The organism is Rhizobium sp. CNPSo 3670 (genome assembly GCF_057784555.1).
In genome coordinates, this window is sequence record NZ_JBXSOL010000023.1 from 1 (window position 1) to 57,553 (window position 57,553).

The 57,553-nt window shown below is 57.7% G+C and carries 54 protein-coding genes and 2 pseudogenes (1 of these 56 cut by a window edge); 24 read left to right on the forward strand and 32 right to left on the reverse strand.

Annotated elements, in window-relative coordinates; genetic code table 11:
* Positions 1–20 precede the first annotated feature (20 nt).
* Positions 21–170, forward strand: coding sequence for a JmjC domain-containing protein (locus AC13QO_RS21880; protein WP_488541870.1), 150 nt, complete (start codon positions 21–23; stop codon positions 168–170).
* Positions 171–189: 19 nt separating this feature from the next.
* Here the strand turns inward: AC13QO_RS21880 and AC13QO_RS21885 are convergent, their stop codons facing one another.
* The 7 genes and pseudogenes from AC13QO_RS21885 to AC13QO_RS21915 all read right to left on the reverse strand — a co-directional run.
* Entirely contained in the window at positions 190–756 is a 567-nt protein-coding gene (locus AC13QO_RS21885; protein ID WP_488541795.1) for a 2OG-Fe(II) oxygenase, read from the reverse strand.
* 18 nt (positions 757–774) lie between these two features.
* Complete coding sequence (locus AC13QO_RS21890) at positions 775–1,344, reverse strand: 2OG-Fe(II) oxygenase (protein WP_488541796.1); 570 nt, start codon at positions 1,342–1,344, stop codon at positions 775–777.
* Between the two features lie 265 nt (positions 1,345–1,609).
* Complete coding sequence (locus tag AC13QO_RS21895; RefSeq protein WP_488541797.1) at positions 1,610–3,673, reverse strand: B12-binding domain-containing radical SAM protein; 2,064 nt, start codon at positions 3,671–3,673, stop codon at positions 1,610–1,612.
* Between the two features lie 304 nt (positions 3,674–3,977).
* Entirely contained in the window at positions 3,978–4,607 is a 630-nt protein-coding gene (locus tag AC13QO_RS21900) for a flavoprotein (protein ID WP_488541798.1), read from the reverse strand.
* An 86-nt stretch (positions 4,608–4,693) separates the two neighbouring features.
* A pseudogene (locus AC13QO_RS21905) lies at positions 4,694–4,827 on the reverse strand (3-methyl-2-oxobutanoate hydroxymethyltransferase); the annotation flags it as partial.
* 67 nt (positions 4,828–4,894) lie between these two features.
* Positions 4,895–5,314, reverse strand: coding sequence for a hypothetical protein (locus AC13QO_RS21910; RefSeq protein WP_488541799.1), 420 nt, complete (start codon positions 5,312–5,314; stop codon positions 4,895–4,897).
* A 290-nt stretch (positions 5,315–5,604) separates the two neighbouring features.
* Positions 5,605–5,850 (reverse strand): annotated as a pseudogene (locus tag AC13QO_RS21915) (DUF4142 domain-containing protein); the annotation flags it as partial.
* Between the two features lie 280 nt (positions 5,851–6,130).
* On the opposite strand from AC13QO_RS21915, the gene AC13QO_RS21920 reads away from it, so the two are divergent.
* From AC13QO_RS21920 to AC13QO_RS21975, 12 genes are all read left to right on the forward strand, one after another.
* Entirely contained in the window at positions 6,131–6,799 is a 669-nt protein-coding gene (locus AC13QO_RS21920; protein ID WP_488541800.1) for a transcriptional regulator, read from the forward strand.
* A 128-nt stretch (positions 6,800–6,927) separates the two neighbouring features.
* A complete protein-coding gene (locus AC13QO_RS21925; protein WP_488541801.1) occupies positions 6,928–7,464 on the forward strand; it encodes a hypothetical protein in 537 nt (178 codons plus the stop codon).
* 389 nt (positions 7,465–7,853) lie between these two features.
* Complete coding sequence (locus AC13QO_RS21930; RefSeq protein ID WP_488541802.1) at positions 7,854–8,444, forward strand: DUF1349 domain-containing protein; 591 nt, start codon at positions 7,854–7,856, stop codon at positions 8,442–8,444.
* A gap of 182 nt (positions 8,445–8,626) precedes the next feature.
* Positions 8,627–9,412 carry a histidinol-phosphatase gene (hisN, locus tag AC13QO_RS21935; RefSeq protein ID WP_488541803.1) on the forward strand — a complete coding sequence of 262 codons (786 nt, stop codon included), beginning with the start codon at positions 8,627–8,629 and terminating at the stop codon, positions 9,410–9,412.
* Positions 9,413–10,399: 987 nt separating this feature from the next.
* Positions 10,400–12,205, forward strand: a complete 1,806-nt coding sequence (locus AC13QO_RS21940) for a thiamine pyrophosphate-binding protein (RefSeq protein ID WP_488541804.1) — start codon at positions 10,400–10,402, stop codon at positions 12,203–12,205.
* Positions 12,206–12,305: 100 nt separating this feature from the next.
* Entirely contained in the window at positions 12,306–13,622 is a 1,317-nt protein-coding gene (hisD, locus tag AC13QO_RS21945; protein ID WP_488541805.1) for a histidinol dehydrogenase, read from the forward strand.
* Positions 13,623–13,700: 78 nt separating this feature from the next.
* Entirely contained in the window at positions 13,701–14,951 is a 1,251-nt protein-coding gene (locus AC13QO_RS21950) for an ABC transporter substrate-binding protein (RefSeq protein WP_488541806.1), read from the forward strand.
* A 94-nt stretch (positions 14,952–15,045) separates the two neighbouring features.
* Positions 15,046–15,930, forward strand: a complete 885-nt coding sequence (locus AC13QO_RS21955; RefSeq protein WP_406550234.1) for a carbohydrate ABC transporter permease — start codon at positions 15,046–15,048, stop codon at positions 15,928–15,930.
* On the forward strand, positions 15,920–16,798 hold the full coding sequence (locus AC13QO_RS21960; protein WP_488541807.1) for a carbohydrate ABC transporter permease: 879 nt from the start codon (positions 15,920–15,922) through the stop codon (positions 16,796–16,798). Before AC13QO_RS21955 ends, AC13QO_RS21960 begins: the two co-directional genes overlap by 11 nt.
* A gap of 4 nt (positions 16,799–16,802) precedes the next feature.
* Positions 16,803–17,903 carry an ABC transporter ATP-binding protein gene (locus AC13QO_RS21965; protein WP_488541808.1) on the forward strand — a complete coding sequence of 367 codons (1,101 nt, stop codon included), beginning with the start codon at positions 16,803–16,805 and terminating at the stop codon, positions 17,901–17,903.
* An 8-nt stretch (positions 17,904–17,911) separates the two neighbouring features.
* Positions 17,912–19,408 (forward strand): FAD-dependent oxidoreductase, encoded by a 1,497-nt coding sequence (locus AC13QO_RS21970; RefSeq protein WP_488541809.1) that lies wholly within the window; start codon positions 17,912–17,914, stop codon positions 19,406–19,408.
* Positions 19,408–21,057, forward strand: a complete 1,650-nt coding sequence (locus AC13QO_RS21975; RefSeq protein WP_488541810.1) for a GMC family oxidoreductase — start codon at positions 19,408–19,410, stop codon at positions 21,055–21,057. The genes AC13QO_RS21970 and AC13QO_RS21975 overlap by 1 nt, the downstream gene beginning before the upstream one ends.
* Before the next feature lie 112 nt (positions 21,058–21,169).
* Here the strand turns inward: AC13QO_RS21975 and AC13QO_RS21980 are convergent, their stop codons facing one another.
* The 3 genes from AC13QO_RS21980 to AC13QO_RS21990 form a co-directional block, all read right to left on the reverse strand.
* The gene (locus AC13QO_RS21980) at positions 21,170–22,402 is read right to left on the reverse strand and encodes an MFS transporter (RefSeq protein WP_488541811.1); all 1,233 of its coding nucleotides are present in this window, start codon (positions 22,400–22,402) and stop codon (positions 21,170–21,172) included.
* A gap of 81 nt (positions 22,403–22,483) precedes the next feature.
* Positions 22,484–23,425, reverse strand: a complete 942-nt coding sequence (locus tag AC13QO_RS21985; protein WP_488541812.1) for a sugar phosphate isomerase/epimerase family protein — start codon at positions 23,423–23,425, stop codon at positions 22,484–22,486.
* Positions 23,422–24,396 (reverse strand): Gfo/Idh/MocA family protein, encoded by a 975-nt coding sequence (locus AC13QO_RS21990; protein WP_488541871.1) that lies wholly within the window; start codon positions 24,394–24,396, stop codon positions 23,422–23,424. Before AC13QO_RS21990 ends, AC13QO_RS21985 begins: the two co-directional genes overlap by 4 nt.
* A 174-nt stretch (positions 24,397–24,570) precedes the next feature.
* Between AC13QO_RS21990 and AC13QO_RS21995 the strand changes: the two genes are divergently transcribed.
* On the forward strand, positions 24,571–25,395 hold the full coding sequence (locus AC13QO_RS21995) for a helix-turn-helix domain-containing protein (protein WP_167862467.1): 825 nt from the start codon (positions 24,571–24,573) through the stop codon (positions 25,393–25,395).
* 34 nt (positions 25,396–25,429) lie between these two features.
* Here AC13QO_RS21995 and AC13QO_RS22000 read toward each other — a convergent pair whose 3' ends face one another.
* Positions 25,430–26,125 (reverse strand): hypothetical protein, encoded by a 696-nt coding sequence (locus tag AC13QO_RS22000; RefSeq protein ID WP_488541813.1) that lies wholly within the window; start codon positions 26,123–26,125, stop codon positions 25,430–25,432.
* A 318-nt stretch (positions 26,126–26,443) separates the two neighbouring features.
* Here AC13QO_RS22000 and AC13QO_RS22005 point away from each other — a divergent pair, with 318 nt between their 5' ends.
* Positions 26,444–27,880 carry an aspartate ammonia-lyase gene (locus tag AC13QO_RS22005; protein WP_488541814.1) on the forward strand — a complete coding sequence of 479 codons (1,437 nt, stop codon included), beginning with the start codon at positions 26,444–26,446 and terminating at the stop codon, positions 27,878–27,880.
* A gap of 4 nt (positions 27,881–27,884) precedes the next feature.
* Here AC13QO_RS22005 and AC13QO_RS22010 read toward each other — a convergent pair whose 3' ends face one another.
* The 20 genes from AC13QO_RS22010 to AC13QO_RS22105 all read right to left on the reverse strand — a co-directional run bounded on the left by AC13QO_RS22010 (position 27,885) and on the right by AC13QO_RS22105 (position 47,902).
* Positions 27,885–28,652 carry a DeoR/GlpR family DNA-binding transcription regulator gene (locus AC13QO_RS22010; RefSeq protein WP_488541815.1) on the reverse strand — a complete coding sequence of 256 codons (768 nt, stop codon included), beginning with the start codon at positions 28,650–28,652 and terminating at the stop codon, positions 27,885–27,887.
* A gap of 85 nt (positions 28,653–28,737) precedes the next feature.
* A complete protein-coding gene (locus AC13QO_RS22015) occupies positions 28,738–29,739 on the reverse strand; it encodes a glycoside hydrolase family 3 N-terminal domain-containing protein (protein ID WP_488541816.1) in 1,002 nt (333 codons plus the stop codon).
* A gap of 1 nt (position 29,740) precedes the next feature.
* On the reverse strand, positions 29,741–30,556 hold the full coding sequence (locus AC13QO_RS22020) for a DeoR/GlpR family DNA-binding transcription regulator (protein WP_488541817.1): 816 nt from the start codon (positions 30,554–30,556) through the stop codon (positions 29,741–29,743).
* Positions 30,553–31,179, reverse strand: a complete 627-nt coding sequence (locus AC13QO_RS22025) for an HAD-IA family hydrolase (RefSeq protein WP_488541818.1) — start codon at positions 31,177–31,179, stop codon at positions 30,553–30,555. The genes AC13QO_RS22020 and AC13QO_RS22025 overlap by 4 nt, the downstream gene beginning before the upstream one ends.
* 693 nt (positions 31,180–31,872) lie before the next feature.
* Complete coding sequence (locus tag AC13QO_RS22030; protein WP_341356257.1) at positions 31,873–32,259, reverse strand: VOC family protein; 387 nt, start codon at positions 32,257–32,259, stop codon at positions 31,873–31,875.
* A 33-nt stretch (positions 32,260–32,292) separates the two neighbouring features.
* Entirely contained in the window at positions 32,293–33,057 is a 765-nt protein-coding gene (locus AC13QO_RS22035) for a sugar phosphate isomerase/epimerase family protein (protein WP_488541819.1), read from the reverse strand.
* A 68-nt stretch (positions 33,058–33,125) separates the two neighbouring features.
* Positions 33,126–34,457 carry an MFS transporter gene (locus AC13QO_RS22040; protein ID WP_488541820.1) on the reverse strand — a complete coding sequence of 444 codons (1,332 nt, stop codon included), beginning with the start codon at positions 34,455–34,457 and terminating at the stop codon, positions 33,126–33,128.
* Between the two features lie 26 nt (positions 34,458–34,483).
* Positions 34,484–35,461 (reverse strand): aminotransferase class IV, encoded by a 978-nt coding sequence (locus AC13QO_RS22045; protein ID WP_488541821.1) that lies wholly within the window; start codon positions 35,459–35,461, stop codon positions 34,484–34,486.
* Entirely contained in the window at positions 35,451–36,866 is a 1,416-nt protein-coding gene (locus AC13QO_RS22050; protein WP_488541822.1) for a glucoamylase family protein, read from the reverse strand. The genes AC13QO_RS22045 and AC13QO_RS22050 overlap by 11 nt, the downstream gene beginning before the upstream one ends.
* Before the next feature lie 287 nt (positions 36,867–37,153).
* Positions 37,154–38,041 (reverse strand): Gfo/Idh/MocA family protein, encoded by an 888-nt coding sequence (locus AC13QO_RS22055; protein WP_488541823.1) that lies wholly within the window; start codon positions 38,039–38,041, stop codon positions 37,154–37,156.
* Positions 38,038–38,841, reverse strand: coding sequence for an IclR family transcriptional regulator (locus tag AC13QO_RS22060; RefSeq protein WP_488541824.1), 804 nt, complete (start codon positions 38,839–38,841; stop codon positions 38,038–38,040). Before AC13QO_RS22060 ends, AC13QO_RS22055 begins: the two co-directional genes overlap by 4 nt.
* A gap of 13 nt (positions 38,842–38,854) precedes the next feature.
* Positions 38,855–40,465 carry an ABC transporter ATP-binding protein gene (locus tag AC13QO_RS22065; RefSeq protein WP_488541825.1) on the reverse strand — a complete coding sequence of 537 codons (1,611 nt, stop codon included), beginning with the start codon at positions 40,463–40,465 and terminating at the stop codon, positions 38,855–38,857.
* Entirely contained in the window at positions 40,458–41,294 is an 837-nt protein-coding gene (locus tag AC13QO_RS22070; protein WP_488541826.1) for an ABC transporter permease, read from the reverse strand. Before AC13QO_RS22070 ends, AC13QO_RS22065 begins: the two co-directional genes overlap by 8 nt.
* Before the next feature lie 17 nt (positions 41,295–41,311).
* Positions 41,312–42,283, reverse strand: coding sequence for an ABC transporter permease (locus AC13QO_RS22075; protein ID WP_010067594.1), 972 nt, complete (start codon positions 42,281–42,283; stop codon positions 41,312–41,314).
* Between the two features lie 67 nt (positions 42,284–42,350).
* A complete protein-coding gene (locus AC13QO_RS22080) occupies positions 42,351–43,931 on the reverse strand; it encodes an ABC transporter substrate-binding protein (RefSeq protein ID WP_488541827.1) in 1,581 nt (526 codons plus the stop codon).
* Positions 43,932–44,021: 90 nt separating this feature from the next.
* A complete protein-coding gene (locus AC13QO_RS22085) occupies positions 44,022–44,903 on the reverse strand; it encodes a dihydrodipicolinate synthase family protein (RefSeq protein WP_097592360.1) in 882 nt (293 codons plus the stop codon).
* A gap of 440 nt (positions 44,904–45,343) precedes the next feature.
* Positions 45,344–45,727, reverse strand: coding sequence for a VOC family protein (locus AC13QO_RS22090; protein WP_488541828.1), 384 nt, complete (start codon positions 45,725–45,727; stop codon positions 45,344–45,346).
* Between the two features lie 311 nt (positions 45,728–46,038).
* The gene (locus AC13QO_RS22095) at positions 46,039–46,347 is read right to left on the reverse strand and encodes a YciI family protein (protein ID WP_488541829.1); all 309 of its coding nucleotides are present in this window, start codon (positions 46,345–46,347) and stop codon (positions 46,039–46,041) included.
* 29 nt (positions 46,348–46,376) lie between these two features.
* Positions 46,377–46,976 carry an FMN-dependent NADH-azoreductase gene (locus AC13QO_RS22100; protein ID WP_488541830.1) on the reverse strand — a complete coding sequence of 200 codons (600 nt, stop codon included), beginning with the start codon at positions 46,974–46,976 and terminating at the stop codon, positions 46,377–46,379.
* A 134-nt stretch (positions 46,977–47,110) separates the two neighbouring features.
* Positions 47,111–47,902: an alpha/beta hydrolase gene (locus AC13QO_RS22105; RefSeq protein ID WP_488541831.1), complete on the reverse strand. Its 792-nt coding sequence runs from the start codon at positions 47,900–47,902 to the stop codon at positions 47,111–47,113.
* A 159-nt stretch (positions 47,903–48,061) separates the two neighbouring features.
* Between AC13QO_RS22105 and AC13QO_RS22110 the strand changes: the two genes are divergently transcribed.
* Positions 48,062–49,018: a LysR substrate-binding domain-containing protein gene (locus tag AC13QO_RS22110; RefSeq protein ID WP_488541832.1), complete on the forward strand. Its 957-nt coding sequence runs from the start codon at positions 48,062–48,064 to the stop codon at positions 49,016–49,018.
* Positions 49,019–49,169: 151 nt separating this feature from the next.
* Here the strand turns inward: AC13QO_RS22110 and AC13QO_RS22115 are convergent, their stop codons facing one another.
* Entirely contained in the window at positions 49,170–50,042 is an 873-nt protein-coding gene (locus AC13QO_RS22115; protein ID WP_488541833.1) for a LysR substrate-binding domain-containing protein, read from the reverse strand.
* Positions 50,043–50,182: 140 nt separating this feature from the next.
* Here AC13QO_RS22115 and AC13QO_RS22120 point away from each other — a divergent pair, with 140 nt between their 5' ends.
* The 8 genes in view from AC13QO_RS22120 to AC13QO_RS22155 are tightly spaced (at most 59 nt apart) and all read left to right on the forward strand, a layout consistent with a single transcriptional unit that may run on beyond the window.
* The gene (locus AC13QO_RS22120) at positions 50,183–50,944 is read left to right on the forward strand and encodes an SDR family NAD(P)-dependent oxidoreductase (protein WP_488541834.1); all 762 of its coding nucleotides are present in this window, start codon (positions 50,183–50,185) and stop codon (positions 50,942–50,944) included.
* A gap of 23 nt (positions 50,945–50,967) precedes the next feature.
* Complete coding sequence (locus AC13QO_RS22125; protein ID WP_488541835.1) at positions 50,968–51,807, forward strand: transketolase; 840 nt, start codon at positions 50,968–50,970, stop codon at positions 51,805–51,807.
* On the forward strand, positions 51,804–52,841 hold the full coding sequence (locus tag AC13QO_RS22130) for a transketolase family protein (protein WP_488541836.1): 1,038 nt from the start codon (positions 51,804–51,806) through the stop codon (positions 52,839–52,841). Before AC13QO_RS22125 ends, AC13QO_RS22130 begins: the two co-directional genes overlap by 4 nt.
* A gap of 59 nt (positions 52,842–52,900) precedes the next feature.
* Positions 52,901–53,908: a TRAP transporter substrate-binding protein gene (locus AC13QO_RS22135; RefSeq protein ID WP_488541837.1), complete on the forward strand. Its 1,008-nt coding sequence runs from the start codon at positions 52,901–52,903 to the stop codon at positions 53,906–53,908.
* Between the two features lie 27 nt (positions 53,909–53,935).
* Complete coding sequence (locus AC13QO_RS22140) at positions 53,936–54,466, forward strand: TRAP transporter small permease (RefSeq protein WP_488541838.1); 531 nt, start codon at positions 53,936–53,938, stop codon at positions 54,464–54,466.
* Complete coding sequence (locus tag AC13QO_RS22145) at positions 54,463–55,722, forward strand: TRAP transporter large permease subunit (protein WP_488541839.1); 1,260 nt, start codon at positions 54,463–54,465, stop codon at positions 55,720–55,722. The genes AC13QO_RS22140 and AC13QO_RS22145 overlap by 4 nt, the downstream gene beginning before the upstream one ends.
* A 10-nt stretch (positions 55,723–55,732) precedes the next feature.
* Positions 55,733–57,235: a sugar ABC transporter ATP-binding protein gene (locus tag AC13QO_RS22150; RefSeq protein WP_488541840.1), complete on the forward strand. Its 1,503-nt coding sequence runs from the start codon at positions 55,733–55,735 to the stop codon at positions 57,233–57,235.
* Positions 57,232–57,553: the beginning of an ABC transporter permease gene (locus AC13QO_RS22155; protein WP_488541841.1), read on the forward strand. 689 nt of this gene lie beyond the right edge of the window; the window shows 322 of its 1,011 coding nt (coding positions 1–322); its start codon is at positions 57,232–57,234; the stop codon falls past the right edge of the window. Before AC13QO_RS22150 ends, AC13QO_RS22155 begins: the two co-directional genes overlap by 4 nt.

A 57,553-nucleotide genomic window follows, 5' to 3' on the forward strand; every position in this document is an offset into this window, starting at 1 on the left:
CTATCGGCTACAGTGGAGAGGTGGTACTCGCTCCCGGTGACATTCTTTTTGTACCGCTAGCGTGGTGGCACTGTGTCGAGAATCTTACCCCTTGCATTTCTCTCAGCATGCAAAATCTTGTGGCGGCGGGGTATCGCTGGGACCATCCTGACTTTCGGGCGTCCTTTTAGACAGCCTCGGAAGTCCCGTTCACAGCCAGCTTTGTACTGGTTTCTTGAGACACCAGACTACGAATGCAAGCTTGGTGCCGCGCGCGATCGGACGACTTGCGTGAACATAGTCCGACGGGAACGCCACTACTCGTCCTGTCCGTGGCACAATCACCTCTCTAACCGGATGGTGAATTTCCAGCTCACCACCTAGATAGTCTGCGTTCAAGTATCCAACGATCGTTAGCATGCGATCTTGGAATCCCGGCCCTACATCCCTGTGCGGAGAGAAGAAGCCCCCTTCGGGGTACTTCAGAAACTCTATGGGAGAAACGCTGTCAGGCTTGATGTGCCAATGTTCTGATACGTCGGGAATAATCGTGTTCTCGATTAAGTCCCATAGTTGTTTCGCGGCAGACCAATTGGGGCTAAAGCCCAATCTCAAGCAATTCCTCGCCGTCTGGTCGAGTATGTTCTGAGTAGGCTGATCCGGCCGAAATACGCGGGCAGCCTCCCAAGCGCCCGCTTCCAGTTCAGCGATGATCTCTGCGCAAAGCTGGGCATTTAGCCCTCGGCATTCCAGGAAGCCGCCCCCAGGGATTGCCATTTCATTTTCCTCAGAAGTTCAGATCCAAGCAGCAGTTTTTTCCCAGAGAAATCCGACCAGGATCGTCTTATCTCCCGACGCTAGCCTTGTGGCACTGTGGAGTTCTGCAGAGGGGAATAAGATAGCTTCTCCTAACTTAGCGATACCTTTGAAATGGAGGTGGGGGACGACAAGGTCGCCTCCTATGAAACCGTCAGTGAGATAGCACACGATCGAAGCTACCCGGTGACGCTTAAAAGGGCCTGTATCCGTGTGTAAGGGCACTTCAGCATCGCGGTTATATCGCACCACTGAGAGCTCTTCTAATCGCAGGCCCTTCAAGCCCCAGTGTTGCGTCGCCGCGGGAGTACACTGTCTCTCCACTCTTTCAGCTACAGAGGAGAAGAAGGAGTCGCGAAGATTGAGCGTCAGCACTCGTGAATCGCGAGCCTCCGCTCCTGCAATCCTCCAACCGGCGCGCGTCTCTGCCTCGTCGATAATAGATTGACAGTCTTTGGAGCCAAAGACGCTTATGGTAAGCAGGCTGGAAGACCCGCGGCTCCCACTCTGCGACGAAGATTGCAGGGTAGTAGTCAAAGCCAACCTCACTCAAGTTTGGTGTTAGCAGTTTTGCCCACCCGGGAGTGGCGGATCCCCGGAAAGAGGAAGGTCCAATTCGTCAGTTGTAGCGAGAGTCAGATTTCTGAGAACATCATCGCTCACTTCTACGCCGTGCTCCCGAGCTAGTTGAGAAATGCGAGCTAGGAGTTCAAGGCGAAACCTGCCGTCTGTCTTGAGCTTCATTCGGATGCGACTTACCTCGTCAGCGGTGTCAGTGCTCATCTTTCCATCTCCCGTTATGAGCTAACTCGATTTAGATCCAATTCACACTTTTGATCGTAGCCCTGCCATTCGCGTTGATGCACAGCGGGAGCCGGTGCTCCTTGCGCCGTTCGGCATCCTTCTGTTCGGAAAACCACTCATCGAACTCCGAGATCCCATACGCAATCCCACGAGCGAAACCGTCCTGTTTTTTGAGTTCGATCTCACCCTCGTGGCCAAATCCATCAAAGCCCCAGAACGGTGTTGTCGCGTGTGCTCGCTCTAGAATCGGTTCGCCAACCCGCTGCTCAGATTTGGCCGTCGCCTGACAGGAAGCGAACCAGCCCGCGCCATAGCGGGCTGCGTACAAAATGGTGTGAGCAGTGTCGATGCCGCCAACGAAAGGACGGTCATGTTCCAGCCGCCTAATACTTTCTCCATTTCGCGACAACTGGCGTCGCCATTTATCTTTTCGGACGAACGCGCCGTCTGCGCCGCGGTAAAGGAGATCATCTGGGATATCGTCCCCGATCGGTACAACAGGGTCGTGGACGCCGAACCGAGTTGGCTCCTTCGCCACGATCGCACCCGGGGTGAGCGTGAACTCACCGCTTCCAGCGAGGGACCACAAATCCGAGTGGGCCTTGAGGAACTGAAAAGTGGTCTGCGCCTCCTCGAAACTCTCTGTTGGAAATCCCGTGAAGCACATCATCTGCGACGCTATTCCGGCGCGCCTCATCTCCTGCAAGATCGATGCGACCTCATCAATCCGTATACCTTTATCTATCAGATCGAGAACCCTTTGAGAGGCGGATTCGAGCCCATAAGAGAGTGCTACACATCCAGCCTTTCGGAGCGTGGCTGCGCGCTCCCAGTTTCGCAAACTCCGATCGAGCCTAACTTCGGCGCTCCAGACTAGGTTAAATCGATTATCCTCAATCGCCTTGCACATTTTTTTCATGAACGACGGCGAGATGGCGTCGACAGCCAAATACATTGCACTCGTTTGCTGGGCGATTTGATTAAGATCGCCAATAACGCGGTCGATTGCCCTCTCTCGTGACGGGGACGTTGGCATGCCATCGTTGAGACCGTAGTCACAAAAAGTGCAGCGATTCCAGTAACAGCCACGAGTGGGTGAGTAGAGCAGTACTTGTTCAGGGGCCCAATATGCATACTGATTCCAAATACGGTAATTCGGGGAGCCGAGCGCACTGACGTTCTCGTAACTCGATGAGATTTGATTAATGTTCGTCTCTCTGACCAAAATGCCAGGGGATCGGATTTCGTTCAAAGCACCTCCGGCCTGAACCGCTCGAAGGATCGAGACAAACGCGCTTTCACCTTCTCCAACCACGAGAGCGTCGAAATCTCGAAACAGCTGCCAAAGGAGCTTCGAGTCATGCACGTTCTTTACAATGTCTGTAACATCAGTCCCGCCAGCACACACGACCACGTTCGGAAATTGGCGGCGGATGATGGTTGCGAGGTGCAAAGCGAATGGAAGTTGCGTACGGAACGCGATGGAGAAGCCCACCACTGCAGGCTCACAGCGACGAACGCTGTTTGTGAAGGCGCCCTCGATGTAGCCTCGGAAAGGTTCGATCAGTGATCGTGTATAGCTCGTCTCGGTGAGGTCTGCGACGCGGCGCAGATTGACGGGTCCGTATGGATCTAGACGAAAGTTAATCGCCTGGCCTGGCCTGCCGTGCAGGTTCTGTAGGCGCTGCCAGCGGCCGAGGACGTCGGCGGCTTCAGAATAATCCGGAAAGCTATAAAAAAGGTCTGGTTGCTTGAATACGTCAATCGCGCGCTGTATTGACTCGCTATGAAGGCCACTCGACGCGAGCGCAATTCGGTAACGCATTTGCGCTCCCCTAGAAGGCGCTTCACAAGCTTCGGTCTCCGTGATCGTCGCCTCAGCGAACTGGAGCAAGTCCCGCACATTAGAGGGTTGAGCTGCCCACTCTAGAGCTTCGATGTTGGCATCGATTACCGAATGCCTCGGGAAGCCTTGCGACTCAGCATGCCCCACAAGATAGGAAATTGAGTGGTATGGCCCTGTCGGATCGGTGAGGGGCGGATGGATCAATAGATAGCGAATGTCACCGAGCACGACAATCCCACCCATAACGCGAGTAACCGCTAAGTTGAAGACAATACGGCATACGCGTGCTTGTCGTCAACCACGGAGTGTGGCAGATTATCCAGAAATTGAGGTGTACAGTTGAACGAATTCCAACGCGAGTCAAACCCGTTGCGGAAGTTCTCCGATATGGAGCGCTTGAGGGCACATTTGGCTCTTAACCAGGCGTTTTGCCGCTCTTTCGCGGATGCACTAGCCGAACTCGCGGCAAAGCATGACATCCCTCTCGAATCCTCTACTTTGGAAGTGTTGGTGCCTGCCAGCCCTGAGGAGATCAAGTCCGCTCCGGCTGATCCTGTTCCCCTGCGTTCGCAGCCATGACGTTGAAGAGGAAGTTCGCAATCTCCCGAGGCTGAGGCATCGACCCGAAAGAGACCTCCATCGTAGCCACCTCGATTCCGACGACGGGCTCTATTATGTAAAAGCCACGTTCACGAAGTTCTCGCAAGTTTCGCTGTGTTGTGGCGTTTTCGAACATCCGTATGTTCATCGCGGGCGCTATGACCTTCGGACACGTCGCCGCGAGCGCTACTGTCGAGACCAAATCCTCTGCAAGGCCCATCGCAAGCCTTGCGATCATGTTTGCAGTTGCAGGCGCGACAAGCAGGACACTAGCCTCCTTCGCGAGCCGGATGTGGCCTTGCCAAGAGTTTGGATTCGGAAGCTCTGAACTGGTGCCAACGGATTGGCCGGAGAAAACTTCGGCAGCATAGGGCGTCAAAAATAATTCGGCCGTCCGGGTCATGACTACTTGCACGCGTCGGCAGAACTCGCGGCGGAGCAGCACTATCAATTGTGGTACTTCCGTCGCTCCCACCGCACCGCTGACGCCGAGCACGACAGTTTCGCAGACCATTTCCCGGGGCGCACTAGCTTCTCCTTGGACTCTTTTTCCTGTAGGCACGAAGCGATCCTTTCAGCCGGCTGCTGCAGCATGGCGCTAATCCTAGTCTAGAGCTTCCTTGTTAACCAGAATGCAATGCATTGTCCGCAGTCGGTTTCCTGCAGGATGCAAACCGCGTTGCGAAATGTAACCTTCTCGGACTCCTGATAGCTTCCGAACGGCACCACCGACTTGCCGTGGCGGTCATCATGTCGAGCGTCACGCTGGTGGTGGTCTCCATTGTCTTTTGGCACTTAAACGTAAGAATTCGGCCGCTCCGGCAGCCTTTGCAGGCGCACCGCGGAACGTCAAAGCCGGTCGATTGCCGTCGACCTGACAACTATCTCGTTTTGCTTGAAGCGGAACTCCAGGGCCTTCCGGTAGGATGCCCACCATTGCCGATCGAGATCGCCCGCCATCACTTCGACGACGATCATACGATCTTTTTCGACGGAACCACCGTCGGTCCATATCCCCTCTGCCGGAGCATTTGAATAAAGGGTTACGCCGCCAAACTTGTCGGCCAGTTCGCTGCGCACGGCATCGAAATGGCTACGGGCGTCACCGCCCGACACGGGGAGCGGGATCTCGATCAAAAAGGCCATGTTACCCGCTTTCATGAACGGCGTGAGGACGTCACCTTTCGCTGGCTGAGCGGCAAAATCATACCTCCGATACGATCCCCCTTCAGCTCGGCTGATATAGCAGGCGCCCACGCCGGATCCCATTCCACTCCTTCGACCAATTCGATGACCACGGGTCGCGTGCTGTTGCCTTTGTGGGTCTCGGCCACCTGGAACGCAGCGTCTGGCTCCATCTCCTCGCCGGGAAATATCGTATTGTCTTCGTCCTTGTCCCCGACTTTTCGAACGTAGCCTCGGATCTCGTTTCCCGAGACGCTCTTCGCTTTCCCAGATCTGGTAGGCGCGCATTCCTTTCTCGTCGTCATTCATCCTCGCCTCCGACCGGCTCACTTGAAAAGACCTCGGCATCCAAACGACCCCGAGGTTGATCCAGCTTACTTGTTGAGTTCCTTGGCCATCTCAAGGTGATGTTCCAGAGCAGGGTGGGTGCTTGCGGCCCATGCCTTCAGCGCGGGATTGTCCCCTTCATCACCATAGCGCTTGAAGAGGTCGACCGCATCTTCGTGGGCTTCCTCCTGATCGGAGTGATATTGCTTATTAAAATCGTCTCCTTTCAGGCCGTTCAGCTTGTCCAACATGCTTTGCTGAGCCGACGACATGGCGGCGGGAAGCGTGGCCTTGTTGCTGGGATGTTCATGTTCTCGGCCAAAAAGATCGCATAATGCATCGTCGGGAACCCTGTGAAAATGTCTCGCGACTAACTACTGGTGCCGTTTTCTTCCAAGAGCTTTGAGCGTATAGGCCGCCCTCAGCCCCATTCGATTGGCCATAAATTCTGCTCCCGGAATGGTGCGGACGATCTGATATGAGCATGCCTATGGACGGGTCGTCCGGTAGGCGCTATTCGTGATGTAACCGCATATCAGCAAACCATCCTATGAATTCCCAGGGCCTCTTATATTGAGAAAAGTGCAGCGCAGTTTTGCCGTCGAGTACAAGAACGGCAGGCGAAAACTCGATCCCAAGTCGAACTCGATCTGGGGTAACATGGATCTAAAGTCAGTCGCTCGCGATCTGGTGGAAGAGACATCGCCGCATCCATCAGATAGCTCTCAGCGTAGCAGATCTGACGGCGAATTGTCTTTCCCGGAACCTGACGGTAAGTCGTTGTTGACACCGTCTCTTGGGGCGTCAACAACTGTATCTGATACACAGGAGATGAGCATGGCCGACGAGACTGATGCGACAACCAACGCCGATGTGCCGGCCGTTGTCGAAACGCCCACTGCGCCGAAGAAGCAGCGCAAGCCCCGTGCCAAGAAAGCGGCGGCACCCCAGACGGCGTCAGCTGACGCTGCGACAAAGCCAGCAGCTGCTCTGACCAGCGCTGGCGACGGCAGGAGAAGAGGGCGCAAGGCAAAGGCGATCGAAGCTGCCGCGAGCAAACGCGCGCCTGCAGGCCGCGCTAGAAAAGCTGTGCAGACCGCCTCGGCCGCGCCGATGAAGGCGATCGATGAGATGGAAGATCTCCTGCAGTTGGAAGAAGAAAATCAACGACTACGCAAGCTTCTTGCCGAAAAACTTCGCGCTGAAAACGCCGATCTGCGCAAGCGGCTCAAGCTCGATTGATATAAGCAGCCGGTCAATCGCCGGCCGCATTTCTATGGTTATCAAAAAAACAGTTTGGCAACGGTGGATGCCGTTGCCGGCACCAAAATTTGCAGCCTGCTTGCGGAATAAAGCTCGAGGGTGGATAGATGGCGTCTCCCTGGAAATTTCTGGCCCGACTGATCTCACCGGGACGCGAACAAAAGAAAGAAAACGGCTCGACCAGCGAGGCGACGCTGGACGCGTCGGCTACTGCGGGTTTAGCTGACGCGGCTGCCAGCGAGAGCGTAAATGGCGCTGATCGGCCGGCAAGCGACGAGACGGCTGGTCAAGCCGTCGCTGTTTCCTCTCAGCCTGTGCTTTCCGAAAAAACCGAAAACGATGGGGCCGACGAGGTCGACCGCGAGGGCACTAAGAACGAAGGGGCCGCTGCTCCTGCTTTTTCCGGTGAGCTCGGTATCGACGTCACTGCTGCACGAGGTGGTACGGACCTCAAGCGAGCTGTGGAGGTCGCCCCACCAAAGCAAAGAAGTCGCGGCAAGAAAGCGGGAGCGATTTCACACGTCTCCCATGCAGACGAGATGAGCCTCGACGAAGAGATCAGATTGCTCAGGGGTCAGCTGGCTGTAAAGCTCAGGCTGCAAAATGAGCAGTTAAGAAAAATGCTGGAGCGGTTTGAACGGTGAAATTCTCGTGTTGCAGCGCGTAGAGCTAGCATCGATTGCAAGCGGTCGCACCCCCCAAACACAGATTTGAATACGGTGCCGCCGGTTCGATTCCGTTCAAGGCGACCAGATAAGAATCGCGTAGGGTCGGCTGACCGCCAAAAGGTCTAAACTGTCGCAATTCGCAGCCCACTCCCTCGAAGCGGCGCTTACTCGCGGATCCACCCGACAACGTCACATCGCGTCAGGTTTGAGGCCATTGCGAAATTGTAGCCCTGAAATTCCGTGTGATTTTAATGCCGTTTTGTTGCGTTGCTAGCTCTTCTCACCAGGGCGCGTGTTCTCGTCGGGCAAATTTTCCGGAGCTTCAGAACACAACAGTCGAAGTTAGATCGAAGTGGAGTTTGTAGATGAATTTGCAGAGGTTGCAGGTTAGGGGCGAAAATTATGGAGCGGCGGTGGTCGGCGATACCAGCTTGACGCTAACTGCCAATGGAAGCACTGACTGGTTCCATCATCCGGCGGAGAGCTTTCGCCGGAACGACGTGCTTGCCTTAGGCATGGAAGTCGCTGAAGAGACATTCGCAGTTATCGCCAGGGTCTCAGTTGAGTTCTCGTCGCCTTACGACGCGGGTGCAATTTTCGTGCAGACCGACGACGATAACTGGGCAAAACTGGCGTTTGAATACTCGGCTTCTAGAAAGCCAACAATCGTAAGCGTCGTTACACGGACGACATCGGACGATTGCGACGGCCCGAATTTCCATGGAGAAGCTGTCTGGCTGCGCGTCTATTGCGACGGGGATACCCTTGCATTCCATTTTTCCGAGGACGGCAAATTCTGGCAGTTTCTGCGCTGGTTCGCTATCCCTGGCATTCGCAAGCGTCCGATTAGAATTGGCTTTGGCGTTCAATCGCCGACGGGAGAGGGCTCAAAGGCGCACTTCGACCATATCGAACTTACCTATGAGAAAATCGCCGACCTGCGAAGCGGTGCGTAAACGGCATCGGCACAGGCTCACGCGGGTTCGGTGTAATTGACGCCGAATGTTACGTTCGTCAGGAGACGAGGACGAACCCTAGGGCCGCGTAGGACAGCGCATCCTCATCGCAATAACAAAACCGATGTATGCAGCAACGGTGTCGCGGCGCTTCGAGACACCAAACGAGACAGGAATAAACGATGAAAGTTCCTACGGCGGATTTTCTGCACAGATTAGCCGACGCTGCCGACCGCGAGACAGTGTCGCGATTTCGGCAAAAGCTTGAGACGACAACAAAGCCAAAAGAGGGATACCGCTTTGATCCAGTGACGGAAGCGGATCGGGAGGCCGAATTGGCAATGCGAGCGCTGATCTCCGAGGAGTTTCCCGACCACAGCATTGTCGGTGAAGAATACGGCGTCACGGGAGCTGGAGCCTGCCAGTGGGTCCTCGATCCGATTGATGGCACCCGTCCTTTCCTGCTTGGAATTCCGGTATGGGGAACCCTGATCGGCTTCTGCGAGCAAGGGCGAGCGACCTCTGGATTGATGAGCCAACCGATCACAAGAGAGAGATTTTGGGCCCACAACGGCGAAAGCTGGCTCACGACGGACAACGCTACAACCCGCTTGACGACAAGTGCGTGCACGCAGCTCTCGGATGCCGTCTTGCATACCAACTCGCCTGAAGGCGTGCGCCGGAACCCCGACGTTCGATTCGATGTGCTCGACGCGACGGTCAAAATGACCCGATATGGGGGCGAGTGTTACGCTTTCGCCATGTTGGCGGCCGGCCACATCGATATCTGCGTCGAATTCAGTCTGCAGCCTTACGACATCGTGCCCTTAATTCCGCTTATCCAGGCAGCGGGAGGCACAGTAACGACGTTTGACGGGTCGCGTCCGGAAAACGGAGGCCGCATAATCGCTTCTGCCAACGAGAAACTCCACGCCGCTGCGATCAGCATTTTGATGCGTGGACGATGAAGCATGGCGCGGCAATGGTGCGATCGCCAAGGGCTGAGCCTGTCGCGACGAGCCGCCAGTAGCTGAGATGGTGGGCGGACAGTGCGTTCGCCGTCACCTGGTCCAGGATAGCCCGACCTGAATCTGACGCTAGACGCGATTTTGCGGCCGTCAGCACAAGTCTTAGATCGCCGACACCAGATAATCTGATCAAACCTTTCAAGTTACCTCAACTGCCATCGTGGTTGTGAGTAGTCCGCTGCTTTCCGGCGCTTGCTCTTAACGGGCCGCAATGGCAGGCAGTCATCTGACGGTACTGCAAAGCGATCTGATACTTGGCTGCCCGAATCCGCCTAACAGATTGCCTATGGCGGCATGCTTGCACCTGTTCTTGCCATTCGCTCTGACTGTTGCCCTACGGGACGGGCTCTTGAAAAGGAGGAGGTGCATAACGCGAATTACTCGAAGAGACCAATTCCGAGACGACCCTCCAGCGGCTCCGACCGACGCTGCCCTCCAGCCGCACATTGAAACCGCCACGCCAGACGGTAAGCGCCAAAGTGCCGCCACGCATGACCTTTTATCGTTTGCTGATTCTCATAAATCCCAAAATTCATTCATCCGTGACAACGCTCAAATCCCAAGGGTGCCTTTTTGCCCAGCTCATTCCACGCGTTAAGCAGTATGAAGCACTTTTGACTTCAAAATGCTCATTCACGCGGACGTGGTCGCCAGCTCAGAAACCGCCCGTCATTACCCTCGCACATGGCTTAATAGCCTCAACAAGGCGCCTCCTGCTCGGGCGGGTTGTTACCGTCGCAATCCAAATGGCTTCGGGCTTTGCCCCGGCTCGAGCGACGTAAAGCAAAGTGCGCTTCATCCTGCGTCACCGTTTCGGAGTCTGCGAACTTGCGAGTCCGTCCAATGCGGCCGCAATGTAAGCGCAGTTGAACGGCTGCGGTCATTGCCAGCCCACGACTAAAGAACAACGAACTTTAGAGGGTGAAGATGATGAAACTCACAGGTGGCCAGGTCGTTGCGAGGGCACTGAAAGAGTATGGCGTCGAATATGTGGCTGGTGTGCCAGGACATGGCATCTGGTCGCTTTTCGACGCATTCCTGGAAGAAGGCTCCCAACTTCCGTTCATCCAGGTCATGCACGAGCAGAGCGCCGTTCATATGGCGGACGGATACTTCCGAGCCAGCGGGAAGCCGATGGCTTGCTCGACCTCGGTCGGGCCGGGCGCTGCAAATACCATCATCGGTCTGGCAACAGCGCTAACCGATTCCACCTCGCTTTTCTACGTATCAGGTTCTCCGCAGACCTATATGCACGGTCACGGCACCATGCAAGAACTCGAACGTCATCAGGATAACGCCTTTCCGCGCGTCACTGAGCAGGTTACAAAACGTGCGTGGCAAGCAAATTCCGTTCAAGTTCTTCCCAGCATCATGCATCGCGCCTTCAGTGAGATGCTGACCGGCCGCCCCGGACCGGTGCATGTCGAAGTGCCGATGGACGTTCAGGTCGAAGCCGCCGACGTTACGATCCATCCCCTCCAGAAGCGGCTTCCGATCGGCATTGCCTACCCAGATCCGCGCGCGATCGAAGCCGCGGTGAAGGTCCTTCTTTCAGCCGAGCGGCCTGTCATCGTCGCCGGCGGCGGCGCAATCTCTGCAAATGCATCCGAGGAATTGACGCGACTGGCCGAAAAACTGGGTGCAGCAGTCTCGATTACCTGGAACGGCAAAGGAGCGATCTCTGAAGATCACCAGCTGTTCATCGGCGCTGTCGGCCAGACCGGCACGACCTGCGGCAACAAGATCACGGCCTCGGCAGACGTCGTCGTTTCCGTCGGTTGTCGCTTCACGGACTGGTCTGCATCCTCGTATGCCAAGGGCGTCTCATTCTCGATCCCTTCGGCAAAGCTGATCCACATCGATCTCGATCCACGCGAAATCGGCAAGAACTACGAAACCGAAGTCGGGATCGTCGCGGACGCCAAGGTTACGCTCGAAGCCATCCTGTCGCTGATTTCCGACGCAGACTCTACAAAGATACTGTCGCGCCGGGAAACTTTCCTCGCTGACGTCCAGAAGGCGAAGGCGGATTGGCGCGCCCTGGTCGAGCCGCGTGAAACGAGCCGGGAAACGCCGTTCACGTCGCAGCGTCCCTTGATGGCGCTTCGCAAGGTTCTCGATCGTGACGGCATCGTTGTCGTTGGATCGGGAAATACGCAAGGATCAGTGAAGCAGAGCTTCCCCGTCTACAAGCCCCGCACCCACATCACGTCCGGTTCCTACTCGCCGATGGGATGGGCCGTTCCAGCAGCGCTCGGAGCCAAACTGGCCTGCCCGGACAAGCAGGTCGTCGCGATCGTCGGAGACGGTGATTTCATGATGTCTCTTCCGGAGATGGGAACGGCAGTCATGAACGGTATCAACGTCGTGTTCCTCGTGCTGAACAATTTCGGATACATGTCCATCCGCGGTGGTCAGCGGAAGTTCATGGGCCGCCACGTCGCTTCCGAGTTCAACCACCATGTCGGCAACGGTGAACCTTATTCTGCCGACATCGCCGCCTCTGCACGCGCATTTGGTCTCGAAGCGTGGAAGGTCGAGAAGGACGAAGACCTCGAAAGCAGTATCAAGGCTGCACTGGAGTGCGGTGGGCCTGCTCTCGTCGAGGTGATCGTATCGCGTGACGCCGCTGGCCCGTTCGCCACCGGTTGGTGGGACTTCCCGTCGCCGGCCTACTACGAGAAGGAACAGGCTGCCTACGCGAAGATGCGCGAACTCGAGCAGCATCTGTAGAGCCAATTTCAGGCTTGGGGCGCCGCCGGCGCCCCGCAACCCACAGTCTCTCCAAACCCAGAATGCGGGGCACGGCTTCCGCAAACGAAGAGTTATTGTCATGATCAGACACATCAAAACTGCCCAAGCCTCGACGGCGGGCGCTTCCGATGGCGCGATAACAAAGGCTGTCGAGGAGCTCCTTTCTAAGGTGGAAGCCGGCGGCGACAAAGCGGTCCGGGAACTCTCCGTTAAATTCGACAAATTCGACCGCGAGTCCTATCGCCTGACAAAAGACGAGATCGCTGCCGCGATCAATTCGCTGACCCAGCAGGAGCGCGAGGACCTGGACTTTGCCCAGGACCAGGTCCGCCGCTTCGCACAGGCACAAAGAGATGCGCTGCAGGATCTCGAAGTCGAGACTATCCCAGGCGTGGTCTTGGGCCATCGCAACGTGCCGATCGAAAATGTCGGCTGCTACGTGCCGGGTGGAAAATATCCTCTGCTGGCATCGGCCCATATGACGGTGCTGACAGCGCGTGTGGCGGGCTGCGACCGCGTCATTACCTGTGCTCCCCCGTTCAACGGACAGATATCCAACAAGATCGTCGCCGCACAGGCTCTCGCCGGTGCAGACGAGATCTACTGCATCGGCGGTGTCCAGGCGATCGCGGCGATGGGCTATGGCACCGAAACGATCGAAGCCGTCGACATGCTTGCCGGTCCGGGCAATGCCTATGTGGCAGAGGCTAAACGTCTTTTGTTCGGCAAGGTCGGTATCGACCTGTTTGCCGGCCCGACCGAAACGCTGGTGATTGCAGACGAAAGCGTCGACGGTGAAATCGTCGCAACGGACCTGCTCGGCCAAGCCGAACATGGTGCCAACTCTCCGGCAGTGCTTATCACCAATTCCGAGAAGCTCGCCAAAGATACACTTGCCGAAATCGACCGGCTCCTGCAGATCCTTCCGACGGCCGCCGTCGCAGGAAAGGCCTGGAACGACTGCGGAGAGATCATTCTCTGCGACACGATCGAGGAAATGGTGTCCGAAGCCGACCGCGTCGCTTCGGAACACGTTCAGGTCATGACGAGCGATCCGAACTATTTTCTCGAGAATATGAAAAACTATGGCGCGCTGTTCCTCGGCGCCCGCACCAATGTCGCCTTCGGGGACAAGGTCATCGGCACGAACCACACGCTGCCGACGAACAAGGCCGCGCGCTACACCGGCGGTCTGTGGGTCGGGAAATTCCTCAAGACCTGCACGTATCAGCGCATCGAGACTGATGAGGCATCAGCCCTGATCGGTGCCTATAGCTCTCGTCTCTGCCTGATGGAAGGCTTCGCGGGTCACGCCGAGCAAGCCAACATTCGTGTCCGCCGCTTCGGTGGCCGCAATATTCCTTACGCGGGGGCCGCCGGCCCGCGCGACGCATAACCCACCGGCGGCTTCGACACCCTCTTGTCGAAACTGCCCGCGATCCACCAACCACTGAGGCAAAAAAGGGGAACTACAATGAAACTGAAAATGCTTCTTACCGCTTCGATCTCTCTTCTTCCGATAGCCGCTGTGGCGCAGGAGAAACCCAAGGTCGAAGGTATCCACCACTGGGTTTCCGAGAGCGAGGTCAAGGCGCTCAAGGTCATTACCGACAAGCTCGCCACCAAGGGCTATACTTGGCAGGATAGCGCGGTCGGCGGGCTCTCCGGCGCAAACGCCTTGCAGGCGCTGCGTACCCGACTTGCCGCCGGCAATCCGCCGACGACGATGCAATTTCTCGGCTTCGAGGGGCTCGACTGGGCGAACGAAGGTGTCTTGCGTTCGCTGAACGAGCTCTATGAGAAGAACGGGTGGGAAAAGACCATCTCTCCCCAGTTGGAAGCATTCGTCAAGAACGGCGACGACTACATCTCCGTGCCGATCAACATGCATCGCCAGAACTGGATCTGGGCCAACAAGGCACTCTTCGACAAGTACGGCATCAACGAGCCAAAGAGCTGGGACGAAGTGATCGCAGTTGGCCAAAAGCTGAAAGCTGCGGGTGTCGTCCCTCTGGCGATGGGCGACGAGCCTTGGCAGATTCTCGAAGTCTTCGAAGCAATTGCGGCAGACATGAACGGGCCGGATTTCTACAAGAAGGCGATTGTCGATCTCGACGAGGACGAATTGTCGAGCGATAAGATGGTCAAGACGTTCGACATGCTGCGCAAGGTTCGCGGCTTGGTCGATGACGGCTTCACCGGCCGCGACTGGGCGGTTGCCTCCGCAATGGTCGCCGACGGCAAGGCGGGTATGCAGTTGATGGGCGATTGGGCCAAGGGCGAGTTCCTCAACAAAGGCCTCAAGCCCGGATCCGACTTTCTCTGCTTCCCGACGCCGGCGCAGACGCCTTATTTCAAGTTCGTCATCGACGCCTTCGGCCTCTTCAAGACCGATAGCGAACCGCTTGTCCTCGCGCAGGACGCCTGGGCGGAGTCCGTAATGGATCCGCAGGTCCAGCGTGACTTCAACAAGGTCAAGGGGTCGATCCCCGCCCGTATCGATATCTCGGTTTCGGATTTCGACGCCTGCGCACAGCGCAGCTTCGCCGACCGCGATGCAGCCCAGAAGAACGACACGATGCTCGGCGGGTTGACGGAAGGCTTCGCCAACCAGCCGCAGTTCACCGGTGTCTTCAGCGACGTGGTCGCGAAGTTCTTCACGACCGACATGTCTTCCGAGGACGCGGTCAAGGCTCTCGTCGACGGAATCAACAACGCAAAGTGAGCGTCCGTCCGGCTCCAGCCCGCCTTGGCGGGCTGGATTACCGCACTTCGACGCACATGCGCCTCAACGCTGGAATGCTGTGATGAACAGTAGGATTTCTCCGAAAGATAGATTTACGCTCTGGTTGCCCCGGCTGGTCCTCTCTCCAAGTTTGGTGGTGGTTTTCATCGGCGTCTATCTCTTCATTGCATGGACGGGCTGGATATCCCTGTCGTCGTCCAAAATGGTGCCGCGATACGACTTCGTCGGCCTGGAGCAATATGTCCGCCTTTGGGCAACGCCCCGCTGGGAGACGGCAGTCGCCAATCTCTTCATTTTCACGGTGCTGTTCCTGGCAATAACGATCGCGCTCGGCCTATTCCTCGCGATCCTTCTCGACCAGCAGGTTCGGGCCGAGGGCTTCCTGCGCGCCGTCTACCTCTATCCGATGGCGCTTTCGTTCATCGTTACCGGCACCGCGTGGAAGTGGATCCTCAACCCTGGACTCGGGGTGCAGAAAGTCGTCAACGAGCTCGGCTGGACCGGCTTTGTCTTCGACTGGATCACGAGGCCGGAATACGCCATCTACTGTGTCGTGATTGCGGCGGTCTGGCAATCGACCGGCTTTGCCATGGCAATTTTCCTGGCTGGCCTGCGGGGCATCGATAATTCCGTGATCAAGGCCGCGCAAATCGAAGGTGCGGGCCTTGTGCGGATCTACTGGAGCATCATCGTCCCCATGCTCCGGCCGGCCTTCCTCAGCGTCATCGTTCTTCTGAGCTATATCTCAATCAAGAGTTTCGATCTTGTCCTGGCGCTGACAAACGGTGGCCCGGGCAGCGCTACCGAAATGCCGTCGACCTTCATGTTTTCCGCGACCTTCAAACGAAATCAGATGGGCATTGGTGCGGCGAGCGCCATGATGATGCTGATGACGGTCGCGGCGATCATCGTGCCCTACCTCTATTCTGAACTCAGGGAGAGCCGCAATGACCACTGAGGTTAGCAAGGCGCGACGCTCCGCCTTTTTCGGGCGCATCTTCGTCTACGGGTCGCTCATCGCTCTTGCGGCTTTCTATCTGATGCCGCTCTGGGTGATGATCGTCACCTCGCTCAAGTCGCTTGACGAGATCTATTCCGGCTCCTTCATCGGTCTTCCGCAGCAGGTCACTTTCGACGCCTGGCAGAAGGCTTGGGACGAAGCATGCATCGGCACCGAGTGCAGCGGCCTGAAGCCCTATTTCGTCAACTCGCTGCTGATGGTCATTCCGGCGGTCATTCTGTCGACCGGGATCGGAGCGATCAATGGCTACATCCTGACGAAATGGCGATTCCCAGGCTCAAACTTCGTGTTCGGCATGCTGCTTTTTGGCTGCTTCCTGCCCTTCCAGGCGGTGATCCTGCCGATGGCCCAGCTGCTTGGCGCCCTGAAGCTCTCGGGAACAATCCCTGGCTTGGTGCTCGTTCACACTGTCTACGGTATCAGCTTCACGACGCTTTTCTTCAGGAACTACTTCATCACGATCCCGAACGAGTTGACACGTGCGGCGCAAATCGACGGCGCCGGATTTTTCCGCATCTTCTTTTCGATCATGCTGCCGGCGGCGCTGCCGATCATCGTCGTTTCGTGCATCTGGCAGTTCACACAGATATGGAATGATTTCCTCTTCGGTGTGTCGTTTACCGCGGGACAATCGTCACCGATCACCGTGGCACTCAACAATATCGTCAACGTCACGATGGGGCGCAAGCAATACAACGTCGACATGGCCGCCGCCATGATCGCCGCAATTCCAACGCTCGTCGTCTACATCCTGGCAGGCCGCTACTTCGTACGCGGGCTGACTGCCGGTGCCGTGAAAGGCTGAACCCATGTCTACTCTCGAAATCAACCGCGTCCGCAAGGCCTATGGCGAACTGGAAGTCCTGAAGGAAGTATCGATATCCATCGGCACGGGCGATTTCCTTGTGCTGCTCGGACCTTCCGGCTGCGGCAAGTCGACCCTCCTCAATATGATCGCAGGCTTGGAAACAATCACCGGCGGCGAGATCCGCATCGGACAAAAGGTGGTCAACCACCTTTCGCCCAAAGACCGCGATATCGCAATGGTCTTCCAGTCCTACGCGCTCTATCCTACGATGACAGTGCGCGAAAACATCGAGTTCGGAATGAAGATCCGCAGAGTGCTTCCGGCCGAGCGGGACAAGGCGGTTAAGGCTGCGGCCGATCTTCTCCAGATCAGCCATCTTCTTGATCGCAAGCCGTCGCAACTGTCGGGAGGCCAGCGCCAGCGCGTCGCCATGGGACGTGCGATCGTCCGTCAGCCAAAGCTCTTTTTGTTCGACGAACCGCTGTCTAACCTTGATGCAAAGCTTCGCGTCGACATGCGTACCGAAATCAAGCGCCTGCACCAGCGCCTTGGTACAACAATCGTCTACGTCACACACGACCAGATCGAAGCCATGACGCTCGCGACCCGTGTCGCTGTTATGAAGGATGGCGTCGTCCAGCATCTCGACGAGCCTCAGAAGGTCTATGACCGGCCGGCAAACGTCTATGTCGCAAAGTTCGTCGGCTCACCGTCGATGAACATCATCCCCGGCAGGCTCGAGGTCGCCGGCTCATCCGTCGCCGCCGTCATCGACGTGCCGAATAAGCCATCGGCGTCCATAACCGGTCTCGCACTCTCTGCCGAGTCAGCCAAACGGTATGCCGGCAAGAATGTGCTTGTTGGGATCCGCCCGGAGAACTTCACACCCGCCTCCGCTGGAGCTGGCAACCACATCGCAGTGGACGTCGATGTGGTCGAGCCGACAGGACCTGATGCCCTCGTCGTGTTCCAGCTTGCAAACGTTGAAGTTACGGCGAGATTGCCGCCGAACGTTACTCGATCGCGCTCTGAAGCATCGCTCGCCGTTGATGCCTCGAAGATCGTCCTGTTCGACGCCCAGACCGAAGCCAGAATTGATTGAGGTATGCCATGCAGCACACGGCGGATGTGGTCATTATAGGCTCAGGCATCGGAGGAAGTTCGCTTGCCTACAGCCTTGCCGCGAGCGGCCTCAAGGTCATCATCCTGGAGCGCGGCGGGCACCTTAAAGACAGCGCGGAAGCTCGTGACGATGTCGCGATTTTCCAAAGAGGCTTCTATCGGCCAGCGGAAGAGTGGCTTGGAACCGACGGGGAAAGCTTCCTTGCCAACAACTACTACTATGTTGGCGGAAATTCGAAATTCTTCGGCGCTGTGATGTACCGGTATCGAAAGGAAGATTTCGAAGCGCGTCCACACCTCGACGGAAGTTCGCCGGGGTGGCCATGCACATATGAAGAGCTGGAGCCGTGGTATGAGCGGGCTGAAAAGGTGTTCCAGGTACGTGGCGCGCTCGGTCAGGATCCGACGGAGCCTTTCCATAGCAAACCCTACGCTTATCCTGCCGTTCCCGACGAGGCGCCGATTGCGTCGGTCCGCGACCGGCTGAAGCGGGCAGGTGTCCATCCGGCGAGCTTGCCGCTGGCGATCGACATCGAGGCTTGGCTTCACCGCGCAAAGACGGGCTGGGACGCGTTCCCGAACACAGGTGTCGGCAAGATCGATGCCGAGGTCGGCCCGTTGACGGAGGCGCTGCGTCATCCAAACGTTACCCTCATGACCGGTGCTAACGTGTCCTGCCTGGAAACGGACGAGACCGGCACCCGCGTGACTGCTGCGGTCTTCGTCAAAGACGGGTTCGAGCAGCGGATCTCTGCCGGAATATTCGCTGTCGCTACCGGCGCGGTTCAGACTGCAGCACTTCTGCTCCGGTCGGCAAGCAAGGCTCACCCGACGGGCTTGGCCAACAGCTCAGACCAAGTCGGCCGGAATTTCATGAACCACAACACATCCGCGATGCTGGTGCTCGACTATCGCCGCAATGCCTCGGTCTACCAGAAGACCATTGCCTTCAACGATTTTTATAACGCCGATAACGACTACCGGGCGCCGCTCGGAAACGTGCAATTGCTGGGGCACATCACCGGCAATATTTTGAAAGCGAACTTCCCGGTTCCCGCACCCTCATGGCTGGTCCGCCTGATCGCGCGACACGCCTATGGATGGTTCCTCACCAGCGAAGATCTTCCCAATCCGGAAAGCCGGGTGATGGTCCGCGAGGATCGCATCGTCGTCAACTGGATCCGGTCGAACATGCGCGCCCACCAGGCGCTGATCAAGAAAACAAAGAATGTCATGCGAAAAGCAGGCTTTCCGGTGGTGCTCACGCACACATTCGGTCGAAAAACAACCTCTCACCAGTGCGGCACCGCTCGGCTCGGGCACGATCCGAAAACCTCGGTTGTTGATCTAAATTGCCGTGCGCATGACGTCGAAAATCTTTATATTACCGACGCCTCAGTTCTTCCGACATCGGCGGCAGTTAACCCGGCCCTGACCATCGCTGCCCTCGCGATCAAGGCGGGTGCTTCGATACGAGGTGTGTGATGTTGCTTCCCCCGTTTGGCTCTGCGCGCTACGGTATCAAGCCGCATTCTGGCAAGCACCATCGCTACGACTATATTGTCGTCGGCGGCGGGTCGACCGGCTGTGTGATCGCCTCGCGATTGTCCGAGGATGAAAATCTCCGCGTGGCGCTCCTAGAGGAGGGGCCCACCGATTCTAGCCCATACATCCACATTCCAGGCGCCTACTACAAGACCGCTCAGGGAAGCCTCTTGAAGCGTTTCGCCTGGGAGGCCGGTCCGGAGCTTGCGCGTAACGAACAGCAGACGATGGTACAGGCGCGCGTACTCGGCGGCGGTAGTTCGGTCAACGCGATGATCTATATTCGCGGTGTTCCCTCGGACTACCAGCAGTGGGTGCAATTGGGCGCTGCGGGATGGGCCTATGAGGACGTGCTTCCATATTTCAAGCGTTCCGAGGACAATAATCGTTTTTGCAATGATGCCCACGGCGTCGGAGGTCCGCTCGGCGTCTCCGACATCGAGCACATCCATCCCTTGACGCGCGGTTGGCTCCAGGCGTGCCAGCAGGCAGGTCTCCCCTATAACCCGGATTTCAACTCCGGCAGTCAGGCGGGGTGCGGGCTATATCAGATTACCGCAAAGGACGGTAAGCGCAGCAGCGCTGCGGTCGCCTATATCAAGCCAGCGAAGGGACGGCCGAACTTGCAGGTCGTCACGCGCACCACTGTCACTCGGCTGATCATCGAAAACGGCAGGGCTGTCGGTGTCGAATACATCCGCAACGGTGAAAAACATGTGCTGCGTGCAGAGCGCGAAGTCATCGTGTCTGCCGGCGCGATCGCCACGCCGAAACTCCTGATGCTCTCAGGCATCGGACCAGCCACCGAGTTGAAGCGGCACGGGATCACCGTGCATGCAGATCTTCCGGGTGTCGGTAAGAACCTGCAGGACCATGTCGAAATATCACTGATCTATCAACTGAGTGGTCCCTACAGTTACGATAAATACAAGAAGATGCATTGGAAGGCGGCCGCCGGTTTGAATTACGCGCTTTTCAAAGGCGGGCCGGCGTCATCAAATCTCATCGAGGGCGGTGCGTTCTGGTGGGGCAATAGGAGCGAACATGTCCCCGACATCCAGTTTTTCATGGTCGTCGGCGCGGGCATCGAGGAAGGTGTCGATGCCGTACCGGGCGGCAATGGTTGCACAATCAACCTCGGTCAGATCCGGCCGAGGTCGCGAGGCGAAGTTACCTTGCAAAGCGGCGATTTCAACGCCGATGCCCGCGTTGCTCCCAATTACTTCTCCGATCCGTATGACCTGGAGGCAATCACCGAGGGTACAATGGTGGCGATGGATATCATGTCGAAACCTGCGCTCTCGAAATATCTCCAGTCACGATATGTGCCGGCCCCGAGCGTCAGCACGCGCGATGACATCCGTGCATTCTGCCAGAGAACCGCGCACGCAGCACTGCATCCGTCGGGGACTTGCCGGATGGGTATCGACGAGATGGCCGTGGTTGACCCGCAACTCCGCGTCAGAGGGGTCGATGGGCTTCGCGTCGCCGACGCGTCAGTTATGCCAACATTGATTTCTGGCAACCCAAATGCCGTCTGCATCATGATCGGGGAACGGGCGGCCGACTTTCTGCGCCTCACGCACTAAGAGCGATGGAGACGACGTGACTGAGCGGGCGATGACGACGACATCGCCCGCTTTCGTTTATCGCGATGGAGTGCGTTCCACCAAAGGTCCAAGCCACCTCGCGTGTCGCCGCTCAGGTTTCGTGTCGCAGCTTGAGCCCATGAACCGCCATGCGCTTGGCGACTGCAAAACCGACGATAGCGACGAGAACAAAACCGCCCGTGATGACGCCAAAGCTTATTGTCAGGCTTGAATGCTGGGCGACAAAGCCAAGCAGCGCCGGCCCTAGAAGCAGGCCGCTATAGCCCATCGTCGTGGCGATCGACATGGCCCTCCCGGCCGAATCCCCTCCAAGATGACCGGCGGCCGCAAAGACGGCCGGAACCAAGTTTGCTACTCCGATCCCGCATAAACCAAGGGCAAACATCGTAACGCTAATGCTGCTCGACACGACGATGATAGAGACCGAGACAGCGCACACCACACCGCCGATGCGAATGACATTGACATGCCCAATGCGCCTTGTCGCCCAGTCGCCCGCAAACCGTCCGAGTGCCATTGTCGCGGAGAAGGTTGCGAACGCATAGGCTCCGACGCTTTCGGAGGCCCCGTGTTCGGTGACGAGAAAGATTGCAGTCCAGTCCATCACCCCGCCTTCGGCCAGCATGGAGAGAAAGGCGATAGCTCCGAACATAATGACAAGAACCAGCTGTTCAGGGCTGAGTTTTATGGTTTTCATCGCCTTCGACTGTGTGCTGCTGATGCGATGTTCAAATGATCGTTCTCTTGCGATCAGACGTGAGCCGAAGGCGACAAGGACTACAGTTGAACCTGCAATGCCGAGGCATAAGTTCAACCCGCCACCGATCGAAACCAACTGGCCGACAAGAAGTGCGCCCAAGAGCGCTCCCACACTGAAGACACCGTGGAAGGAGGACATCAGGTGTCGTTTCGATGTCCGTTCGAGGTGCGAGGCTTCGGTGTTCATCGAGACGTCGAGCGTTCCGAAGCCGGCTCCCGCCGCAAGGATCAGAAGTGCGGCGGTCGGGACGCCGGGAGCCAACGGAACCAAAAGTATGCACGCCCCGAATACCACGCAGCCCGCAAGCGAGAGCTTGTCGCTCTGCAGTCGGTCAATGAACCGTCCGATCGTCACCATCAGAACAATCGCGCCCAGTGCGAACCCAAGAAGGAGGAAGCCAAGTTCTCCCTTGCTGATCGCAAGCCTCGTCGAAACGAGCGGAAGGCTGGAAGCCCACGCTCCGATGCCTATTCCGGCCGCGAGGAAGAAAGCACAACATCTTGCTCGCTTTGACGAGCCGATGCGCCGGAGCACGCCTGTTGGTGCTGGCCTGGTAAACAACATTGAGACACCTGATTATCGCGGAAGGTGGTGCTTGGCGGTCCCAGCTTGAAACAGTGAAGTCCGCCGTCGAAGGTAAGTCTTCTAGGGGGCGAGTAAGTCACTCATCAGGTCTTTAAGCCTACGAGCGACCGCAAAACTGTTTTCTTGGTGATTGCGACGGCAAAAGAGCTCGCAACTCCACCATCCCTCGTAGCCGGTTGCTCTGACGGCATCCGTCCACTCCTGAAGATTTAGCACCCCTTCTCCGGTAGGCACGTCCCGGAGTACAGGCTCATCCGGAATCCCGCCATCGAACTTCAGGGAGTCGCAGACATGAATACCGTAGAGCAGTTCCTTGTCGAGCTTGGCAATCCTCTCCGGCGTGTCACCGGACGTGTAGCAATGCCAGAAATCCACGAGCAGGCGCAGGTTGTCGCGGCCCGCTTTCTCGATTACCCTGAGCTGCTTGTCCAGCGTATTGAGCGGCGTCCATGACAGCGCTTCGAGATAGAGGATAAGATTGTGGTCGGCGGCAATCTCCGACAGCTCCCGCAGATTGGAAGCCGTAAGGTCGACCTGTTCATCTTCTGGAAGGTCGACCAAACCCCTGTAGGGATCTGCCGCCGTTCGTTGCCCACGCGCGACTTCTAGACTCAGCGGTCCTGTAATGACTTCGACGCCCTCAGCGCCCACGGCGTCTGCGAGTTCGAACAGACGGTTTGCTTCCGCAAACAGTTTGGTTTTGTCATCCTTCTGGCGCTCGATATCAATGAGAAAGCCGATGCCCGGGATGAATGTATCGCCAACAAGGGATTTGAGTTCGCTTCTCGATAAGCCAGCGTCAAGGCAGTTCGCAATTTTGTCGCCGGACGCCTCCAAGCCATCGAAGCCTATCTGTCGCGCAATTTCGACATCGATCGCTAACGTCGAATGCCGGGCGACCAGAGAATGAAGGATGATCTGATGTCGCTTTCTCACGTTGCTCTCCTTGATGTTATGCCGGATGTGCGTGCTCGTTGCGGAGCAGCCGAGAACTCTGCTCATGCCGTGCCCCTCGGTTTGATATCGACAACGTCTCCCGACTGGGTCGACGCAATGATCGAGTTAATGGCGGCAAGGTTTGCCACGCTGTCCGCGCCAGTCGAAAGCCAGGTCGGCCTTCCATGAAGCCCGGTGACAAAATCCTGAATGGCCGCCACGTGCACGTCCTTGTCACGGATCGGAATAAGCTCGTTCTTGCCGCCGATCCTGCGCGTCAAAGTGCCGGATCCGCGACCGTAGAGCGTCCCAATGGCGGTCAGCGATCCCTTCGAACCCGCAATCATGACCGTGTCTTCGATCTCGGCGGTCAGGAAGCTTTCATGTGCTTGGAAGATGCAGCCGTCATCCATAGCGAGGACGAAGGCAAGGTGTTGCGACCCACCGCCCATCGGCTTCGAAATCCCGGTGGCCCGATGGGGCTCGGCGTCGGTCAAGAACCGAACAAGATCAACGTCCTCGATTGCCGCGTCGAAGAAGATGTCGCCTTCCAGATTGGCGAACTGACCACGGCGATTGGGTGAAGGATGAAACGCGCCGCCGCGCGCCACGACAATCGAATGAATCTGGCCGATCTCGCCGTCGCGGATCAGCCGCTTCATCGTTTGATGAACGCTAGAAGCGCGCGCGATGTGATGAACGGCGAGTGTGACCTTGAGGTCGTGACAGAGCGACACGAGCCGGGCTGCTTCTTCACGTTCATTGCTGATCGGGCCATCACAGAGAATGTGTTTGCCCGCTTTTGCGGCCGCGGCGATGTGAAACGAGCGTCGCTCCCGCGTGGCGCTGACATAGACGAAACGCACCTCGCGATCGGCCCAGACTCGTTCGAGGTCGTCGGTCGCGTTGGGGATGTCAAGATCGCCGGCAAATGTGCCTGCGTAATGGGCATTGCGGCTGACCACCCATAGCGGTTGATGGCCAATCGAGCGTATCGCGGAAACCATATGCTCGGTCGCGATGGTTTCCGTGCCCATGATCGCCCAACCGACTCTGTCGTTTCCTGCCAAGTAGTGGATTCCCTAGTGTTTCATCGGCCACTATGGCGTTGGATGCCTCATCGGAGCAATTTCGCAACGGCTTGAAGATGTTCTCAAAGTGGCGTAGAATTAGCGTCAGGGTGCTTCAGGTTCGAGCTTGAGGATAGGGTCATGAACTATATGATGGACGATCCGGCGTCGTTTGCCGCCAACTTGCGAACGCTGTGCGATCGCCAAGGCTCGGTGGCGGCCGTGTGCCGCAAGATCAAGGTCAATCGTCAGCAATTCAACAAATATCTTTCCGGTGCCCATCTGCCTGCAGCGGCTAATATGCGCATTATCGCAAATTATTTCGGTTTGAGCGTGCCGATCCTGTTCTCCGACCCCGAGGAGTTCCGAACGCTCGTTGATGGCAACTTCTTTCATGCTATGTCGGCGGCCAGGCAACTGCCGGAATTCGCGCGTTTCGTTTCCGCAATGCTTGTCGAAAATTCCGTTCCGGACAGCGATCTCGTCGGCGTCTACGACCGATACCAGTTCTCCTCTATCTACAAAGGCTTCGTGCTAAAGTCCGCATTTTGCATCTACAGGGCAAACCAGTTTCTGCAGCATTATTACGTCGAACGTTTCCCCAGTTTCGATGATCCTAAGAAGATGGAATATGTCTTCAAGTATTATGGTTTCTGCTTTCCAGTCGCGGATCGGATATTCACAGCCGATTTCGAAGGCATTCAGTCGAACGAGCTGACCTTCGGCGTCTATGCTCAGGTCAAGCGCAACTCCAAGAAGTTCATGTTCGGAATTTCGAGTGGAATTGCGGCTACGGTGTTTCGTCAGCCTTACTCGACTAAGGTCGCCTTACATTACAGGGGACCCGGCTTATTGAAGAGGGAGCAGCTGAAAGGGATCACCGTGATGGACAAGAACGATCCGGCGATCCCTCGAGAGGCACTTCAATATCTCGGCGATGGCTCAGACATGATCCAGATGTCCTGATCGGCCAATCCCGGCGCCCTGTCCCAATCAATGATCAGGGGTGAAGCTCGACAGCAAGCCACACGGAATCAGTGTCACAGTAGTAGCGGTGCCATGGGTAGGTCCATTTGTTTTCACCGGTAACGCGGCAGAACGGGTCGTGCGAATAGCCGATCGGCATCACGACATCTTCGTACAGCGTTTTCTGATCGCGCTCGCGAAATTTCTGCATGCGACCAAGCCCATGGATCTGCGTATGGACCTCGAGGAAGGGGTGCTCGTTGTGGATGAAGCAGTCGGTGTCACCTGGTGCCCACCACAGATTGAGCTTGAGCCTGAAGGGCTGTTCCGCCGCTGGGGCTGCGTCCTCGTTTGTGAAAACCTTGGGATCGACCGTCACCGTTCCGATTTCGTCCTGCGCCGAAATGAACAGCGGCGTGTCGCGCGGAAAACTGCGGATTCTGTTGCCGAGCCAGTCCCATCCGCGAAACTGAGCACCGCCCAAATTGGTCGCCTTGCGGACCTTGATCAATGCAGCTCGCTCTGCCGACTTGATCCTGCCGCCCTTCAACCAGGTTGATTTCCAGGCCGGAACGATTGCGGGATGATCGGTGCCGGTAATCATACGCGAAGGACTGATGTTGACAACGACAGCATCTTCTACGTCGAGATCGACGACGTTTTCCACGAGCTTTGCCGAGATGAAATCGTCTGCAAATGCGAGGTCTCTGGTCTGGTTCTGCACGATCATGGATCCCGAATGATGAAGATGATTACATCAAGCCATTTCGGGCGCGCCAAATAAATTGCGCGATGGTGCGATTAGCGGCGCAAAATGATTATCTCATTGCGTCAATCAGCGAAGGGCATGCGTGGCACAGTGGCCACGCAGGCAAGACCCACGGTGGACACGAACCTTTGCAGGCCGGACGTTTGTTGATCGCCAAGGCGGAAGGCCAAAGATCCTTCGCGTTACTCGCGTCATACTGCTCATCGCTTATCACAGCAGCGAAATTTGATCGAGCAGATTCGCGAATTATTCTCCATCGACAACCATTGAGGATGGAACATGGAAGACGCAGCACTGGTGCCTGAAGCATCGAGCATTCGCTTCGAGGCGGATTCACTTGGGCCTGTCCCGGTTCCGGCTTCGGCCTATTATGGGGCTCAAACGGCGCGCGCGATCGCAAATTTTCAGATCTCCGGCATTCCGATCGGCCACTACCCCGACCTTATCCGATCTCTCGCCTATGTTAAGAAGGCAGCCGCCAGTGCCAACTTCATCCTTGGCGACCTATCGGGAGACAAAAAGGACGCGATACTTCGCGCGTGCGACGAGGTTGCCGAAGGACTGTTTGCCGATCAGTTCGTCCTTGACGTCTTCCAGGGCGGCGCCGGCACATCCACCAACATGAATATGAATGAGGTGATCGCAAATCGCGCGCTCGAGCACCTTGGTCTGCCGCGCGGGCGATTTGACGTCATTCATCCAAACAACGATGTGAATTTGTCTCAGTCGACGAATGACGTTTATCCAACCGCGATCCGCTTGGCCCTCATCCTCTCGACACGGAAATTGCTGGATGCGCTGGAATACCTTTCCGCCTCGTTTGACCGCAAGGCAGGGGAGTTCGGCAGCGTCTTGAAGCTCGGCAGGACCCAACTTCAAGATGCCGTCCCTATGACGCTCGGCCAAGAGTTCACCGCCTTTGCAGTGACCTTACGGGAAGATATGTCACGGTTGGCTGAGGCGGTTGGCCTGTTTCACGAGGTCAACCTCGGCGGTACGGCAATCGGCACGGGGATCACCGCCGACCCCCGTTACGCGTCAACGGCGATTAGTGAGCTCGCGACGGTCTCCGGTGTGCCTTTGCGGCCGGCAAGCGACTTTGTCGAAGCGTGCTGGGATACAGGCGCCTTCGTCCTGTTTTCCGGCACCCTGAAGCGCACCGCTGTCAAGATATCGAAAATTTGCAATGACCTCCGTCTCCTGTCGAGCGGGCCTCGCGGCGGTTTCGGAGAAATTACGCTGCCGCCCATGCAGCCCGGGTCGTCGATCATGCCTGGCAAGGTCAATCCCGTCATTCCCGAAATGGTCAACCAAGTCGCTTTTCAGGTCATAGGCTCTGATCTTGTCGTCACCATGGCTGCAGAAGGCGGGCAGCTGCAGTTGAATGCCTTCGAACCTGTCATCCTGTTCAATCTACTTCAGTCGATATCGTTGATGACGAGCGCTTTCCGCACATTGGCCGACAGATGCGTCGCCGGCATTGTCGCCAATGAGGAGGCTTGCCGGCAGAACCTTGAAGCAGGTACGGCGCTTGCAACCGCATTAACGTCGCTCATCGGTTACGAGAAGGCGGCAGAGCTCGCAAAGCAGATACTCTCCACCGGCAGGACAATGCGAGAATTGCTGGAGGAGGACAGCAGCCTGTCTTCGAGCCTTATCGAACAGGCTCTCGAGGTGAAGTCGTTGACGCAGCCCATCAGGCTTCGGCGGGCTTGAAGTGCTAGTCGGCGCGGATGATCCGGTAGCCCGCCCGCTCGAGCGCATCGCCCTCGCTGGAGTCGAGCGTCTCGTCGATGACCACATGATCCACGTCCCTAGCGTCACCAATCCTGTACGGCGCGTGATCGTGGAACTTGCCCGACGTCGCCATCGTGATGCTGGTTCGGCTGTTCTTGATCAAGGTCTTTTTGAACTGAGCTTCGCCGAAATGATGGACTCGAATTCCATAGTCGGCTGAGATGGAGCAGCCTCCAACAAAACTTCGATCGATGATCGTGTTTTCGAGAAACGAGACCGCCGCGGCATCGACGCTGCCGCCGATCGCATGGTCGACCAGTCCGCCCACAAGAATCAGAGGATGCGCTGCTCTCGTCTTCACGGCAAAAGCCACGTCGATCGAATTTGTCGCCACTGCGACCTGGCGATCGGTGGGAAGGTAGTCGACCAGCGCGATGTTGGTGCTGCCACTATCGAGGAAGACGAGCTCACCGTCCTCAATAGTCCGAGCTGCGGCGCGCGCAAGCCTGCGCTTCTCGTCTATGTCCTGAGTGAGCCGCATCGAGAAGGGTAGAGCGGAGCCCGGTATGGGCAGCGCGCCGCCATAGACCCGTTTGCAACGGCCCTCCGCGGCCAGCAGGCGCAGATCGCGCCGAATGGCGTCTTCAGACACATCAAATTCGATCGCCAGCGATGCGGCCACGACGTTTTGCCCAGCGGCCAATCGCATGGCGATCATCTCTCGACGCGACAGGGAAAGCTCGAGCTTCATGGCGACGAACCGCAAGCCCCCGGGGGCAAGACAGCGGACGAAACGCGGTCGCCAGCGCTGAAAGAGGTTTTTCCGCGAATCGCCGTCATGTGGCTACCATCCGACGAACCCGATCAGCAGCTTCCGCCAGTCGTGTCCCTGGGAGTGTGCCGCGTGCGACGGCATCGACTATCGCTGAAGAAAGATCTTCAAGATCGGCGATGCCTGCAACGAGCAGAAGGTCGGCGCCCGCCGCCAATGACGCGATCGCCGTTTCCGCAAGCGAGCGATCGCGCATCGTTGCAGGAGCGTCGAGATCGTCGCTGACGATCAAACCTGTAAAACCGAACTCTTTTCGTAGCAAAGAGATGATCGCGGGAGACGTGCAGGCGGGCTCGGCTGGATCGATCGAGCGAATAACCGTCGGTCCGACCATGACCGCCTTTGAGCCGGCGTGAATAGCCGCTCTGAACGTGGCCGCGTTATCCAAGATTTCGTCTAGCGGCGTTTCAAGGGCAACGTCCTCGACAGCCGGATCTCCCGCGAGATCGTTAAAGCCTGGAAAATGCTTGGTCGCCGAAGCAATTCCCGCGCGTTGGACCCCCGTGACAAAGGCCTCCACCAGACGCGCAACCGCGACGGGATCGGAACTCATCGTTCGCTTTTCGAGCCACGGGTTCGTGCCGGTGACGACATCGGCAATCGGAGCGAGGAAGAGTGTGACACCAAGCATTCGGGCGGCGACCGCCGTGTCGAAACACCGACTTTCTAGCTGCTCCCTGTCCATCGCCAGGGCCTCGTCCAGCCGCGGCAGCCCTGGCGCGAGACCCTTGAGCCGCTCGATTCCGGCTAACTCCTGATCGACGGCTACAATAAGCTCCGGCCGAAGCATCGTCAGTTTCTCAAGCCGTGCCGCGAAAATCTCAGGCGTCTCGGATTGCAGACGATCGTCAGACATCGATCTTGCGACATATTCCGCCCGCGTTTCTCCGATCAGTATGGACCAGCCCCCGTTTTCAAGAAACGGAACCATCACCTCGTCGAAGTCGAGGCTGGCGAATGCTGGCAAGAGGACAGCATGAGCATCCTGATTGATAGTAAAACTCACCCTATTTTCCTCTCGTAGAATTTTCCGGTTTCGCGCTCACCTCGACAACTTCGACGCCTGCTTCTCTGATCCTCGCGATCAACGGCTCCCGCGTTGCTGTCGTATAAAGCGCAGATATCGTCGAGATTGGTGCAACCTCATAAGTTGCACTGCGGCCAAGCTTGTCGTGTGATGCCAGGAGCAGCGTCCTTTCAGCTGCCTTCACCATCGCAGCCTTTAAAAAGGCATCGTCGATGTCGTCGGCCCGCAGTGTCAGGTTCTCGTCGATTCCGCAGGTCCCGAGAACGCAGATATCTGCGTGAATACCCCGCACGGCCTCCACTGCGACCGCCCCGGTGGCGCTCCGCGTCAGGCGGTTGAGTTTGCCGCCGAGGAGGGTGACGTCGGCAATCGGATGGTCTAGTGCGGCGGCAGCGATGTCGATCGACGTCGTCAGGATCCTAACTTGCAACGACGGCGGCAGGTTACGCAAGAAATGGAGAACAGTCGTACTGGAATCGACGAAAATTGTGACGTCGTTAGGAATGCTGGCTGCCGCCGCGCGTCCAATCGCTGATTTGTCAGGGGCATCCAAGGCCTCTCGCCGCCTGAAATCGAGGACGGGTGCGGAAAGGCGCATTGCCCCACCATGGAATCGCTGCACCAGCCGGGCATCGACGAGTTCCTTCAGGTCGCGACGGATCGAATCTTCAGAGACGCAGAGTTCGCGGGCGATCGCTGTTGCGAGTACGCGGCCCTCTTTATTGATCCTCTCGAGCAGGATGGCCTGACGTTCTTCCGGCGAAGACGTAGGCACGACCTCGTGTCCGTTCTTCATGGGCACAAACCGGTTTGCGACAGTAGACCGAGCGCGACAAGTCGCCTCTCAAGATCCGCGGCTGTTGAGAAGTGGACGGTATGGAAACCCAGCTTGTTGGCGGCGGCGATGTTTGCCGCATTGTCATCAATAAAGATGCAGTCTTTAGCGCCGAGGCCGGACCTTTCCAGGAAACGTTGGAAAATCTCCTCTCCTGGCTTGATCATCTTTTCTCGGCCCGAGACGACAAGCACATCGAAGAGGTGAAGGAAAGGGTAGAGTTTCGTTGCAATCGGAAACGTCTCGGCCGACCAATTCGAGATAGCGTGAACCGGCACGTTCTCGCGCTTCAGGCGCCGCAAGATGTCCGCGGTACCGGGAACCTCGCCACCCAGCATTTCTTGCCATCGTTCCCAGAACGCCGAAATGAGGTCCGCTTTTGCTGGGTACTTCGCGGCCAGGGCCTCTATGCCCTCCGAAAAGACGTGGCCGGCGTCGAACTGCTGGTTCCACTCGGTGCTGCAGACATCGCGAAGAAAAGCTTCCACGCTCTCTTCGTCTGGGAGGAGCTTGCGGTAGAGGTATCGGGGGTTCCAATCGATGAGAACGCCTCCAATATCGAAAACGACGGACAATGGTCCCACGAACATACTCCTTGCGTGTTTGTGCGTTAATATGCGCGAAGGCGCACAACGTCAAGCGAAACATGCAATAAGGCGTATGAGAAGCGGTGAAAGTGGCGTCTCGGCTGGTTTTCCGCCTAGTGACAGTGGGAAAAAACTGCTGCCGTTGAGAAGACCTCAACGGCAGCAAAATCGGCCTTAAAAAGGCCGAGGAAAGCCTGGGGAGGAGTAGCGATGGCTATGCGCGAGAACCCATTGGAATACGGCAGCGATCGCGATCAGGGCTTTCAATCGTCTTTTTACATCGCAGCCGGCTCTACCACAATTTCGCAAGCCCACGCCTCAATGGTCACTCAGCCGTGCCAAGTGCTTCGTCGTGCGTCAGTCCGTTTTCCGAGTTTTCCTGTCGGCGATGAGCTCGACTTGCGTTCAGATCAACGCATTGCAAGCTCTCATCACTAGTCTTTTGGGAGAACGACTTTGGTCTTGGCGGCGCCGAGTTTCGCATAGGCGCATTCGAAGATGAGCCGATCCACGGCGACCTTGAGATGTCCCTGGTTTGGCACCGGCGATCATATCAGAACGAAGTAAGGGCAGATCTGGCCATTGGACTTGTTGCGATAGCGGCTGCAAGCACAAAGAGGTTATCAACGACGGTCGTTGACACTGACGGAGGTCTAGTTCGACAGCGCGGCGGCATGGAGGCAACAGGAGTCAAGGGCCGTGGTTATTGACCTCAATCCAGTATCCATCGGGATCCTGGATGTAGACTTGTCGATACCCGTCAAACCGTTCGCCAACCTTGTTGATATTCCCCGGCCAATCATAATACGCAATCGCCCGGTTTTGCATGTCGGCTAGAAATACGTCGAGGTCGCTCACTCGCAAGGCAAAGTGCGTATCCTTTCTTAGCGACGTGGTCGTCGTATCTCCTTCACTCAAATGGATTGTGTCGCTGCCGCCGATTTTAAGCCAGCGAATCTTCTCATTGCTGGTTTCCGCTATGACTTCAAAGCCAAACACGTCGGTGTAGAATTTGATGCTTCGCGCAAGGTCTTTGACGAGAAGTGAAAAATGATCAATCCGGTATTCTAAGTTCACAACGTCCTCCATGCCCAGTTGCGCGTATAGCTCTCAAGTGTTGAATCGATTAAGGTAGCTTAGGCTTCGTTTGGCAAATTCCAGTGGTTGGCGCGGTTTGTCGTGCTCAACAACGAGCAACCGGGCGCCACACTCGGTTGCTGTCTTCCATAGCGACGGCCATAGCATGGTTCCACCACCAACATCAGACCATCCGTCTTCGTCCTCGTGAGTTCCAATGGGCGCCTCGTCCTTGATGTGAGCCGATACGAGGATGCTCCGATATCTTTTCAACCAGTCTGACGGGTTGATTCCCGCTCGGTTCATCCAGGCAATATCCGCCTGCCACTTCAATGGGCTTCCTCGGGCGGCCGCCATCAGGATCTCGAAGCCAATGCGCCCATCTGCGAGGGGCAAAAAGTCTTGGCGCATATTGTGATAGCCAAGTCCGATCCCGGCACCGTGCAATCTCTCAGCTAAATGAGCCAATTCAGATCCCATAAAGCGCCAGCCACGTGCGCTACTCCTTGACGCGTCAAACGCAACGCCTGGCACAAATAATTGTTTGATCTGGCAACGTTCACATACGTCAATCAACCGCACGAGGCCATTACGCAATACCGGATAGCTAACATGGGCTGACGGTGCCAACAGATGGTGTGCGTCCAGCATGGCTTTTAGCGCCCGGGGATCAGCCAAATGCTCTCCCAAGAGTTCGACGTCCTTAAAACCCGCCCAAGCGGTCGCAGCCAACTGCTTTTCCAGCGGGCCTAGCGACCGAACCGAATACAGCTGGAGCGCTATAACGCTTCTTGTCATGTCCTCAACCTTCTCCCCGATCCGACAGGGACATTGTCACCTTTTCTTCAAGTGACGCTTGCCGAGAGCTATGAGAACTTCATAGACCTCGCCATGCATGCCAGCCCTATAACGGCCACAGCGGAAAAGGCCGCGGGCAAGAGAAACACATGTGGAAGACCAAACTGGGCAACACCCAATCCGCCTGCGGCTCCGCCAAGCGCGCTGCTGAGCGCGGTAGAACTCATGAAGATGGCTGACGCCGTTGCCACAGCCGTTGGAAGCAATCGTTGCGCGGCAATAATTCCCAATGCAGCAAATACGCCCCACACGCCGCCCATGAGGATTTGCCCGGCGAACATACCCATGGCGCTGCTCCAAGCCGCAAAACAGATGTTGGCGAGAACTCCAAGGATCGCAGCGCCACACATTAGCCAAAGCATACCTATTTTACGTGCGAGGAGGACGGCAAATGGCATAATCAACAGCTCTACAAGAGGCTGAATTCCGATGACAGCCCCGCGTGTAGCAGCATCAAGACCAAGGCCCTCGTCCATATACAACAGAAGGAAGCCATATTTGATCGACTCTCCCGCGTAGACGAGGACGAAGAGACCAGTGAAACCCAGGAGAGGGAGCATCTCCTTTAGATTTCGCTGGCGAAGTGGCCTTGCCGTTGGTCCAAACCATTTTTCCAGCGACGGGGTGGCGAGTGTGCCTAAAGGGGCAATCTGAAGGAGAAAGCACAAGGCGGTAAACCATAGCATGGCGCGAATTCCGAACTGCGCGGTTATCCACGTCCCCACCACGGGACCGACAACCCAGCCGGCAGTGAGCGCCATACGCACGATGGAAACAATGTCGTCACTCGCCGCCGTCTCCCTGGCTTGGATGTCGTCATGAATCGCAGCAAAAAGCTGCGAGGCGGCTGCTCCTGAAAATGCAAGCACGGCAGCATTGATCACAAAGGGCATCCAACTGCTGATCGAGAGCGCGATCCCGGCCCAGCCGATGGAACCTAAAAGGGCGCATATGCGAAAAAGCCCAAGCCGGTCACCTGTTCGATCGGAGAAGCTTCCGATCGCATAACCGGCAATAGGTGCTGCCAAGTTGGTCAAGTAGAAGAGGCCTGCAGCGGCAATCGGCGCATTAAGTTCTCTCACGAGGAACAAAACAATTTGCGGGGCTGCGGCCGACATCCCGATGCCAGACAGGAACATGGCGATTGCTGCGCCCAGATAGAGGGGAGACGAAACGAACTGCCTGAGTCTGGATTGTTTGTCGAGGGCTTCCAATTTTCGCGTTCCGTTCAAGAGAAAGGTGCAGTGACCGCAGATGATGAGCACTAGAGAAATCAACCGGTCGACAACATTGGCGGCAACCAGTAACCGGCCTGCCGGCTTCATCTGCCAGGCTGCCACTGTAACCCACCCATTTCTTCAGGTGACTAGGGCTCCAAGAGAGCTTTTTGGGCGTAGGCGACAGGCTCGCCATACCATCCGCTGCTTCGCTTATCCCAGTATGACCGGTGAATGCGGCGAGTTTGTTCACCCACTGAGCCGAAACCGATTCCTGTTCCGTTCACCGAAGAGACCGGGATAATCCCGCCTGCGGTCGTCGTAAGGAAGATTTCCGAGGCGATTAGAAGCCGCTCCAAAGAAATGGTCTCTTGCGTGACATCGAGATTCAGCTCGTTGCACAGTTCCATAACTGTCCTCCTGGTCATTCCATCCAGCATGCCGAAAGAAGGGGTCCTCAGAACTCCGTCGATCACCGCGAAAACGTTGAAGCCGGGCCCCTCTGTGATATTGCCATCGAGATCAGTGAGAACCACCGTATCGGCACCGTTCTCGTAAGCTTCGAACAAGCCCATCTCAAAGTCGAGCCAATGGTAATGCTTCACCAACGGATCGACGGACTGAGGTGGAATTCGGACGCGCCGGCTGACGTGCACTGCCATGCCAATTTCCTGCTTTTCGGGGTTCGCGATCCACATGTACGGCACGCAGAATGCCTGGAAGCTGTTCGAGCATAAACGAAGATCGCGACTACCGATCGGGGGCCGCCCGCGGGTCATGATGATTTGAACGTAAGCATCACGGAAACCGCACACGGCAACGAGTTTGTGGACTATCCGGTGGATATCGCTTCTTGTAACAGGAGTTGTATCCATCCGAAGGCGCTGGACAGATCGCTCAAATCGATCCAGGTGGTCAGTCAAACGGAAAAAGCTGCCATCCCACACCGACACTGTGTCCTGACACGCGTCCGAACGCAGAAAGCCCCAGTCTAAAAGTGGCACCTTCGCCTCTTCGATTGGTATAATTTTTCCATCGACATAGGCGGAGCCTTTCTGAAAGGCGGATTCCTCGCCGCGATCGGGCACATCCGAGGTGGGGGCTGGCCAAACAAGCTTATTGCTCACAACCTTCTCTCTCCGGCGCACCTGCGCTTTGAACTTTTCTCCTCGCATATATGCAGCTGTCGTTAGCCAGCAGAACTGCGGAATCCGTTCGGTGGTGTTGCCGCCTCCCAATCCCCAAACGGGATAATCCTGTTACAACTTCCGGAGCTTTCATAAACAAGCGCCACAGCAAACCTGTGCGATAGTTCTCGATCATTGCAACGATCGGCCCCTGGTTGATCGCCAGATTGCAATTGGAGACCCAATTTTGAGCGGGAGCGAAGGCATCAGCAAAGCCGAACGCTCCCCACAAGCGTCCGTTTCCATAAGAGAAAAATGCCCGTGCCGCAGCTTCTGCTTGGTCGGGCAGGAACGGGAAGCTCGATAGCGCGGCTGTCGGGGCAATAACGCCGACATCATTTTGGGGGCAACTCACGAGGTAGCCTTTGGGACCATCTGATGCCGTCAGGCCCCAACCATATGCCCCATAACCAATGTGTCCCTTCGGGTTTCGTCTGCAATGCTCATAGTTAATTCTGCAATGAGCGACGACTTGGTCCCAATAGTCGATGTGGTCATCGAAAAGACCCCGCGGATCTAAGCCGCAGAACGAGTACTGAGAGAGAAAGAGAGGACCGCCGTATGGCGAGCCGGCGGGAAGGCTATGGCCATAATAGCTGTTACCGTTTCGGTACTTTCCCTCGTTTCTCCATCCGAGTTGGAAGACCTGCGGGTCAATAAAGTGGTCTCGCGAACCCGCCGCGAGTACATAGGCAACGAGCCCCTCATTCCACCCAGTAATAGGCACATTCAGGGACCATTGGTGTTTTGGACTCCAGTGCCAAAACAACGATGGCCGGGCTCCCGGATGTACGAAGCCGCTCCATTCGATCGCCGTGACAATTTCATCAACTTGTTGTCGGATGTTGTCTTCGACTCGCGTTTTCTCATCAAAATATTCGCGAGCGCATATAAGTCCCTGCACGAGTAAAGCTGTTTCGACTAGGTCCGCACCGTCGTCCATAGGCACCAGGGGGACTGAGTTGAGATCGCTGGCTTTCACAAAGTGCGGGAAACCCCCGCGATATCTTGTTATCTTCCGCAAAGCCTCGATGATTGTCGAAACACGCAAGGCGGCACGCTCCCGCGCCAACCATTCGCGATGAGCCATCACGATTATCGCCATTATCCCGAAGCCAACGCCTCCGAGCGAAACCAGATCCGATATCACCTCGCCGTTGGTTCCTCGCCTGTCATAGGGAAGGCCTGTCGCCATATCGGCATCCCAAAAAAATGCGGCATGCTGTCGTTGAATGGTGTCAAGCAGGTTGGGAAGCGCTGTGTACTCAGGCTTGCTAGGTGGTGCCGCGAACAAAGACTGGTTCGCCGCACCGTCACTGTCCAAGGAAGCACTCACAGTCGTCATTTTGGCTCGCATTATTGAATGTTCGCAGGAATTCAGTCAGTCTCTGGTGCGCAGGTTTTGCTGGCACGTATCGATAGACACAGCAATCACGAGGATTACATCCGCAGCCATGTTTGCGCACTTCGCAACCTGCAATTTGTGGTGTCGAATGTGCGCAGAGTTCGCGTCACATTGCTTCGATCGGCAGTGATCCGCCGCAATCAATTAAGCCAGGCCCGAGGGAAATTGGATCTCATCTGGCGCTTGCAGTGCCACTCAGCATGTTGTTGTCGGAGGCTGATGCGACGCTATTTCGAGATACGGAGTTGCCCATCGCATTCCGCAACGAGCCTGAGAAGGCGCAAACCGTCCGACACGTCGCAATAGGGTTCCGTGCCGTTTTCGCCAATCAGCTGACGTATTGCCTCGCGGTAGGCCTCTGCAGCACCGCCATTTACCATGTCAATGTGCGGCAGCTCGACCTTGCCTCCACTCCAAGCGAAGGTGGTTTCGCTTGCGAGGTCCTCATCGAGGGCGCTTAAGGCCAACTCGGCATCCGAGGTGGCACCGCTTTCATGACGGGCGGAGAGCAGAATATGACCTTTGGGATCGAGGTCGGCGGAAATCTTAGCAATGCTCCCAAGAACATACTGCAAGACGGAAAGTGCGTGTGGACCGAGATCATAAAGCGCAGCGCGCGGACTCTGTCGCCAAGTTGAATTGATGTATGGCGACGGAACTCTCATGGAATTCGCCACGATCCGCACTCGTCCATGCCTCAACCCGGGCGCTTTAGCAGCCTGCGCAAGTTGCGATCGAAGTTCGGGGTGAAATAGGCGCGTTAGGAAAAGAACTGAGCGTACGCCACTCTTGCGTATAGCCTCACTTATGGCGAGGCCGTCGTCCACCGTGAGTGCGATCGGCTTCTCAAGAAGCACATGCTTTCCGTGTTCCGCGGCCGTTTTCGCCAATTTGGCTTGGGCTCCAGGCGCGACGGCGAAGGCTACAGCGTCTACATCGGACAAAAACCGGTCAAAATCATCATAGGCCGCAACCTTGTGTTCTGCGGCCAGCTCCGTTGTCTTGATGGGATCTCGTCCCCAGACGCCAACGAATGTTACGCCTGGGTCCCGGGCAAGCCCCGGAGCATGAATTTCCGATGCCCAGTGAGCGGTACCGACCAGACCTATTTTCATGCCGTTCGGATCCTGGGTTTCGGCGATTCTTGGTATCCCAACGCACGAGAAATTTCTTTTGCGGCTTCGGAGACAACAAGACCGATCGATGGAATTTCTTCGGAGACAAGGCGGCTGACGGGGCCGCTCATGCTGATTGCTCCTTTTGGACGCCCCGTCGCGTCAAATACGGGGGCACCAATGCATCGCCCGCCGAGCGACGATTCCTCGTCATCGACCGCAAAGCCGAGCGCGCGGATAGTTTGGAACTGCGCCTCAAGCGAGGCTCTTGTCGACAACGTGTTTCTGGTAAACGTATCCAGCGCCGACGGAGGCAACAGAATGTTGAGTGTCTCCTCGTCCAACCAGGCCAGAATCGATTTGCCAAGCGAACTTGCGTGCCATGGGTTTGGCAACCCCACTGTTGCTCCCTGCTTAAGTGCCTGAGTGGCCTCGATACAATCAATGACCACCAGCTCCTTATGAATCCAAAGCGCAAGGCTGACCGTTTCATTATAGCGACGGTGAAGCGCTTCAAGCTGCGGCCGTGCCAGGTGTCGTACGTCTCGATGTTGGAGAGCTTTTTGGCCCAGGAGATAAACCCCAATGCCGAGGACATACCGGCCACTCCCGTCTCGTTCGACGTACCCGTGGCCTACTAAGCTGGATAGATAGCGAGACGTCGTCGGTTGCCCCAATCCTACCTCACGAGCGATCTGCGACAAAGAACTTGGACCGCTGGCGGAGCCAAGCGCCGAGAGGATTGCCACCGCTCGGTCGACTGCATCAAACTTGCTGGACTTTCCGCTTTCTGATTCCATCCGCCTATCCTTGCTAACTTGGAAACTGAACCACGCGAGGCGCGAGGCGCGTAGATTGAACTCTCGGAGCCGCATCCAAGAGCAGCTTGGTATATTCGTGCCGGGGAGCACGCAGAACCCCAGCGGCGGATCCGCGTTCCACCACCTCACCATTCTTCAATATGATGATGGATTCGGCAATCTCGGAGACGAGTGGGAGGTTGTGCGTTATGAATAGCATCGATAGCCCATCGCGCTTCAGCTCCATCAATAGATCAATAACGGCGGCTTGTACGGAGACGTCGAGTGCCGATGTGATCTCGTCGCAGATCAACAAACCGGGGTCCATTGCAAGAGCCCGGGCGATTGCGACACGTTGCCTCTCCCCGCCGGAAAGGTCGGCTGGATACAAGTTGGAAACCCGTTTGGGCAGGCGGACCCTTTCGAGCAATTGCGTCACTTTGGGCCCGATTGAGCTTCTATTCGCACCCGTGAGCATCGCCGCGCGGCCGACCGCATCATGGATGGATTCGCGCGGGTTAAGGGAACGATCAGGGTTTTGAAAAACAATCTGAAGGGCTGACAATTGTGCCCGCGAACGGTTCGCATAGCCGAAATTGAGAGCCGCATCTTGGAAAGTGATTCGACCCTGACCGCTCGCATGGAGACCGGCAATGCACCGTCCGGTAGTTGTTTTTCCGCTGCCGCTGCCGCCGACGAGAGCCAGGCATTCGCCGTGGCCAATTGAAAACGAGATTCCATGAACAACCCGCATCGGGCCGTAAGAAACGTTCAAGTCCTCTACCTGAAGCAAAGCTGGCAACGCTCCGTCCGGCGCCCCGGGTTCTTCCTCAGCCTTGCAGCGTTGGGGCAACTGCGGGACCGTGCTAAGGAGCATGCGAGTGTACTCGGTTGCTGGACTGGTGAAAATCTGTTCCTTTGTGCCACTTTCAATAATCTTGCCGCCGAGCATAACGGCGACCGTGTCCGCAATATTATGCACGACCGCCAAGTCATGCGTGACATAGACAAAACTCGCCCTCGACGTCTGGACTAGTTCGCGTATCAAATTCAAGATGGTTTGCTGTGTGGAGACGTCTAGCCCGGTCGTTGGTTCGTCCATGACGATCACGCGAGGACGAGTGATGAAGGCCATTCCAATCGCGACCCTCTGCAGTTGACCGCCGCTAAGTTCAAACGGGTAACGGCGCAGGAAGCCGGCATCGGTCGGCAAGCCTACGTCCTTGAGCATATCCCGCCTCATTTCGGCGATCTTCGACGCCGGATAACCGTGAACATGCAACAGTTCGGCGATTTGATCGCCGACCCGCATGCGCGGACTAAAGCTCGTTGTCGGGTTTTGCGGGACCAGTGAAACCTTGCTTCCGCGATAGTCGCGCAGCTCGCGATCTGGGATTGCCAAAATGTCCTTGTTATCGATGATTACCTTGCCACCACCAAACACCATACCGGGGCGCGCAAAACCAAGCAGGCCAAGAGCTAACGATGTTTTGCCAGATCCTGATTCCCCGATAATGGCGAGCACTTCGCCCTCGCCGACGGTAATCGAGGCGTCGTCTACGATGATGCGGCCCTCGGTGTCGCGCATCGACAAGTTCTGAACAAGCAACGGGGGATTAAGCATTTTCCTGCCTCTTCGAATGGCCGATGGAACGGGCGAAGTTGTCGGTCAGGACGTTCACGGCCACCGAGAAGATCGCTATCGCTGCCGCGGGCGCTATGGCAAGCCAGGGAGAGATGGTGATGCCCAAGCGGTTCTCACTGATCATCATTCCCCAATCCGCTGCAGGAGGTGGCAGCCCCAGGCCAAGATAACTGAGCGAGGCGTAAAGGATGATCGATCCGCAGAGCCGAACGCCGTAATCCGCCAACACCGGAGGGAGAATATTTGGAAGGATATCCTTGAGACACACCGCCAGCCAGCGTTCACCTCTGACGAATGCGGCTTCAACGTACTCGTTTCGAGATATGTCGATCGTGATCAATCGAACAATTCTTAGAACACGTGGGACGTGGATGAAGACGATGCCAAATATCACAGTGGTAAGGCTTGGGCCGGTTGCCGCAAGCAGCACAAGCAGGAAGATCGCAGGAGGTAAGGCATAAACAATGTCGGAGAGCGCGACGAGAGTATGGTCGAACGAGCCTCGACGAAGACCTGACAATATGCCGATGGGTACTGCGATCAGAAAAGCCAAGGTCGTTGCCAGAACCGCTATCATCAAAACCGTTTGACCTCCGGAGAGAAAACGGCTGAAAGCGTCTCGCCCTAGAAAATCCGTTCCCAGGATGTGATCACGCGATAATTGCGAAAAAGGGGGGCCGACGATTTCGTCGTACGCGTAAGGGGTGAGCCATGGTCCGATCGTTGCGACACCGACGATTATGATCGTGAGAAGCAACGCGATCCATGATGCGCGGTTAGAAAACATAATCAGCATAGTTCGAAGCATTTGTTCCTCCTCACGTATCAAAGCGAAGCGTTTTGGGCTCGCAGTCGAGGATTGAGAAGCATGATGAGAACCTCGGACACCAGATTGATCAGCACATAAGTTCCTGTAATCAAAAGAGTTATGGCCAAGACCGTGGGCATATCGCGGTTGATAACCGCGTCTGCAAATGCGCTGCCGATACCAGGCAGTTGGAACACGGCCTCGGTAACGACGACCCCACCTGCGAGCCAGGCGGCGTTCAGTGCGATGGTCTGGATCGACGGCGTTACGACATTCGGAAAGACATGGCGTATCAGCACACGAGCCGGGCTGAGGCCCCTAAGGCGAGCCATGTACACGTACTCCGCCGAAAGGACCTCGATGGCCACAGCCCGCACCATGCGAACGACCTGGGCCAGTGTGGTGCAAAGGAGTGTAATGACAGGCAAAATGAAGAGGGTCGACTGCGAGAGCAGCGTTCTGTTGCCTTGGATCAGTGATACCGGCGGAAGGAAATTGAGACCGACGGCGAAGACAACGATCAGGACCGTGCCGACGACAAATTCCGGGAGTGCGACAAGTACGATTGTCGGGACCGTGATGATGTGGTCGGGCAATCTGTCCTTCCATACCGCAGCGGCGGTCCCGAGCAAAAACGAGAGCGGAATCAGCGCCAGAAGCGAAGAGACAGTGAGGATGACGGTATTGATCGCCTTCGGCCGGATCATCTCCCAAACTGGACGACCCGATGGAATTGATCTGCCGAAATCCCCCGACGCTACGCCGGAAGCCCATGAGAGATATTGAGAGATTGCCGGTCGGTCCAAGCCGAACTCGGTGCGCAAGGCTTCCACGGCGGCAGGATCAGCTTTGGGGCCGAGTGCGGCCCTTGCAGGATCTCCCGGAAGAAAAAGTGTCGCGGTGAAGACGACAGCCGAGACGGCTATCAACGTGAAAACAGACAGCGCTAGTCTTGCCATCACCAACTTTGAAAGACGGGCAGTAACCATCCATGGCTCCCTTCTTGATGTTGCCCCACCTCGGGGAGGCGGGGCAATCGCTAGGTTCGGGTGGATTTTAGGCTTCGAGCGAAATGCCTTCGAACCGGTAGTAGCCGAGATTGCGTTGACTGGAAGGAGAAAGCCCTTTCACACGAACATTTGCCGCATCCAAGAGGTCTCTAAAGCCCCAGATTATATAGCCGCCGTCTTCCCAGATGATCTTTTGCGCTTCAAAGAGATAGTCCTTCCGTCGAGACGGATCGAACGTCGTGCGAGCCATGGAAACCCACTTGTCGAAGGCGTCGTTCGTCCAATCCGGTTCGTTCCAATATGCCCCGCGGGCATAGGCCTGTCCAAAAACGGATTCGATTGTGTGTTGTCCCCAATCTGAACTGGCCATAGCCGTCTTCTTGAATTTCGGGCCGGAGTAATAACTGTCAGGTGGAACGACGGTTAGATCGATTTTCACCCCTGCCTGCTTCGCTTGGTTTGCAATGAGGGTCGCGGATGCCAACATTCCCGGCGCGGCGTCCGAGGTGTACAGCTCAAATGATAGATCGTTGTCGTATCCTGCCTGTTTCAGGAGCGATCGGGCGTGATCCGGATCGTGCTGCCTTTGCGGCAGCGCGGACGCGTAGTCGGGGTCGGTTATGCAATGAAGATCGTTGCCGATCATGCCGTAGCCGGCCAGGGCGTTAGCCACCAACTGTTCGCGGTCGACAAGAAGCCGCATCGCTTGACGTACGCGGACATCGGTGAACGGCTTCTGGCCGACCATCATGAACTGGTCTGTCGTAGCTGCGCTCGTTGAGCGCAACAAAGCCATCGCAGGGTTCGCCTCGACGATACGCGCAAGGTTGCCATCGAGTTGTGCGACAACATCGACCTGGTCAGCAATTAGCGCGTTCATCCGCGCCGTCGGATCATTGATAGCAATGAATTCGACACCGTCGAGATACGGCATTCCCGGTTTGCGGAAGGCATCGTTCCGCTTCAGCGTCACCCGTTGGCCCTGGCTCCATTCGACGAATCTGAAGGGTCCGGTGCCGACCGGCTGAGTAAAGTCCTTGGTGCCATCTTTCACAAGAAACATCACTTTGCTCCCAAGAGCCTGGGGCAGAAGTGCGTAAGGTTTAGCGAGCGAGACTTCGACGGTGCTGTCGTCGAGTGCTCGAATATCGGAGGGCTTCATCAAGCCCGACAGGTTGGTGAAGCCGTCGGCCTTGTTTTCCGGCGTGAGCATGTACTGCAGCGAGTACACAACATCTTTGGCTGAAAACGGCGTTCCATCGTGCCACACAACCCCGCTGCGAATTCGAATTTTCCAGACGTTCCCTTCCTTGTTGTGGCTGAAGTCCTCCGCCAGGCTGTTGTAAATGTGTCCGTTGCCGTCGAAATCAGTTAATCGGTCGTAGATCGATTGAGCGACGGCGAAGTCCATGTCTCCCGTCGAGATAAACGGGTTGAGCGACGACTTAGCGCCTGCTGCGCCGAGACCAACACGCAGAGTGCCGCCGCGGGACGGTTCACCGGCATGAGCTCGATCCGCGATCGCCGGGGCTAGTGCGATGCATGACCCGACTGCCAGACCCGCTTTGAGGAAATTGCGGCGCGGCATGGTGGTCGATGTGAAGATGTTGATGCTCGTCTCTTTCATAACAGCTGCTCCCTTTTTTGTGTTGTAACGGCGAGAGGATGAGATGTCGGAACACTCATGGTGATCCGACATCCTTCGGCACGTCCTGGCCTAGGCGATAAGTCCGGCGTGGCGCAGTGCAGCGCGAATATTGTCTTGATCTTCCATGGCCAGATCGCCGCTGGGCTTCCTGGGCTCGCCTACCTTGCGGCCAAGCAGATTGATGGCGAACTTGACGCGTGCGGGAAAGTTGGCTGGCTTGATCATCTCTCGGGCAAGAGGCGCGATTCTTTCCGTTAATTCACGTCCCCGCCTGTAATCGCCTTCCAGGTGCGCCCGGTAAATTTCGCCGTATTCTTTCGGAATGACAGTGTTCACGCCGGAGATCGAGGCGTCTGCGCCCAACAAAAAACTTGCGATGTTCACGCTATCCGCGCCGGCAGCAATTGCGACGCGATCTCCAACGGTCTGGACAAGCTCCGCGACCGGTTCAAGGGCAACCTCTTTTACGCAAATGACACCGGTTAGCTTGGCGATGCGCTGCATTACCGACGGAGGGCTGAAAAAGTGGTTATAGAAAATGATCGGCATTTGCGTCGCGTCATGGATGTCTCGGACGAACGCCTCGAGGCCCTCCTGCGACGGCGTCGTATAGATCGGCGGCCCGACCATCAACGCGCTTGCGCCAGCCTCTTTTGCTTTTTGGCCCCTTAGGATAGCGTCCTTCGTCGTGGTCGTGATGACGCCGGCGATAATGCGAATGTGGCTGTTCTGCACGGCCTCATTGACAAGCTGGCCCAGCTCCTCGGCGCTCAACTCGTCTCCCGAGCCCGTACTGCCTCCAACGACAGCCAGCCTCACACCGACGGATTCCATGAAGCGCAGTTCATTTCGGAACAGCTCGAAATCCAGGCTGCCGTCCGCCGCAAATGTGGAAACGAGTGGCGGGATGACGCCGCTTATCTCTTCCTTGGACAGCGTTTGTTTTGTCATGGTCTCTTTCCTATTTCACTGAGTGAAAGTAACTCTCGTACAGTGAAATAATCCAGAAGCAGGCGTGGTGTGTCAACTCGCCTTTAAGGCGGGCGCGTCACAGTGCGTCACTTATCATCAAAGTGCGAACGCCCGTGGGACCAGTTCTTTGACGTTCAAGCCGGTGGAATGGACAGGAAGTTGCGTGTTTTCACACGAGAAAGGAGACGATGAAAGGGTTGCAGAGAGCTCGCGATCTCAGTTGCGCTGCCGCAGAACCCAGCCGTGTCTGGCTGTTGCCGCTTCGAACAAGCCTGACGCATGCACGGAATACGACAATATTGCCAGCGGCGATGCCCCTTCACGGCCCCGTCGTTGCAACTGATCAGGGACGGCAGTATCCACCGCCATGTCTCACGGATTGATGATGAAGTCCGGCACTCGTTGTCCGGACTTTGCGATTAGGAGGTTATCTCGACGCGCGAGCCGTCAGGCGTCGCGATGACGGCCTCGTAATAGCCGTCGCCCGTCATTCGTGGACCCGAAACTAGGATCCCGTCGTCCTTGCATCTGGCGGCCATTTCGTCGACCGCCCTCTGACTCCCGAGAGATATGGCAATATGATCCCATCCGCTTGCTTCCCGATCTTCACTGGGACCAATCCACGGTCCGGTCATGAGCTCGATTTCGGCACCTGTGTCGGCAAGCTTGATGAAGCGCGAAACGAAACCTTCTCGGCGCTTGCTATGATAGGGCTCCCCAATCTCGGCATCGAAATAAGTCTGCCAGAATGCAACCTGTCGGTCGAGGTCGGGAGTCCAAATCGCAACGTGTGCAATATGCAAGTCATTTCCTTTCCGATTCAAAACGACAGGGGTTTCCGCAGCAACACGGCGTAGGCGCAGCGGTTGCACAAGCGTCAGGGGCACGGGTTCCGGGACCGATCCTTCCGCTTGCGGGCCTCTCTTTCGCCTACCATCGAGCCAAATGTAAAATAGCAAAATGTGTTCGCCTGTTGCGAGGCGTCATTGCGGACCGCCTCGGTCACCTCTCGATGTGGAGCGCTGACGAAGCGGATGCAGAAAGTATTCTGTCTGCACTGCGTTCGATAAAGTCTCCGGCCTCAGCAGCGTTGTCAGAGTAGCATCGTGGTCGCTCAGATCAGGTTTGGTTTCAGAGTCAAAGCTTCCGCAAAGGCTTCCGCGCCAAGGGCGGGTTTGAAGCAGCGTATGTCATATTCGACCAGATTCTGCCTGTGGAAGGAGTCGGTTTTCAGCATTGCGTCGAGTTCTTCCCGGCTGGCGCAATGGGCAAGGACGATTCCGCCAACAGCCGGTTCCATAGGGCCAGCGGCGATAATTGCTCCCGCCTTCAAATGTTCGGCGAGCCATTCGCGATGGGTGTCGAGATGGGCTTTTATATCATCCATGGGGCGGATGTAGGTGAGAGTAACGACATAAAGCATTGATGGATTTCCTTAAAGGAGTGGAAGAACTATGCCACGAGGTTCAGGATCTGCTCGTCGGCGTCGCGGAATGCTTTGGCGGTCATTTCCGGGCCGCCCGCCATCCCTTCAGCATAGATGAGCTGGACGTCCGTGATGCCGAGAAAGCCCAGCATGTATCTAAGATACTGCGCCGGCGTGTCGGCGGGCGTTTCCCTGTAGAAGCCGCCCCGCGTCAGGGCGATGATCGCCCTCTTGCCCTTCACCAAGCCGATCGGTCCGGTCTCCGTATAACTGAATGTCGCACCCGGCTTGGCGACGGCATCGATCCAGTTCTTCAACTGGGATGGAATGTTGAAGTTGTACATCGGCGCACCGATGACGATGATATCCGCCGCCAGGAGTTCAACGACGTGACGTTCGTCTTCGAGCGCTCGGGCGGTCTGATCTGGCGTTCGCGCGTCGGGAGGGAGCATCCGTGCCGCGACCGCCAGTTCATCGAGCGGCTGGATCGGATCGACGGCCAGGTTCTTAATCTGGACGACAGCGTCCGGATCAATCCTTCTCAGATGGCGGGCGATGGCGTCGGCAAGAGCGGAGGAGGCGGAGCCGTCAATTCGCGCGCTGGAATTGATTTGCAGTATCTTCATGAGAATTCCTTTCATGCGCCTCTCACGGCGCGTTCAGTCGATGGACAACGGACGCGGATGATCGCCGGCATGGCGAGCATGGCCGCGGTCACTCGGGGATAAGGGGCGGGTCGCCTGGTCGACGCGCCCGCAGCTCAGGCTTGTGCGGCGTCTTCGATCAGTGCGGTGACGACATCTGCATGGGATATCAGGGACATGTGGCTCGAGAAGACCTCCGTTATGGCAGCCTGACTGCGGTGAGCCATCCAGCTCTGGAGTTCGGGCGCAAGCGCTCGGTCGCTCCTGGACAGAAGATACCAAGACGGCTTTTTCTTCCAAGCGGTGCCGACTACCTTTTCACCGAACGAGGTTGCGGCGATAGGCTTCTGTGTGGCGGCAAGAAGCTGGATCCTCTCGGGCGGAAGATCGCCTGCGAGCGCGGGCCCATAGTAAGCCGGGTCGAACCAGAGCGAATTGCGGCAGTCGGGGCGCGCTCCTTCCATGCCGGAAGAAGGCGAACCATGATTTTGAAGGTCAATGGCCGACTCATTCTCATCAGGCACCAGCGCCGACACATAGACGAGAGACGTGACGTTCGGCGAAAGCCCGGCCTCAGTGATGACCATGCCGCCCCAGCTATGCCCCACCAGTACGACAGGGCCGGACTGGCGGCTCAGGACATTTTTGATGTAGGCGATGTCATCGGCGAGCGATGTCAGGGGGATTTGTGCGGCCGTGACGGTGTATCCCTTTGAGGCAAGCCGGAGGAAGACTTCGCTCCAGCAATTGCCGTCTGTAAATGCGCCATGCACCAGCACTACGTTTTTTGTTTTCTGTTCAGCCATTTCGTTTGTTCCTGTCTGCGCGGATGCCCGCTGCCGCATGATTCCCGCAAGAGCGCCGGCCGCTGACATCGCGATCAAGCTTCTTCTATTCAGGACGGACATGTCGTCGTGTCTCCGGCGGATTTGCGGTCGGCGTCTTGCCGATGTGAGTTCGATTGCAAGATAGCGGGTTGGCAAATGTCGCATTAGGGGTATGAATCGGGACTGATTGTTCTATTGAAGCAACAATGCGATCATACGGGGTGGCAGCGTTTGGAAGACTTGAATGACCTGATGCTGTTTGCCGCTGTCGTGCACCATGGTAGCTTCTCCGCTGCGGCATTGGCACACGGACTGCCGAAATCCAAGGTAAGTCGCCGTATCGCCGGCCTGGAGCGACGACTGGGCGTGCGGCTTCTGCAGCGCTCGACGCGGGCTCTCCACGTGACGGAAGTCGGGCAAGCGCTCCTGCCGCACTGCGAGTCCATGGCGGAAAGCGCCCAGGCGGCACTCGAAGTCGCAGCCTCAGCAGGAGAACATCCCACAGGTCGGCTGAAGGTCGGTTGTCCGATTGGTGTCGCGCACCTCTACCTCGCACCGGTGTTGGGCAAATTCCTGAAGGCAAATCCCGCAGTCCAGTTTGAACTCGATCTGACGAATCGGCGCGTGGATGTAATCGCAGAAGGCTATGACGTCGCCCTCAGGATCAGATCGAGTCTTGACGATTCCAATCTTGTCGTTCGCAATTTGGGAACGAGCGAGCAGATGCTTGTGGCAAGCCCGGAATTCATAGCCACCCACGGTCCTTTCGGCAGCGCGGATTCTTTGCAGCGGAAGCCAGGCGTCGGGCCTGCCGGCGTGAGAGGCGAGAGGAACTTCTGGAGTTTGCTGAAGCCGGATGGTGTTTCCATCGACATCGAATATCTGCCGACGCTCATGACTGACGATGTCTATGTGCTGTGTCAGGCTGCGTTAGCCGGAATTGGTGTCGCACGTCTGCCGGTCAATATTTGCGGAGACGCCATTCGCGACGGCCGCCTGGTGAAGGTCTTGCCGCATTTTCGATTGCACGCGCACGGTCTTCATGCCGTGTTTCCGTCCCGTAGGGGCCTCGTGCCAGCGGTGAGGGCTTTCCTCGACTTCCTGGCCGAAGAGCTCCCGGGGATGCTTGCGGCGGTGACTGGTGGATATGACGATGGCTATAGCCCAGGTAGCCTCGGTTCAAATCGGACATCATGACCGCTTGGTGTAGACGAGGCCTGTAGGTTCGGCCCGCATTGAGCTGTCATCCAGAATGACGCAGTAAACAGCTCCGTTTTCATATACGACGCGGTGTTGATGAGTTAAGACGGTTCCAATGCCCCGCTTTGTCGGGAGGACAAACATATTGTCAAAAAACCTGCGACGTAAGCCAGTCTGCGAAAATCTTCGATAGCCTCCGTTGGCTGCCGGCCTTCGGATAGGCGAGGTAGTGGCCGATGTAGCGGTTGTCACGGCTGTTGCTGAACGGGCGAACCAGACGCCCGCTGTCCAGCTCGCGCCTTGCCAGAGTGTTGGACTCCAACGCCACTCCCAGCCCGTTCGCCGCGGCGTCGACTGCCAGAAAGCTTCTATCGAAGCTCATGGCGGGCAGGGGCGGAGGTCCGAGATTGTTGAGTTCAAACCAGTCGATCCATTGAATCCTTTTCAGGTCGCTGCGGATGAGGGGAAGACGCGCCAGGTCCCGCGGAGTTTCCAGTCGTTCAGCCATTTTTGGAGCACACAGCGGAGAAATGATCTCTTCTCCAAGCGGCACGACGATCAAATCTTCTCTGTTGGATGGTTCGCCGTAGATGATGTCGACATCAAACAGGCCGTCCACGAAACGCGCATAGTTTGTGCTTGCCGCCACCCGGACCTCAACCCCCTCGTTCTTGCCCAGGAAGTCGGGAAGACGTGCCGAGAGCACCTGAGCGGCGTAACTCGGAGCGCAGTGAACCCGCAGCAGGTGGGTCTTGTTGGATGAAATCATCTCAACACCGCGACGAAGCTCTTCAAAGGCATTGGAGGCATGGGACAGAAGCGTCTGCCCCGCCAGAGTCAGGGTGACCTTTCGCGTGCTGCGCTCGAAGAGGGAGATGCCAAGGTCACGCTCGAGCTTTGCAATGGCATGACTTACGGCGCTTGGTGACAGGTGCAGCTCCTCGGCTGCAGCGCGAAAAGACGCCAGCCTGGCTGCGGCTTCAAAGACGCGGACCGCGGAGAGGGAGGCCATCTGCAACATCGGATTAGTGAACCAGATTCACCCACCGTTGTAAACTTCGCGTTTGTCGAACGGCGTCAACTCGATCAGTTTCGAACCCACAAGCCCACTGACTTGTCAAAGATTTGCCAGATGCTCGGGACGCATCGGGAGGAGATTACATGTTACTCAATGGGAAGACCGCGGTCATTTCGGGCGCGGCGAGCAGGCGCGGCATCGGCCGTGCGACGGCGCAGCTTTTCGCCGAGCATGGCGCTCGCGTCGCCATCCTCGATATCGATGACGACGCCGCTGCGGAGGCCGCCGCGGCGCTGCCGAGCGTCAAGTCCGGCAACCATGTCGGCCTGTGCTGCGACGTCGCCGACAAGTCATCCTGCGCCGATGCCGCATCCAAGGTGATCGCCTCGTTCGGTTCGGTAAACGCGCTCGTCAACAATGCCGGCATCACCCAGCCGGTCGGCACGCTCGATATCACCGAAGCCGACTGGCAGCGGATCGTGGCGGTCAACATGACCGGTGTGCTCTTCCTGAGCCAGGCCTTCATCCCCTACATGCGCGACAATGGTGGTGGATCGATCGCCTGCATGTCCTCCGTCTCGGCACAGCGTGGCGGCGGCATCTTCGGCGGACCTCATTACTCCGCGGCCAAGGCAGGCGTGCTCGGCCTCGCCAAAGCGATGGCGCGAGAATTCGGTCCGGCCGGCATTCGCGTCAACTCCGTCACGCCCGGCCTCATCCAGACGGATATCACCGGTGGCAAGCTCACCGATGAGATGCGCGCCGACATAATCAAGGGCATCCCCCTGAGCCGGCTCGGAGAGGCCGCCGACGTCGCGAATATCTACCTGTTCCTCGCCTCGGATCTGTCGGCCTACGTCACCGGAGCGGTCATCGACGTCAACGGCGGCATGCTGATCCACTGAGGTCAATCCGGAGAGACACCGACATGAGCCAGATTGGCCACAATATCAGCCTGACAGAGCGCGCCCGGCGCATCCGCCGTCACGCGCTGCGTATGGGCGAAGTGCAGGGGCAGGGTTATATCGCCCAGGCGCTCGGCGTCGCCGACGTCCTTGCCGTATCCTACTTCCACGCCACGAACTACCGGCCGGACGATCCCGAATGGGAGGGGCGGGACCGTTTCCTGCTGTCGATCGGCCACTATGCGATCGCGCTTTACGCTGCTCTGATCGAAGCCAAGATCATTCCCGAGGACGAGTTGGAGACCTACGGCACGGACGACAGCCGGCTGCCGATGTCCGGCATGGCCGCCTACACGCCCGGCATGGAAATCACCGGCGGATCGCTCGGACACGGACTAGGCATCGCGGTCGGCATGGCCTTGGCGCTGAAGCGGAAGAAGTCCTCTTCCTTTGTTTATAATCTGTTTTCCGACGGCGAACTTGATGAGGGTTCCACCTGGGAGGCCGCGATGTCGGCCGGCTCCTATAAGCTCGACAATCTGATCGGCATCGTCGACGTCAATCAGATGCAGGCAGACGGGCCCTCGATCGGCGTGCTCAATTTCGAACCGCTCGGCCCCAAATTCGAGGCCTTCGGCTGGTTCGTCCAGCGGGTCGACGGCAACGATCTCGATGCGCTCGTACAGGCGTTCGACGCAGCTCGTCATCACGCCGAGGCGAAGCCTCGCATCATCATCTGCGACACGAAAATGGCGAAGGGAGTGCCCTTCCTCGAGGCACGCGATCGAAACCACTTCCTGCGCGTGGAACCCCACGAATGGGCCGAGGCCCTCAGAATCATCGATGCGGGAGCGGAAGCATGAGGCGTTCGAAGTACACCCGGCCTGCGCATCTTGAAAGCGGCATCGACAAGCCCCGGCTCACGACGTCGGCGATGATCGCATCGATTGCCGGTCCCGATCAGCCGACGAGACCGGCACCCTTCGGCAACGCGCTTGCCGCCCTGGCGCGGAAGGACGAGCGTGTTGTCGGCATGTCCGCTGACCTTGCGAAATACACCGACCTTCATGTGTTCCGCGCTGCCCATCCCGACCGCTTCTACCAAATGGGCATGGCGGAACAGCTGCTGATGATGTCGGCGGCGGGCATGGCGCGCGAAGGCTTTCAGCCTTGGGTGACGACATATGCCGTCTTCGCGTCCCGGCGGGCCTACGACTTCATTTGCCTGGCGATTGCCGAGGAGATGCTTGATGTGAAGATCGTCTGCGCCCTTCCGGGCCTGACGACGGGATATGGGCCGAGCCACCAGGCGACTGAGGATCTCGCAATGTTCCGCGGCATGCCGAACCTGACGATCGTCGATCCGTGCGACGCCAGCGAGATCGAGCAGGCGGTTCCGGCGATCGCCGCTCATAAGGGGCCGGTCTACATGCGCCTGCTGCGCGGCAACGTTCCACTGGTCCTGGACGAATACGGCTACAAGTTCGAACTCGGCAAGGCCAAGCTCCTTCGGGATGGCAAGGACACGCTCATCATCTCGTCGGGCCTGATGACGATGCGCGCGCTCGAAGCTGCCGCACAGCTTCGATACGACGGCGTCGACGCTGCCGTCCTGCACGTCCCGACCATAAAGCCGCTCGACGAGGCGACGATCGTCGCCGAGTGCCGCAAGGGCGGAAGGCTGGTGGTCGTGGCGGAGAACCACACGGTCATTGGCGGCCTTGGAGAGGCAGTCGCCGGAACGCTGTTGCGTGCCGGCGTCGCACCGCCGGGCTTCCGTCAGATCGGCCTGCCCGACCAGTTCCTGGAGGCGGGCGCCTTACCGACGCTCCATGACCAATACGGGCTATCGACCGTGAAGGTGACGGAGGCGGTCAAGACCTGGCTCTCGACCTGACGACGTCGGCCGGTTGAGGAGATGCCGGCCGTTTAAACAAGCTTGTGATGGAGGATGAAATGAGCTTGCAGATGAACAGAAGATTTTTCCTGGCGACCGCTGCTGCTGCGCTCGCGGCCCCGGCAATCGTGCTTTCAAGCCGATCCGCCAACGCTGCCGCCACGACCTTGACCCTTGGCCATGGCGCCGCGCCCGGCAATCCCAGAACCGTCGCTGCCGCTAAATTCGCGGAACTCGTCAAGCAGAAGACCGAAGGTCGTATCCAGATCAACGTCGCAGGCGCGGAGACGCTTGGCAGCGACTCCGCGATGCTCACCAGTCTCAGGACAGGCGCGCTGGATTTCACCGCCAACAGCCAGGGCGCAACTTCGGCGATCGTTCCAGAACTCAGCGCGCTCGGCCTGCCGTTTCTATTTGAAAACACGGACAAGGCCGTGGCCGTCCTGAACGGTCCGGTGGGCGCCGAGCTCAACCGGCGCTTCGAAGCGGTCGGAGTCGTACCGCTCGACTGGTGGGACAACGGCATCCGGCACCTGACGAACTCGAAGCGGAAGGTGGCTTCGCCTGCCGACCTAGCGGGCATAAAAATCAGGACGCCGGCCGATCCGATGACAATCGACATCTTCCAGGCATTGGGAGCAGGCACCGAACAGATCGCCTTCGGCGAGCTCTACATCGCTTTGCAGCAGGGCGTTGTCGACGGGCAGGAGAATCCGCTCGCCAATATCGAAAGCTCGAAACTTCACGAGGTCAACAAATACATCAGCCTGACCGCCCACAAATGGGAATCCACGCCGTTCCTGATGTCGAAGATCGCTGAGGCCCGCTTGGGGTCTGATTTAGAGGCGGTCAAGGCCGCGGCAAAGGAGGCGGGTGCTCTGCAGCGGAAGCTCTCGGGCGAGAAGGCCGCTGAGGTGCTCGAGAACTTCAAGAAGAACTCCGCGGTCGAGGTCGCGGAAGTCGATCACGACGCTTTCGTCACGGCGACCGCTTCCGTCGCGGCCAATTGGAAGAAGAAGCCTTTCGGCGATTTCGTCACCCAGGTGGAAGCCGCTGCGAGGGGCTGAGGCTCCTACCCAAGACCCGGAGGCCTCATGAGCAGGTTTTATTCAGCCGTCGATCTGGTCGCCGGCATCATCGTCACCTTAGCGAGGTCGGTCATCATCGTCAGCGGCATCGCGCTGACGGTGGTCACCACGGCCAATGTCGTGGCTCGATACGTTTCGGCGAGCGGGGGACTGTCGTTCGCCCAGGAGCTGCCGATGCTGATGTTCCCATGGTTCATCATCGCTGGAATCATCATTGCAGCCCATGCGGGCGGGCACATGGCCGTCGAATGGCTCTACGAAAAGCTTGACGGGGGCGCTCGCACGACGGCCCTGATCGTAGCGAACGCGATCAGCGTCGCTGCATTTGTGGTGCTGGCGTATCAGGCGACCTTGGTGGCCGAGATCGCCGGCGCTGAACGCAGCCCCGTTCTGCAGCTTCCAAACAGCATCGGCTACTATTCGCTGTCGATCGGCGCGGTACTCGTGTCCATCGTCACCATCGCTGCAACCGCCCGTGTTCTCCGGCTGGGCTGGGATCACCGCCTCGAGATCAAGCCCGAGGAGATCGCGCTATGACACTCGTCATGATCGTTTCCTTCTGCGTCCTCATGGTCCTCGCCGTTCCGGTCGGCTATGGGCTGATCATTGCAGCGGGGCTTGGAGTCCTGTTCAACGGTTACGTCCCGCTCTCCGTGGTCGCCCAGCAGGTCTACGATCAGACTCAGTCCTTCCCGATGCTGGCGCTTCCGTTCTTCATGCTCGCGGGCACCCTCATGCTTGGCGGTGAACTGGGGCGTCAGCTCCTGGAGCTCGCCTCTCGCGCAATGCAACGGTGGCGGGGCGGACCGCTGTCGACCACCGTCGTATCCTCCGTCGTCTTTGGCGGCGTATCCGGCTCGGCCGTGGCGAATGCGAGTGCGCTCGGCTCCGTTCTCATCCCCTGGCAGAAGAAGCACGGGTTTCCGCCGGCGCTCTGCGCCGCCAACAATGCGACCTCCGCTGTCATCGACGTCCTCATCCCGCCGTCGATCCCGATGATCCTCTACGCTCTGATCAGCGGCGTCAGCGTAGGCGACCTGTTCATCTCCGGCATTGTTCCGGGGCTGATCATGGCGGCGAGCTTCGTGTTCGTCTGCTGGTATGTCTCCGTGAGGCGGGGGTATGCCGCTGAAGCCGTAAAGGTCCGCAAGCGCGAGCTGGCGCGACTGGCACTGCAAAGTTTCCCGGCAATTCTGCTGCCGATCCTGATCATCGTCTTTTTGCGATCCGGCCTGGCGACGCCGACAGAGGTCTCGGTCCTGTCGGTCGTCTACTCGCTGTTGCTCAGCGTCCTCTTCTACCGTGACCTGACCTGGAAACGCTTCTGCGAGAACATGGTGGAGGCGGGTGTCGCGACGGGCGTGGTCATGCTCGTGATCATGGGCAGCGCGGCGGTCGGCTGGGTGCTGACATTCGATCAGGCCCCGCAGCACATGGCCGAATGGGTTTCGACGCACATCTCCAGCCCGATCGTCATCATTCTCATGATGAACCTGATCATGCTGGTGGTCGGCATGCCGCTCGACATGCCGCCGGCGATCCTCCTGCTCGGGCCGATCTTCGTTCCTCTGGCCGATTCCATCGGTCTCGACCGGGTCCAGCTTGGCCTGATGATGGTCATCAACCTCGGGATCGGACTCTACACGCCGCCGATCGGCACGACCCTGTTCATCTCGTCGTCGATCGCAAAGGCGCCGCTGGGAACGACGACCAACGAACTCTGGCCGTATTTCGGCATGGCCATGCTCCTCCTCCTGGCGGTCAGCTTCATGCCGGCGCTGACGATCTACTGAGGAGCGTTCGATGAGTGAAACATCCAAGAACGTCATCACCGTCCGAGGACTTACAAAGTCCTACGGTGCAACCTCGGTCCTCAAAGGCGTCGACTTCTCCGTTGCTCGCGGGGAGGTTCACGCGCTGCTTGGCGGTAACGGCGCCGGCAAGTCGACGATGATCAAGATCATTACGGGCGCGGCCTCGCGCAACGACGGAGAGATACGCTTCTTCGACAGCGAGGGCAGCGAACGCAGCGAGGCCGAGGGCAGGGCGAAGGTCGCGGTCGTGCACCAGGAACTTGCGCTTCTGCCGCATCTGACCGTCGCCGAAAACATTGCCCTGCCGCATCACAGGAGAGGTGCGGGCTTGTTTCGGCATACGGCCGCAGCGGGACAGGCCCACGACGCGCTGCGGATGATCGATCAAGACTTTGCCGCCAGGTCTTTGCACAGGCTAGTTGGGAGCCTCAGCCTCCACGAAGGTCAGATGGTTGAAATTGCCAGGGCTCTTTCATCGGGTGCGGAATTGATCCTCCTCGACGAGCCGACTGCCAATCTCACCGCCCTTGAGACGGAGAGGCTGTTTGCGTTGCTGAGGCGGCTGACCCGGGATACCGGTCTGTCGGTTGTCTTCGTCTCGCACCGAATGAAGGAGATCAGGCAGATCGCCAATGTCTGCACGATCATCCGCGACGGCCGCACAGTGGTCGACCGCCAGCCGATGGAAGAGCTGACGGACGCCGGCATCATCGAAAAGATGGGGCAGGTGGCAGCCTCTCATGCACCGGAACGGGCGCTGCGGCCCGACTACCGGTCGGACGCCCCCGCTGCGACGGACACTATTGCCATCGAGGAGGCAGGTTTCAGGCTGGAATTGCAGCCGGGCACCGTGCTCGGCGTGGCCGGCGCACCGGCTGGACCGGCCGCACTGATCGAAGGGCTGACAGGCGCTGCCCGGAAGAAGCGATGGACGGTTGCGCGTGCGGGATGGCCAGATCAGCTCCGATCGCCCCGCAAAGCCGCCCGCCTGGGGGCGGGATATGTGACTGGCGATCGGGCACACAAGGGCGTCCTCCACAGTCTTCCGATCATCGATAACGTCATGGCGTCCCGCCGTGTGACCAGAGGCGCGCTCCTCGCCGGCGGCACTGAAGGGGGCGAATGCCTCGATCTGCTGAAGGCCTTGAAGGTGAAGGCCGCTTCCGTCTGGGATCTGCCGAGCACGCTGAGCGGTGGCACGCAGCAGAAGCTTCTGCTTGCCCGCTGGCTAGGCGTGCCCTCCCGGCTGCTCGTCCTCGAGGAGCCGACCAGAGGCGTCGATATCGGAACCAAGCGAGAGATCTACCAGCTCATCAGACAGATGGCCGCTTCAGGCACAGTGATCGTCTGGTGGTCCACTGAAAATGCCGAACTGCTGGAAGTCTGCGACCGCGTCATCGCCTTCGACACCGAGGGACGGTGTGCCGGCGTGATGGACCGCGATGACTTCAGTGAAGAGAAACTTGTCAGTTTGACTGGAATGGCCGCATGACTGGGACACGGGTACACATCGCGCCGACTGAGGCGCCGGCAACGCTAATCAGACAGAGGGAAAGCCTCTTTAGCGCCTACAGGACAGAGATTGCGATCGCTCTCGCCATCGTGCTGCTGGCGCTTGCGGTCGGCTCGCAAGTTCCGCAGGCGCTCACCTGGGGCAATTTCGCCAATATCACGCAGGCCGGTGCGCCTCTTATCATTATGTCGCTGGGCGTTCTGCTTGTCGTCATCACCGGCGGTATCGACCTCTCCGTCGGCTCGGTCTTCTCCTTGACCGGCATGGTGACGGCCCAGGCGATGGCAAACGGGTTTG

Excerpts from the sequence above, each read along its gene's own strand:
- AC13QO_RS21980 (WP_488541811.1), bottom strand. The coding sequence starts at position 22,402 with ATGTTGTTTACCAGGCCAGCACCAACAGGCGTGCTCCGGCGCATCGGC.
- AC13QO_RS22115 (WP_488541833.1), bottom strand. The coding sequence starts at position 50,042 with ATGTTGCAGATGGCCTCCCTCTCCGCGGTCCGCGTCTTTGAAGCCGCA.
- AC13QO_RS22000 (WP_488541813.1), bottom strand. The coding sequence starts at position 26,125 with ATGATCGTGCAGAACCAGACCAGAGACCTCGCATTTGCAGACGATTTC.
- AC13QO_RS21930 (WP_488541802.1), top strand. The coding sequence starts at position 7,854 with ATGAATTTGCAGAGGTTGCAGGTTAGGGGCGAAAATTATGGAGCGGCG.
- AC13QO_RS22050 (WP_488541822.1), bottom strand. The coding sequence starts at position 36,866 with ATGACGACTGTGAGTGCTTCCTTGGACAGTGACGGTGCGGCGAACCAG.
- AC13QO_RS22080 (WP_488541827.1), bottom strand. The coding sequence starts at position 43,931 with ATGAAAGAGACGAGCATCAACATCTTCACATCGACCACCATGCCGCGC.
- AC13QO_RS22070 (WP_488541826.1), bottom strand. The coding sequence starts at position 41,294 with ATGCTTCGAACTATGCTGATTATGTTTTCTAACCGCGCATCATGGATC.
- AC13QO_RS22085 (WP_097592360.1), bottom strand. The coding sequence starts at position 44,903 with ATGACAAAACAAACGCTGTCCAAGGAAGAGATAAGCGGCGTCATCCCG.
- AC13QO_RS22010 (WP_488541815.1), bottom strand. The coding sequence starts at position 28,652 with ATGAAGCTCGAGCTTTCCCTGTCGCGTCGAGAGATGATCGCCATGCGA.
- AC13QO_RS22120 (WP_488541834.1), top strand. The coding sequence starts at position 50,183 with ATGTTACTCAATGGGAAGACCGCGGTCATTTCGGGCGCGGCGAGCAGG.
- AC13QO_RS22150 (WP_488541840.1), top strand. The coding sequence starts at position 55,733 with ATGAGTGAAACATCCAAGAACGTCATCACCGTCCGAGGACTTACAAAG.
- AC13QO_RS21950 (WP_488541806.1), top strand. The coding sequence starts at position 13,701 with ATGAAACTGAAAATGCTTCTTACCGCTTCGATCTCTCTTCTTCCGATA.
- AC13QO_RS22100 (WP_488541830.1), bottom strand. The coding sequence starts at position 46,976 with ATGAAGATACTGCAAATCAATTCCAGCGCGCGAATTGACGGCTCCGCC.
- AC13QO_RS22140 (WP_488541838.1), top strand. The coding sequence starts at position 53,936 with ATGAGCAGGTTTTATTCAGCCGTCGATCTGGTCGCCGGCATCATCGTC.
- AC13QO_RS21985 (WP_488541812.1), bottom strand. The coding sequence starts at position 23,425 with ATGAGCAGAGTTCTCGGCTGCTCCGCAACGAGCACGCACATCCGGCAT.
- AC13QO_RS22145 (WP_488541839.1), top strand. The coding sequence starts at position 54,463 with ATGACACTCGTCATGATCGTTTCCTTCTGCGTCCTCATGGTCCTCGCC.
- AC13QO_RS21990 (WP_488541871.1), bottom strand. The coding sequence starts at position 24,396 with ATGGGCACGGAAACCATCGCGACCGAGCATATGGTTTCCGCGATACGC.
- AC13QO_RS22060 (WP_488541824.1), bottom strand. The coding sequence starts at position 38,841 with ATGGAATCAGAAAGCGGAAAGTCCAGCAAGTTTGATGCAGTCGACCGA.
- hisN (WP_488541803.1), top strand. The coding sequence starts at position 8,627 with ATGAAAGTTCCTACGGCGGATTTTCTGCACAGATTAGCCGACGCTGCC.
- AC13QO_RS22095 (WP_488541829.1), bottom strand. The coding sequence starts at position 46,347 with ATGCTTTATGTCGTTACTCTCACCTACATCCGCCCCATGGATGATATA.
- AC13QO_RS22075 (WP_010067594.1), bottom strand. The coding sequence starts at position 42,283 with ATGGTTACTGCCCGTCTTTCAAAGTTGGTGATGGCAAGACTAGCGCTG.
- AC13QO_RS22135 (WP_488541837.1), top strand. The coding sequence starts at position 52,901 with ATGAGCTTGCAGATGAACAGAAGATTTTTCCTGGCGACCGCTGCTGCT.
- AC13QO_RS21940 (WP_488541804.1), top strand. The coding sequence starts at position 10,400 with ATGATGAAACTCACAGGTGGCCAGGTCGTTGCGAGGGCACTGAAAGAG.
- AC13QO_RS21965 (WP_488541808.1), top strand. The coding sequence starts at position 16,803 with ATGTCTACTCTCGAAATCAACCGCGTCCGCAAGGCCTATGGCGAACTG.
- AC13QO_RS22055 (WP_488541823.1), bottom strand. The coding sequence starts at position 38,041 with ATGAAAATAGGTCTGGTCGGTACCGCTCACTGGGCATCGGAAATTCAT.
- AC13QO_RS21995 (WP_167862467.1), top strand. The coding sequence starts at position 24,571 with ATGAACTATATGATGGACGATCCGGCGTCGTTTGCCGCCAACTTGCGA.
- AC13QO_RS22105 (WP_488541831.1), bottom strand. The coding sequence starts at position 47,902 with ATGTCCGTCCTGAATAGAAGAAGCTTGATCGCGATGTCAGCGGCCGGC.
- AC13QO_RS21960 (WP_488541807.1), top strand. The coding sequence starts at position 15,920 with ATGACCACTGAGGTTAGCAAGGCGCGACGCTCCGCCTTTTTCGGGCGC.
- AC13QO_RS22065 (WP_488541825.1), bottom strand. The coding sequence starts at position 40,465 with ATGCTTAATCCCCCGTTGCTTGTTCAGAACTTGTCGATGCGCGACACC.
- AC13QO_RS22035 (WP_488541819.1), bottom strand. The coding sequence starts at position 33,057 with ATGACAAGAAGCGTTATAGCGCTCCAGCTGTATTCGGTTCGGTCGCTA.
- AC13QO_RS21975 (WP_488541810.1), top strand. The coding sequence starts at position 19,408 with ATGTTGCTTCCCCCGTTTGGCTCTGCGCGCTACGGTATCAAGCCGCAT.
- AC13QO_RS22020 (WP_488541817.1), bottom strand. The coding sequence starts at position 30,556 with ATGAAGAACGGACACGAGGTCGTGCCTACGTCTTCGCCGGAAGAACGT.
- AC13QO_RS22005 (WP_488541814.1), top strand. The coding sequence starts at position 26,444 with ATGGAAGACGCAGCACTGGTGCCTGAAGCATCGAGCATTCGCTTCGAG.
- hisD (WP_488541805.1), top strand. The coding sequence starts at position 12,306 with ATGATCAGACACATCAAAACTGCCCAAGCCTCGACGGCGGGCGCTTCC.
- AC13QO_RS22130 (WP_488541836.1), top strand. The coding sequence starts at position 51,804 with ATGAGGCGTTCGAAGTACACCCGGCCTGCGCATCTTGAAAGCGGCATC.
- AC13QO_RS21885 (WP_488541795.1), bottom strand. The coding sequence starts at position 756 with ATGGCAATCCCTGGGGGCGGCTTCCTGGAATGCCGAGGGCTAAATGCC.
- AC13QO_RS22125 (WP_488541835.1), top strand. The coding sequence starts at position 50,968 with ATGAGCCAGATTGGCCACAATATCAGCCTGACAGAGCGCGCCCGGCGC.
- AC13QO_RS21925 (WP_488541801.1), top strand. The coding sequence starts at position 6,928 with ATGGCGTCTCCCTGGAAATTTCTGGCCCGACTGATCTCACCGGGACGC.
- AC13QO_RS21970 (WP_488541809.1), top strand. The coding sequence starts at position 17,912 with ATGCAGCACACGGCGGATGTGGTCATTATAGGCTCAGGCATCGGAGGA.
- AC13QO_RS21910 (WP_488541799.1), bottom strand. The coding sequence starts at position 5,314 with ATGGGATCCGGCGTGGGCGCCTGCTATATCAGCCGAGCTGAAGGGGGA.